This window comes from Nonomuraea cavernae (assembly GCF_014646355.1).
GTDB lineage: Bacteria > Actinomycetota > Actinomycetes > Streptosporangiales > Streptosporangiaceae > Nonomuraea > Nonomuraea cavernae.
This window is the reverse complement of the sequence record NZ_BMNH01000006.1, coordinates 162461-217612: the sequence shown is the minus strand read 5'-3', so window position 1 is coordinate 217612 and position 55152 is coordinate 162461. Positions and strand designations below refer to the sequence as shown.

The 55152-nt window shown below is 71.5% G+C and carries 54 protein-coding genes and 1 pseudogene (2 of these 55 only partly in view); 31 read left to right on the top strand and 24 right to left on the bottom strand.

All coding sequences use genetic code 11. The annotated features are described in order from the left end of the window. On the bottom strand, positions 1 to 959 hold the 5' portion of the coding sequence (locus tag IEY82_RS13820; RefSeq protein WP_189124482.1) for an amino acid permease. Its footprint begins 571 nt before the window's first position; the window shows 959 of its 1530 coding nt (coding positions 1-959); it begins with the start codon at positions 957 to 959; its stop codon lies off the left edge, out of view. Between the two features lie 153 nt (positions 960 to 1112). Then, positions 1113 to 1658 (bottom strand): type 1 glutamine amidotransferase domain-containing protein, encoded by a 546-nt coding sequence (locus tag IEY82_RS13815; RefSeq protein ID WP_189124481.1) that lies wholly within the window; start codon positions 1656 to 1658, stop codon positions 1113 to 1115. A 141-nt stretch (positions 1659 to 1799) separates the two neighbouring features. Between IEY82_RS13815 and IEY82_RS13810 the strand changes: the two genes are divergently transcribed. The 6 genes from IEY82_RS13810 (at position 1800) to IEY82_RS13785 (ending at position 9351) form a co-directional block, all read left to right on the top strand. After that, positions 1800 to 3428: an ABC-F family ATP-binding cassette domain-containing protein gene (locus IEY82_RS13810; RefSeq protein WP_189124480.1), complete on the top strand. Its 1629-nt coding sequence runs from the start codon at positions 1800 to 1802 to the stop codon at positions 3426 to 3428. 119 nt (positions 3429 to 3547) lie between these two features. Beyond that, positions 3548 to 5356: an ABC transporter substrate-binding protein gene (locus IEY82_RS13805; RefSeq protein WP_189124479.1), complete on the top strand. Its 1809-nt coding sequence runs from the start codon at positions 3548 to 3550 to the stop codon at positions 5354 to 5356. Then, the gene (locus IEY82_RS13800) at positions 5353 to 6405 is read left to right on the top strand and encodes an ABC transporter permease (protein ID WP_189124478.1); all 1053 of its coding nucleotides are present in this window, start codon (positions 5353 to 5355) and stop codon (positions 6403 to 6405) included. The genes IEY82_RS13805 and IEY82_RS13800 overlap by 4 nt, the downstream gene beginning before the upstream one ends. Beyond that, positions 6402 to 7286 (top strand): ABC transporter permease, encoded by an 885-nt coding sequence (locus tag IEY82_RS13795; protein WP_189124477.1) that lies wholly within the window; start codon positions 6402 to 6404, stop codon positions 7284 to 7286. The genes IEY82_RS13800 and IEY82_RS13795 overlap by 4 nt, the downstream gene beginning before the upstream one ends. Next, positions 7283 to 8260 carry an ABC transporter ATP-binding protein gene (locus IEY82_RS13790; protein ID WP_189124476.1) on the top strand — a complete coding sequence of 326 codons (978 nt, stop codon included), beginning with the start codon at positions 7283 to 7285 and terminating at the stop codon, positions 8258 to 8260. Before IEY82_RS13795 ends, IEY82_RS13790 begins: the two co-directional genes overlap by 4 nt. A 74-nt stretch (positions 8261 to 8334) precedes the next feature. Then, on the top strand, positions 8335 to 9351 hold the full coding sequence (locus IEY82_RS13785) for an ABC transporter ATP-binding protein (protein WP_372459724.1): 1017 nt from the start codon (positions 8335 to 8337) through the stop codon (positions 9349 to 9351). Positions 9352 to 9532: 181 nt separating this feature from the next. On the opposite strand, the gene IEY82_RS13780 is transcribed toward IEY82_RS13785, so the two are convergent. Genes IEY82_RS13780 through IEY82_RS13770 form a run of 3 tightly spaced genes read right to left on the bottom strand, consistent with a single transcriptional unit; the run spans position 9533 to position 11118 of the window. Then, complete coding sequence (locus IEY82_RS13780) at positions 9533 to 10165, bottom strand: maleylpyruvate isomerase N-terminal domain-containing protein (protein ID WP_189124475.1); 633 nt, start codon at positions 10163 to 10165, stop codon at positions 9533 to 9535. 15 nt (positions 10166 to 10180) lie between these two features. After that, the gene (locus IEY82_RS13775; protein ID WP_189124474.1) at positions 10181 to 10495 is read right to left on the bottom strand and encodes a DMT family transporter; all 315 of its coding nucleotides are present in this window, start codon (positions 10493 to 10495) and stop codon (positions 10181 to 10183) included. Next, complete coding sequence (locus IEY82_RS13770; protein ID WP_189124473.1) at positions 10492 to 11118, bottom strand: FMN-dependent NADH-azoreductase; 627 nt, start codon at positions 11116 to 11118, stop codon at positions 10492 to 10494. The genes IEY82_RS13775 and IEY82_RS13770 overlap by 4 nt, the downstream gene beginning before the upstream one ends. A 73-nt stretch (positions 11119 to 11191) precedes the next feature. Here IEY82_RS13770 and IEY82_RS13765 point away from each other — a divergent pair, with 73 nt between their 5' ends. After that, on the top strand, positions 11192 to 11746 hold the full coding sequence (locus tag IEY82_RS13765) for a TetR/AcrR family transcriptional regulator (RefSeq protein WP_189124472.1): 555 nt from the start codon (positions 11192 to 11194) through the stop codon (positions 11744 to 11746). A gap of 145 nt (positions 11747 to 11891) precedes the next feature. Then, complete coding sequence (locus tag IEY82_RS13760) at positions 11892 to 12320, top strand: PaaI family thioesterase (protein WP_189124471.1); 429 nt, start codon at positions 11892 to 11894, stop codon at positions 12318 to 12320. 133 nt (positions 12321 to 12453) lie between these two features. On the opposite strand, the gene IEY82_RS13755 is transcribed toward IEY82_RS13760, so the two are convergent. Both IEY82_RS13755 and IEY82_RS13745 read right to left on the bottom strand, forming a co-directional pair. Beyond that, positions 12454 to 13215: a nucleotidyltransferase domain-containing protein gene (locus tag IEY82_RS13755; protein ID WP_189124470.1), complete on the bottom strand. Its 762-nt coding sequence runs from the start codon at positions 13213 to 13215 to the stop codon at positions 12454 to 12456. A 260-nt stretch (positions 13216 to 13475) separates the two neighbouring features. Next, on the bottom strand, positions 13476 to 14414 hold the full coding sequence (locus IEY82_RS13745) for a ribose-phosphate diphosphokinase (RefSeq protein ID WP_189124469.1): 939 nt from the start codon (positions 14412 to 14414) through the stop codon (positions 13476 to 13478). 153 nt (positions 14415 to 14567) lie between these two features. Here IEY82_RS13745 and IEY82_RS13740 point away from each other — a divergent pair, with 153 nt between their 5' ends. Both IEY82_RS13740 and IEY82_RS13735 read left to right on the top strand, forming a co-directional pair. Beyond that, positions 14568 to 15446: a DMT family transporter gene (locus IEY82_RS13740; protein ID WP_189124468.1), complete on the top strand. Its 879-nt coding sequence runs from the start codon at positions 14568 to 14570 to the stop codon at positions 15444 to 15446. Next, on the top strand, positions 15443 to 16321 hold the full coding sequence (locus IEY82_RS13735; protein WP_189124467.1) for a DMT family transporter: 879 nt from the start codon (positions 15443 to 15445) through the stop codon (positions 16319 to 16321). The genes IEY82_RS13740 and IEY82_RS13735 overlap by 4 nt, the downstream gene beginning before the upstream one ends. On the opposite strand, the gene IEY82_RS13730 is transcribed toward IEY82_RS13735, so the two are convergent. Further along, positions 16289 to 17503: an MGDG synthase family glycosyltransferase gene (locus IEY82_RS13730; protein WP_225263238.1), complete on the bottom strand. Its 1215-nt coding sequence runs from the start codon at positions 17501 to 17503 to the stop codon at positions 16289 to 16291. The two genes, IEY82_RS13735 and IEY82_RS13730, sit on opposite strands and share 33 nt — an antisense overlap. A gap of 23 nt (positions 17504 to 17526) precedes the next feature. Here IEY82_RS13730 and IEY82_RS13725 point away from each other — a divergent pair, with 23 nt between their 5' ends. From IEY82_RS13725 to hpnH, 8 genes are all read left to right on the top strand, one after another. Beyond that, complete coding sequence (locus IEY82_RS13725) at positions 17527 to 18267, top strand: polysaccharide deacetylase family protein (RefSeq protein ID WP_189124466.1); 741 nt, start codon at positions 17527 to 17529, stop codon at positions 18265 to 18267. Between the two features lie 260 nt (positions 18268 to 18527). Then, a complete protein-coding gene (hpnC, locus tag IEY82_RS13720) occupies positions 18528 to 19370 on the top strand; it encodes a squalene synthase HpnC (protein WP_189124465.1) in 843 nt (280 codons plus the stop codon). Between the two features lie 7 nt (positions 19371 to 19377). Next, positions 19378 to 20235: a presqualene diphosphate synthase HpnD gene (gene hpnD, locus IEY82_RS13715; RefSeq protein WP_225263235.1), complete on the top strand. Its 858-nt coding sequence runs from the start codon at positions 19378 to 19380 to the stop codon at positions 20233 to 20235. Next, complete coding sequence (hpnE, locus tag IEY82_RS13710) at positions 20232 to 21569, top strand: hydroxysqualene dehydroxylase HpnE (protein WP_189124463.1); 1338 nt, start codon at positions 20232 to 20234, stop codon at positions 21567 to 21569. The genes hpnD and hpnE overlap by 4 nt, the downstream gene beginning before the upstream one ends. After that, positions 21566 to 22642, top strand: coding sequence for a polyprenyl synthetase family protein (locus tag IEY82_RS13705; RefSeq protein WP_189124462.1), 1077 nt, complete (start codon positions 21566 to 21568; stop codon positions 22640 to 22642). The genes hpnE and IEY82_RS13705 overlap by 4 nt, the downstream gene beginning before the upstream one ends. Before the next feature lies 1 nt (position 22643). After that, positions 22644 to 24560: a squalene--hopene cyclase gene (gene shc / locus IEY82_RS13700; RefSeq protein WP_189124461.1), complete on the top strand. Its 1917-nt coding sequence runs from the start codon at positions 22644 to 22646 to the stop codon at positions 24558 to 24560. Beyond that, positions 24557 to 26047, top strand: coding sequence for a 4-hydroxy-3-methylbut-2-enyl diphosphate reductase (gene ispH / locus IEY82_RS13695; RefSeq protein WP_189124460.1), 1491 nt, complete (start codon positions 24557 to 24559; stop codon positions 26045 to 26047). The genes shc and ispH overlap by 4 nt, the downstream gene beginning before the upstream one ends. Next, complete coding sequence (gene hpnH, locus IEY82_RS13690) at positions 26044 to 27048, top strand: adenosyl-hopene transferase HpnH (protein ID WP_189124459.1); 1005 nt, start codon at positions 26044 to 26046, stop codon at positions 27046 to 27048. Before ispH ends, hpnH begins: the two co-directional genes overlap by 4 nt. A gap of 13 nt (positions 27049 to 27061) precedes the next feature. Here the strand turns inward: hpnH and IEY82_RS13685 are convergent, their stop codons facing one another. Beyond that, positions 27062 to 27799: an SDR family NAD(P)-dependent oxidoreductase gene (locus IEY82_RS13685; RefSeq protein WP_189124458.1), complete on the bottom strand. Its 738-nt coding sequence runs from the start codon at positions 27797 to 27799 to the stop codon at positions 27062 to 27064. Between the two features lie 153 nt (positions 27800 to 27952). Here IEY82_RS13685 and IEY82_RS13680 point away from each other — a divergent pair, with 153 nt between their 5' ends. The 3 genes from IEY82_RS13680 (at position 27953) to IEY82_RS13670 (ending at position 32010) form a co-directional block, all read left to right on the top strand. Beyond that, positions 27953 to 29743 (top strand): alkyl/aryl-sulfatase, encoded by a 1791-nt coding sequence (locus IEY82_RS13680; RefSeq protein WP_189124457.1) that lies wholly within the window; start codon positions 27953 to 27955, stop codon positions 29741 to 29743. Between the two features lie 5 nt (positions 29744 to 29748). Then, on the top strand, positions 29749 to 31149 hold the full coding sequence (locus IEY82_RS13675; protein WP_189124456.1) for an MFS transporter: 1401 nt from the start codon (positions 29749 to 29751) through the stop codon (positions 31147 to 31149). Positions 31150 to 31284: 135 nt separating this feature from the next. Further along, entirely contained in the window at positions 31285 to 32010 is a 726-nt protein-coding gene (locus IEY82_RS13670; RefSeq protein ID WP_189124455.1) for a dienelactone hydrolase family protein, read from the top strand. Positions 32011 to 32160: 150 nt separating this feature from the next. On the opposite strand, the gene IEY82_RS13665 is transcribed toward IEY82_RS13670, so the two are convergent. The 5 genes from IEY82_RS13665 to IEY82_RS13645 form a co-directional block, all read right to left on the bottom strand. Then, positions 32161 to 33153 (bottom strand): NAD-dependent epimerase/dehydratase family protein, encoded by a 993-nt coding sequence (locus IEY82_RS13665; protein ID WP_189124454.1) that lies wholly within the window; start codon positions 33151 to 33153, stop codon positions 32161 to 32163. Between the two features lie 146 nt (positions 33154 to 33299). Next, entirely contained in the window at positions 33300 to 33668 is a 369-nt protein-coding gene (locus IEY82_RS13660) for a hypothetical protein (protein WP_189124453.1), read from the bottom strand. A 218-nt stretch (positions 33669 to 33886) separates the two neighbouring features. Further along, positions 33887 to 34831 (bottom strand): DNA polymerase domain-containing protein, encoded by a 945-nt coding sequence (locus IEY82_RS13655; RefSeq protein ID WP_225263233.1) that lies wholly within the window; start codon positions 34829 to 34831, stop codon positions 33887 to 33889. A gap of 46 nt (positions 34832 to 34877) precedes the next feature. After that, positions 34878 to 35270 (bottom strand): hypothetical protein, encoded by a 393-nt coding sequence (locus tag IEY82_RS39100; RefSeq protein ID WP_225263232.1) that lies wholly within the window; start codon positions 35268 to 35270, stop codon positions 34878 to 34880. A 63-nt stretch (positions 35271 to 35333) separates the two neighbouring features. Beyond that, a complete protein-coding gene (locus IEY82_RS13645) occupies positions 35334 to 37802 on the bottom strand; it encodes an ATP-binding protein (RefSeq protein ID WP_189124452.1) in 2469 nt (822 codons plus the stop codon). Between the two features lie 97 nt (positions 37803 to 37899). Here IEY82_RS13645 and IEY82_RS13640 point away from each other — a divergent pair, with 97 nt between their 5' ends. Together IEY82_RS13640 and IEY82_RS13635 are read left to right on the top strand one after the other, a co-directional pair. Continuing rightward, a complete protein-coding gene (locus IEY82_RS13640; RefSeq protein WP_189124451.1) occupies positions 37900 to 38301 on the top strand; it encodes a rhodanese-like domain-containing protein in 402 nt (133 codons plus the stop codon). Then, complete coding sequence (locus IEY82_RS13635) at positions 38298 to 38948, top strand: carboxymuconolactone decarboxylase family protein (protein WP_189124450.1); 651 nt, start codon at positions 38298 to 38300, stop codon at positions 38946 to 38948. Before IEY82_RS13640 ends, IEY82_RS13635 begins: the two co-directional genes overlap by 4 nt. A gap of 106 nt (positions 38949 to 39054) precedes the next feature. On the opposite strand, the gene IEY82_RS13630 is transcribed toward IEY82_RS13635, so the two are convergent. After that, positions 39055 to 40275, bottom strand: coding sequence for an NAD(P)/FAD-dependent oxidoreductase (locus IEY82_RS13630; RefSeq protein ID WP_189124449.1), 1221 nt, complete (start codon positions 40273 to 40275; stop codon positions 39055 to 39057). 163 nt (positions 40276 to 40438) lie between these two features. On the opposite strand from IEY82_RS13630, the gene IEY82_RS13625 reads away from it, so the two are divergent. Together IEY82_RS13625 and IEY82_RS13620 are read left to right on the top strand one after the other, a co-directional pair. Further along, positions 40439 to 40792 (top strand): arsenate reductase family protein, encoded by a 354-nt coding sequence (locus IEY82_RS13625; RefSeq protein WP_189124448.1) that lies wholly within the window; start codon positions 40439 to 40441, stop codon positions 40790 to 40792. A 65-nt stretch (positions 40793 to 40857) separates the two neighbouring features. Then, entirely contained in the window at positions 40858 to 41871 is a 1014-nt protein-coding gene (locus tag IEY82_RS13620) for a zinc-dependent alcohol dehydrogenase (protein ID WP_189124447.1), read from the top strand. Positions 41872 to 41890: 19 nt separating this feature from the next. Here the strand turns inward: IEY82_RS13620 and IEY82_RS13615 are convergent, their stop codons facing one another. Then, positions 41891 to 42907, bottom strand: a complete 1017-nt coding sequence (locus tag IEY82_RS13615; protein ID WP_189124446.1) for a hypothetical protein — start codon at positions 42905 to 42907, stop codon at positions 41891 to 41893. A gap of 200 nt (positions 42908 to 43107) precedes the next feature. Here IEY82_RS13615 and IEY82_RS13610 point away from each other — a divergent pair, with 200 nt between their 5' ends. Next, positions 43108 to 43704 (top strand): DUF305 domain-containing protein, encoded by a 597-nt coding sequence (locus IEY82_RS13610; protein ID WP_189124445.1) that lies wholly within the window; start codon positions 43108 to 43110, stop codon positions 43702 to 43704. A 33-nt stretch (positions 43705 to 43737) separates the two neighbouring features. Here IEY82_RS13610 and IEY82_RS13605 read toward each other — a convergent pair whose 3' ends face one another. Next, on the bottom strand, positions 43738 to 44328 hold the full coding sequence (locus IEY82_RS13605) for a TetR/AcrR family transcriptional regulator (RefSeq protein WP_189124444.1): 591 nt from the start codon (positions 44326 to 44328) through the stop codon (positions 43738 to 43740). A 150-nt stretch (positions 44329 to 44478) separates the two neighbouring features. Here IEY82_RS13605 and IEY82_RS13600 point away from each other — a divergent pair, with 150 nt between their 5' ends. Beyond that, positions 44479 to 46035 (top strand): MDR family MFS transporter, encoded by a 1557-nt coding sequence (locus IEY82_RS13600; RefSeq protein ID WP_189124443.1) that lies wholly within the window; start codon positions 44479 to 44481, stop codon positions 46033 to 46035. Between the two features lie 96 nt (positions 46036 to 46131). Here IEY82_RS13600 and IEY82_RS13595 read toward each other — a convergent pair whose 3' ends face one another. The 3 genes from IEY82_RS13595 to IEY82_RS13585 form a co-directional block, all read right to left on the bottom strand. Next, complete coding sequence (locus IEY82_RS13595) at positions 46132 to 47577, bottom strand: aldehyde dehydrogenase (protein ID WP_189124442.1); 1446 nt, start codon at positions 47575 to 47577, stop codon at positions 46132 to 46134. Continuing rightward, complete coding sequence (gene thmT / locus IEY82_RS13590; RefSeq protein ID WP_189124441.1) at positions 47574 to 47771, bottom strand: 2-hydroxymuconate tautomerase; 198 nt, start codon at positions 47769 to 47771, stop codon at positions 47574 to 47576. The genes IEY82_RS13595 and thmT overlap by 4 nt, the downstream gene beginning before the upstream one ends. Positions 47772 to 47975: 204 nt before the next feature. Further along, positions 47976 to 48515 (bottom strand): MarR family winged helix-turn-helix transcriptional regulator, encoded by a 540-nt coding sequence (locus IEY82_RS13585; protein ID WP_189124440.1) that lies wholly within the window; start codon positions 48513 to 48515, stop codon positions 47976 to 47978. Between the two features lie 231 nt (positions 48516 to 48746). On the opposite strand from IEY82_RS13585, the gene IEY82_RS13580 reads away from it, so the two are divergent. Beyond that, positions 48747 to 49820, top strand: coding sequence for a class III extradiol ring-cleavage dioxygenase family protein (locus IEY82_RS13580; RefSeq protein WP_189124439.1), 1074 nt, complete (start codon positions 48747 to 48749; stop codon positions 49818 to 49820). Positions 49821 to 49881: 61 nt separating this feature from the next. Beyond that, entirely contained in the window at positions 49882 to 50754 is an 873-nt protein-coding gene (locus IEY82_RS13575) for an SPFH domain-containing protein (protein WP_189124438.1), read from the top strand. Positions 50755 to 50765: 11 nt separating this feature from the next. Here IEY82_RS13575 and IEY82_RS13570 read toward each other — a convergent pair whose 3' ends face one another. Then, positions 50766 to 51839 carry an ArsR/SmtB family transcription factor gene (locus tag IEY82_RS13570; protein ID WP_189124437.1) on the bottom strand — a complete coding sequence of 358 codons (1074 nt, stop codon included), beginning with the start codon at positions 51837 to 51839 and terminating at the stop codon, positions 50766 to 50768. 57 nt (positions 51840 to 51896) lie between these two features. On the opposite strand from IEY82_RS13570, the gene IEY82_RS13565 reads away from it, so the two are divergent. Together IEY82_RS13565 and IEY82_RS13560 are read left to right on the top strand one after the other, a co-directional pair. Next, positions 51897 to 53321: an MFS transporter gene (locus IEY82_RS13565; RefSeq protein ID WP_189124436.1), complete on the top strand. Its 1425-nt coding sequence runs from the start codon at positions 51897 to 51899 to the stop codon at positions 53319 to 53321. Continuing rightward, positions 53284 to 53604 (top strand): SAM-dependent methyltransferase, encoded by a 321-nt coding sequence (locus IEY82_RS13560; RefSeq protein WP_189124435.1) that lies wholly within the window; start codon positions 53284 to 53286, stop codon positions 53602 to 53604. Before IEY82_RS13565 ends, IEY82_RS13560 begins: the two co-directional genes overlap by 38 nt. Before the next feature lie 250 nt (positions 53605 to 53854). On the opposite strand, the pseudogene IEY82_RS40320 reads toward IEY82_RS13560, so the two are convergent. The 3 genes and pseudogenes from IEY82_RS40320 to IEY82_RS13545 form a co-directional block, all read right to left on the bottom strand. Further along, positions 53855 to 53965 (bottom strand): annotated as a pseudogene (locus IEY82_RS40320) (hypothetical protein); the annotation flags it as partial. A 59-nt stretch (positions 53966 to 54024) separates the two neighbouring features. Further along, positions 54025 to 54687 (bottom strand): DUF433 domain-containing protein, encoded by a 663-nt coding sequence (locus IEY82_RS13550; RefSeq protein ID WP_225263230.1) that lies wholly within the window; start codon positions 54685 to 54687, stop codon positions 54025 to 54027. A gap of 129 nt (positions 54688 to 54816) precedes the next feature. Then, positions 54817 to 55152, bottom strand: the 3' portion of a protein-coding gene (locus IEY82_RS13545; protein ID WP_189124434.1) for a hypothetical protein. The gene runs 108 nt beyond the window's last position; only the last 336 of its 444 coding nucleotides appear in the window; its start codon lies off the right edge, out of view; its stop codon occupies positions 54817 to 54819.

Genomic DNA, 55152 nt, shown 5'->3' with positions numbered 1-55152 from the left:
ATCGTGGAGATCGCGAAGACCGCGGTCGCCAGCGGGGAGGAGAGGGCCGTCTCGAAGATGGCGCCGACGAAGCCGCCCTGCTCGTTGATCGCGTCGACGTTCGTCGCGGCGAACAGGAACGCGAGCAGCAGGATCCAGCCGCCGATGGCCGAGTAGAAGATCGACTGCCAGAGCCCGCGGGCCGCCGAGGTGGCGGCTCCCTGGGTCTCCTCCGACACGTGCGCGCACGCGTCGAAGCCGGTGATCGTGTACTGCGTCAGCAGGAAGCCGAGCGGCAGCACGTACAGCCAGAACGGCAGGCCGCCGTCACCGTCGCCGAAACCGGAGTTGTTGATCGTCTCGGTGAAGACGAACCCGAGCGTCTGGTGGTCGCTGGGCGCGAAGATCAGGATGCCCACGATGACCGCGGCGCCGGCCACGTGCCACCAGACCGAGATGTTCTGCAGTAACGAGATGAGCCGGTGGCTGAAGATGTTGATCAGCGCGTGGAGTCCCAGCACGATCACGAACAGCAGGAACGCCTGGGACAGCGTGCCCTCCCATCCGCCGCCGGTCAGCCGGGAGAGCGTGATGTTGAGGAACGTGGCGCAGCCGTAGTCGACGGACGCGGTGACCGCGATGAGGCCGATCAGGTTGAGCCAGCCGGTGAACCAGCCGTGGATCGGCTTGCCCAGCTTGGCGGCCCACCAGTAGATGCCGCCGGCGGTCGGGTAGGCGGAGACCAGCTCCGACATGCAGAAACCGATGATCAGGATGAAGGCGGAGATCAGCGGCCAGCCCCATGAGATGGCGATGGGGCCGCCGTTGTTCCAGGCCTGGCCGAAGGTGGTGAAGCATCCGGCGAGGATCGAGATGATGGAGAAGGAGATCGCGAAGTTGGAGAACCCGCTCCAGGTGCGGGCCAGCTCTTGCTTGTAGCCGAGCTCGGCGAGTCGCCTGGAATCCTCTTCGGTGGTCATGAGGCTCCCTGGGGGGCGTGGAGAACTCACTCTTTGGTCTACATCTAGACCTTTCCGATCCTAAGAGCAAGGCGTTACAGGCGGGTTTCGTGCGACCTGCGATACATCACCGGAAACAAGGGATATGCGGGGCCCGTGAGGGCCCCGGAGCGGTCACTGGCTGAACGCGTCGATCGCCCCCTGGCAGAACGCCTTGAGGTCGTCCGGCTTGCGGCTGGTGACCAGCACGTTGAGGCCCGCCGTGCACACGACGATCTCCCGGTCCACCCAGTTGGCGCCCGCGTTGCGCAGGTCGGTCTGGAGGCTCGGCCAGGAGGTGACCATGCGGTCGCGCACCACGTCGGCCTCGATCAGGGTCCACGGCGCGTGGCAGATCGCGGCCACCGGCTTGCCCGCCTCGAAGAAGTCACCCACGAACCGCACCGCCTCGGGCACCGTCCGCAGGAAGTCGGGGTTGGCCACCCCGCCCGGCAGGACCAGGCCGTCGAACTCGGCCACCGCCACCTGGTCGACCGTGGCGTCCACGGCGAAGGTGTCGCCGCGGTCGAGGTGGTTGAAGGCCCGGATCCGTCCGGAGCTCGTGGAGATCAGCTTGGGCGTGCCACCGGCCTGCTTGATCGCCTTCCACGGCTCGGTGAGCTCGACCTGCTCGACGCCTTCAGGGGCGACGAGGAACGCGATCGTCTTTCCCTGGATCATCTGGTTTCCCCCTTGTGAGATGGGTGTCCTTCTCTCCCTTTCCGGGGGTTGGCGTTGTATGCGGGCGGCGTCCGGCCGCCGCGGCGGCGGCCGTCGGCAGGCGGGACGCCCTACCGGCCGGGTGACCTAGCATCGGAGAACATGAGCGCGACCATGGTGGTGAAGGATCTCTCGGCAGGTCACGGTGAGCGGGTCCTGTTCTCCGGCCTCGATCTGGTGGTGAGCCCCGGCGACGTGATCGGGCTCGTGGGGGCCAACGGCGCGGGCAAGTCCACCCTGCTGCGCCTGCTGGCTGGCCTCGACCGGCCCGAGCACGGCACCGTACGCCTGAGCCCGCCGACCGCCACGGTGGGCCACCTCCCGCAGGAGCCCGACCGCCGGCCGGGCGAGACCGTCAGAGAGTTCCTGGCCAGGCGCACCGGCGTCGCGCGGGCGCAGCGCGACCTCGACGAGGCGACCCAGGCGCTGGTGGAGGAGCGGCCGGGCGCCGACGACGCCTACAGCCTGGCGCTCGAACGCTGGCTCTCGCTCGGCGGCGCCGACCTGGAGGAGCGGTCGGCGGAGATCGGCCTGACCGTGGGCCTCGACCAGTCGATGACCTCGCTCTCCGGCGGCCAGGCGGCCCGCGCCGGGCTCGCCTCGCTGCTGCTCAGCCGCTACGACCTCTTCCTGCTCGACGAGCCGACCAACGACCTCGACCTCGACGGGCTCGACCGGCTGGAGGGCTTCGTCAACGGCCTGCGGGCCGGCACCGTGCTGGTCAGCCACGACCGCGAGTTCCTGGCCAGGACCGTCACCAAGGTGCTGGAGCTCGACCTGGCCCAGCAGCGCGTCAGCCTGTTCGGCGGCGGCTACCAGGCCTACCTGGAGGAGCGGGAGGTGGCCAGGAGGCACGCCCGCGAGCAGTACGAGGAGTACGCCGGCACCCGCGCCCAGTTGGAGACCCGCGCCCGCACCCAGCGCGCCTGGATGGAGAAGGGCGTGAAGAACGCCCGCCGCAAGGCCACCGACAACGACAAGATCGGCCGCAACCTGCGGGTCGAGACCACCGAGAAGCAGGCCGCCAAGGCCCGCCAGACCGAGCGGCTGATCGAGCGGATGGAGGTCGTCGAGGAGCCGCGCAAGGAGTGGGAGCTGCGGATGGAGATCGCCCCCGCGCCCCGCTCGGGGGCGGTGGTGGCGACGTTGCGCGGCGCGGTGGTCAGGCGGGGCACGTTCACGCTGGGCCCGGTCGACCTGGAGATCGGCTGGGCCGACCGGGTGGCGATCACGGGCGCCAACGGCTCGGGCAAGACCACGCTGCTGGGCGCGCTGCTGGGCCGCACCCCGCTGGACGAGGGGCACGCGGCGCTCGGGCCCGGTGTGGTGGTGGGCGAGGTCGACCAGGCGAGGCGGCTGTTCGAGGGCGACGAGCCGTTGCTGGAGGCGTTCGCGCGGCACACGCCCGAGCTGGCGCCCGCCGACGTGCGTACGCTGCTGGCGAAGTACGGGCTGAAGGCCGCGCACGTGCTGCGGCCCGCCTCGACCCTGTCACCCGGCGAGCGGACCCGCGCGGCCCTGGCGTTGCTGCAGGCCAGAGGGGTCAACCTGCTGGTGCTCGACGAGCCGACCAACCATCTCGACCTGCCGGCGATCGAGCAGCTGGAGTCGGCCCTGGCGAGCTATCCGGGCACGCTGCTGCTGGTCACGCACGACCGCAGAATGCTGGACGCCGTCCACGTCGATCGCCGGCTCAGGGTCGAGGCGGGCACGGTCGTGCGGATCGCCTGAAAATTTACACCGGGCCAGGAAACGAAGATGAAACAATTTTCCGTAGCTCGTTGACATGGACTCTTCGTATGGTGTGCCTTTCTCTACAGCAGGATTCCCCCGCCTGAAGGTGAGGCACCATGAAGAAGTTGTTCGCGCGTCTGGCTGTGCTGGGCGTCGCGCTGTTAGTAGCAGGACAGGGCCAGATCGCCCATGCCCAGGAGCCCGCCGCGGGGAAGAAGATCGTCCGTATCGGGGCGACCCAGGCGGTCGACTCGATGAACCCGTTCCTCGCGGTCCGGCTGGTGTCGTCGTCCATCCACCGCCTGATGTACGGCTTCCTCACCGTCCCCGACCCCAAGACGCTCCAGCCGAGCCCTGACCTGGCCGAGTCGTGGACCACCTCCGACGACGGGCTCACCTGGACGTTCAAGATCCGCCAGGCCAAGTGGTCCGACGGCAAGCCGATCACGGCCGAGGACGCCGCCTGGACGTTCAACAAGGTCATGACCGATGACGCGGCCAAGACCGCCAACGGTCCGGCCGCCGAGAACTTCGAGAGCGTCACGGCCAACGGCCAGGACCTGGTCATCAAGACCAAGGCCCCGCAGGCGTCGATGCTGGAGAACCCGATCCCGATCATGCCGAAGCATGTCTGGGAGAAGGTCACCGACATGGCCAACTACGACGCCGAGGTCTACCCGGCGGTGGGCAGCGGGGCGTACATCGCGATCGAGCACAAGAAGGACCAGTACGTCAAGCTGAAGGCCAACCCCGACTACTGGCGGGGCGCGCCCAAGATCGACGAGCTGCAGGTCATCTTCTACGACAACCCCGCGGCCTCGATCGTCGGCCTGAAGAAGGGCGAGATCGACCTGATCGGCCGCCTCTCGCCGCCGGAGTTCGAGGCGCTCAAGGGCGACTCCAACATCGTGCAGTGGAACCAGCAGGGCCGCCGGGCCAACTACCTGCAGATCAACCACGGCGCGACCACCTCCGACGACAAGCCCATCGGCGACGGCCACCCCGCGCTGAAGGACCCGAAGGTGCGCCAGGCGCTGCACTACGCGATCGACAAGCAGAAGCTCGCCGACGAGGTGCAGAACGGCCTGGCCAAGCCCGCCGACGGCTCGATCGTGCCGCCCATGTACACCGACTTCTTCTGGGAGGCGAGCGGCGACACCAAGGTCAGCCACGATGTCGCCAAGGCCAACCAGATCCTCGACGACGCCGGCTACAAGAAGGGCTCCGACGGCGTCCGCACGATGCCCGACGGTGACAAGAAGCTGGAGTTCCGCTTCAGCATCCACACCGACACCCCCATCGAGGACAAGCTCGCCGAGTACCTGACCGGCTTCTTCAAGGAGATCGGCGTCACGCTGACCACCAAGAAGCTCGACTCCAGCAAGTTCACCGAGGAGACCGGCACCACCGCGCTGTTCGACATCGCGATCAGCGGCTGGTCGGTCAACCCCGACCCCGAGGAGGTGCTGGCGACGCACCTGTGCAGCCGCAGGCCCACCGCCTCGGGCGAGGGCGGCGGCACCGAGTCGTTCTACTGCGACGAGACCTACGAGAAGCTCTACCAGGAGCAGCTCAAGGAGCTCGACCGGCCCAAGCGCGCCGAGATCATCAAGCAGATGCAGGAGCGCCTCTACACCGACGCCCCGGTGATCGCCATCTACTACCCGAACGACCTCGAGGGCTACCGCAAGGACCGCATCACCAGCATCACCCCGATCCCCGAGAACAACGGCATCCTCTACGGCGGCAGCGGCTTCTGGCCGTTCTACACGCTGGACGCCGTCGCGGCCCCGGCCGCCGGATCCGCAGAGAGCGGCTCCAACACCGGCCTCATCGCCGGCGTGGTCGGCGCCGTGGTCGTCATCGGACTCGGGGCGTTCTTCCTGACCAGGCGGCGCAAGAGCGTCGCGGACGAGCGCGAATGACAACACCGCTCGACGCAGCGGAGCCCGCCGTCCAGGCGGCGGGCTCCGGTGACGGGCGCCCCGCCTACCGAGGCACGCTGAGATACGCGCTGTCGAAGGCAGGCGGGGCGTTGCTCAGTGTCGCCATGGTGATCATCGGGACGTTCTTCGCGTTCCGCCTGCTGCCCGGCGACCCGGTGCGCGCCCTCGCGCAGGGCCGCAACATGACCCCGGCACAGCTCGACCTGGAGCGGCACCGGCTCGGTCTGGACAAGCCGCTGATCGAGCAGTTCTTCGACTTCGTCGGCAAGACGCTCCGCCTGGACCTCGGCACCTCCTACGAGTACAAGCGGCCGGTCATCGACCTCATCGGAGATCGCATCGGCGCCACACTGCTGCTCGCCGGAACGGGCCTGGCCATCGCGGTGATCTTCGGCCTCTGGCAGGGCATCCGGGCCGGCTGGCGGCCCGGCAGCCGCTTCGACCGCTTCTCCACCGGCGTCTCGCTGGTGCTCTGGTCCGTGCCGACGTTCTGGCTCGGACTGCTGCTGCTGATGACCTTCGCGGCCGGCATCGGCCCCATCCCGGGCCTCTTCCCCACCCGGGGGATCGAGAGCGTGGACGCCCCCGACGGCTTCGCCTACCTCCTCGACGTGGGCATGCACATGGTGCTGCCCTGCCTCACGCTGGCCGCCGTGGTCTACGCCCAGTATCTGATGGTCATGCGCTCGTCGCTGCTCGAGGAAGTGAGCCAGGACTACGTGACCACCGCACGGGCCAAGGGCCTGCGCGACGACGACGTACGCCGCCGCCACGCGGTGCCCAACGCGCTGCTGCCCACGGTGACGCTGGTCTTCATGCGCATCGGCTTCGTCGTCGGCGGCGCGGTCACCGTCGAGGCCGTCTTCAGCTGGCCCGGGCTCGGGCAGCTCTTCTACGAGGCGATCAGAGTGCCTGACTTCACGCTCATGCAGGGCACGTTCATGCTGATCGCCGTGGCGGTGATCCTCATGAACACACTGGCCGACGTGGTCTACCACGTCCTCGACCCGAGGGTGAGGTCGGCGTGACCAGTGTCGCCTGGACCCGGAGACGGCTGGCGTTCGGCCGCTTCTGGGACGGCTTCCGCCACGAGCGGGCCGGTGTGATCGGGCTGGCGGTGCTGGTCGCGGCCGTCGTGCTCGCGCTGGCGGCGCCGCTGTTCATCGGCGAGAGCGTGACCAACGTGGTCAAGGGCACCGGCGACCGGATGGCCGCGCCCAGCCTCGACTACCCGTTCGGCACCGACGAGTCCGGCCGGTCGATCCTGCTGATGGTCTGGTGGGGGTCACGCACCTCGCTGCTCATCGGCTTCCTGGCCGCGTTGCTCACCATCGGGATCGGCGCCGTGGTCGGCATCGCGGCCGGTCACTTCCGCGGCTGGATCGGCGCCGTGCTGATGCGCGTCACCGACTGGTTCCTGGTGCTGCCGTCGCTGGTGACGGCGCTGGTGCTGGCGGCCATCCTCGGCGGCAGCACGCTCACGATCATCATCGCGATCGGGGTCACCTCGTGGCCCTCGACCGCCCGGCTGATCAGGGCGCAGACCCTCGCCGTGGAGGCCAGGCCGTACATCGAACGGTCCAAGGCGCTCGGCGGCGGTCACTGGCACATCACCACCAGGCACGTCCTGCCCAACGTGGCGCCGCTGCTGCTGGCCAGCACCACGCTGGAGGTGGCCAGCGCGATCGTCACCGAGTCGACCCTGGCCTTCCTCGGTGTCAGCGCCAACAAGACCTCGTGGGGCACCATGCTGCGGGCCTCCTACGACTGGGGCGCGGTCAACCAGGGCGCCTGGTGGTACATCCTCATCCCCGGCCTCTGCATCGTCGCCGTCGTCATGGCGTTCACCCTGTGCGGCAGGGCGCTGGAGTCGGTGCTCAACCCGCGACTGCGGAAGGCGGGCGTATGACGGCCCTTCTCGAACTGGACGATCTCTCGGTGACCTACCGCATCGCGGCGGGCGAGGTGCCCGCCGTACGCGGGGTGTCGCTGAGCCTCGACTCGGGGGCGGCGCTCGGGGTCGCCGGAGAGTCGGGATCCGGCAAGTCGACGCTGGCCATGGCGCTGCTGCGGCTGCTGCCGCGCGACGCCCGCGTCGGCGGCCGGATCCTGCTCGACGGCGAGGACGTGCTCACCATGAAGTGGGGCAGGCTGCGGGCCGTCCGGTGGGCCGAGGCGTCCATCGTGTTCCAGGGCGCGCAGCACGGGCTCAACCCGGTGCAGCGGATCGGCGACCAGATCGCCGAGCCGCTGCTGGTGCACGACCTGGTCAAGCCCGACGGCGCCCGCAAGCGCGTCGCCGAGCTGCTCGAACAGGTCGGGCTGCCCACCTGGCGAGCCGGCAGCTACCCGCACGAGCTGTCCGGCGGGCAGCGGCAGCGCGTGATGATCGCGATGGCACTGGCCTGCTCGCCCCGGCTGATCGTGGCCGACGAGCCGACCACGGCCCTCGACGTGATGGTCCAGGCGCAGGTGCTCACGCTGATCAAACAGCTGATCGCCGAGCACGGCATCTCACTGATCATGATCTCTCACGACCTCTCGGTGCTCGCCGACGTGTGCGACCGGCTGGCCATCATGTACGCGGGCCGCGTCGTCGAGAACGGCCCGTCCCGCGAGGTGTTCCACGACGCCAGACACCCCTACGGCCGGGCGCTGGCGGCGGCGTTCCCGACCGTCGGCGACCCCGCCTCCCGGCTGGCGCCCAGGGGCCTCGGCGGCGACCCGCCCGACCCCATGCGGCTCCCGACCGGTTGTTCGTTCCACCCGCGCTGCCCGGTGGCGCTGGCCGAGTGCTCGACCCTCGACGTCGAGCTCTGGCCCGCCGGCGAGGCACGTTCGGCCGCGTGCGTGCACGTACGGGCGAAGGAGGAGATCTCTTGACCGAGACGCGAGCCGCGGGGGGCGAGCCCCGGGCGCCCGAGGACGCTCCTCCCGCCGCGGAGGGTGACGTCCGCGTGCCCGAGGACGCTCCTCCTGACGCGGAGACCGCGACCACTGAGCCCACCAGGCGCGGCACGCTGCTGGAGGCACGTGACGTGCACGTGGAGTTCCCCTCGCGGGGGCGCCGCGCCCGCGCGGTCGACGGGGTCAATCTCGCGATCGGCGAGGGCGAGATCGTGGCGCTGGTCGGCGAGTCCGGCTGCGGCAAGACGACGCTCGCGCGCACGCTGCTCGGCCTCGAACGCCCCACCTCCGGCTCGGTCGTGTACGGCGGGGCCCCGCTCGACTACGGCTCCAGGTCGCTCAAGGCGCACCGGAGGGAGGTGCAGCTCGTCCTGCAGGACCCGACGGGCTCGCTCAACCCGAGGCACACCGTCTACGAGGCGGTGGCCGAGGGGCCACGCATCCACGGACTGCCCGACGAGCAGGAGGTCGTGGCCACCGCGCTGGCGAAGGCCGGGCTGCGGCCGCCGGAGCGGTTCTTCCTGCGCTACCCGCACGAGCTGTCCGGCGGGCAGCGGCAACGGGTGGTGATCGCCGGAGCGCTGGCGCTCAACCCGAAGGTGCTGGTCGCCGACGAGCCGGTGGCCTCGCTCGACGCCTCCGTCCGGGGCGAGATCCTCGCGCTGATGCTCGGGCTCCGCGACGACCTCGGGCTGTCGGCGCTGGTCGTCACGCACGACCTCGGGCTGGCCTGGAACATCGCCGACCGGGTCGCGGTCATGTACCTCGGCCGGATCGTCGAGTCGGGCCCGGTGGAGCAGGTGCTGACCGCTCCCCGGCACCCCTACACGCAGGCGCTGCTCTCGGTGCTGCCGGAGTCGCCCGAGCGGGTGGTGCTGACCGGCGAGCCGCCGGACCCGACGCGGATCCCGGGCGGCTGCCGCTTCCACGCCCGCTGCCAGGTGCTGGCCTCCGGGCGGGCGGCCGAGGCGGGGGTCGACGGCAGGTGCCGGTCGGAGCCGCTCGCCGTGCTGCCGGCCGTCTCCGGCGCCCAGGTGGCGTGCCACTACGCGGAGGTCACGAGCTGACGGTCCCGCTCGGGACCCGTACCCCCGCTTAAAGCCCGGACCCGTGCTTGGAGCGGTGCTCGGACCCGCGCCGGGATTCGCCTCGTCGGTGAGACGGATCCCGGCAGGCCGGTCGGCGCACTCAATGGGCGGCAAGGTGACGATCAAGGCGTCGAAGCCCGGCACGGTGACCGCTCGTCTTCTAGAAGGCGCTGATCGTGGCCGGCGCGCGTTCGGCCCTGCTCAGCGTGCGGATGACCGCCGTCGCCCCGTGGCGGTGCACGGCCAGCCGCGCCAGCAGGTCGACGACCGGGGCGACGACCTCGGACGGCAGCTCCGGCGTCTCCACGCCGACGCTGGCGGCCAGGTCGTCGGAGTGCACCACCAGCTCGATCAGCCGGGTCAGCAGGAAGTCGTCCAGCAGCAGCGACCAGCCTGCCCAGGGCAGGGACACCACGCTGTCGGCCGGCTCGGTGGGCAGCGCGGCCCGCAGGCGCTCCAGCAGCTCGCCCGTCCTGGCGGCGAGCGCGACGGGCCCTTCGGCGGCGGCGGCCTCGCCGCCCCGCCTGATGCCGATGTTGCTCTCGTGGTCGAGGCCCGCCTGCACCCACGGCGACATGGAGTAGTGCTCCAGCAGGGAGACCGGTTCCTGCGCCTCCTCGGGCCGCCGGCCGAGCACGGACTCAACCCGGACGAGCTGGTGGGCCAGGTGCCCGGCAAGGCCGGCGACGCTGAACTCGGTGAGCGCGCTCGGCTTGTCCCACGCCGCGGCCACGGCGGGATCTCCGAGCAGGTCCACCGCCGACCGCGCTGCGACCAGATAGGACTCCCTCATGGCGGACCTTTCCCCTTATGTGGTGACTCGGGCCAACACTATCCCTCCGACGATCAGAGCGAGCGCCGCCATTCTGCCCGCCGACAGAGGGTCGTCGTTGAGCACGACGCCCAGTGTGATCGCCCCCACCGCGCCGATGCCCGTGAACACCGCGTAGGCCGTGCCGACCGGCAACGTGTTCATCGCCTGGGACAGCAGCCAGACGGCGGCGGCCATCAGCACGAGGCAGATCAGCGTGGGGATCGGCTTGGTGAAGTTCTGCGTCGGTTTGATGCTCTGCGACCAGGCCACCTCGACCAGCCCGGCCAGCAGCAGGACGGCCCAGTTCATCCGGTCACCGCCTCGATCGCCGCCGCCAGCGATCTGTCGTGCTCGACTCGGCGGTGCCTGAGAGCCGGGTCCAGGAGCGCGTTGACCAGCTCGGCGTGCACGAACGTCACGTCCTCGATCCCGAAATGGCCACGGAAGAAGTCGCGCAGGTAGCGCTCCTGGTGGTCGAGCGGCTCGCGCGGGGTGCCCGGGCCGTAGGCGCCGCCCCTGGCACTCGTCACGACGAAGGATCGCCCCCGCAGCGACATCCTCGGGAAGGTGATCTGATCGAGCCAGGCCTTCAGGGACGACGGGATCGAATAGTTGTACATCGGGGTGCCGATCAGCACCACGTCCGCCGCCACCACCTCGTCGAGGAGCGGCTCGACGATGGCCCAGGCGTCCTGCTGGGCGGGGGTGCGGACGGCCTCCTTGTAGCGGGAGATTTCCGATATTTCGTGTTCTAGGACGTAGTCGCAGAGTTCGGTCCAGGCTTCGCCGATGTGCGGTACGGGGTCGGCGGCCAGGTCGCGGTGAACGTACCCGTCGCCGGGGTGGGCGGTGCGCCACCTTTCGGCGTACATGCCGGAAAGCCTCCGCGAGTACGAGGCGCGGCGCGCGCTGGCGTCCAGGTGCAGCAGCATGGTTTCTCCTCCTAAGCGGACATGGTGTCCAGTTAACCATAACCGGACACTATGTCCAGATAGGGTGGAACACATGGAGAGAGCCGACGCCGCCCGCAACCGCGCGAGGATTCTCGCCGCCGCCGCCCGGCTGTTCGCGCAGAGATCTCCGCAGGACGTGACCATGGACGACATCGCCAAGGCGGCCGGTGTGGGGCGTGGCACTCTCTACCGCCGCTATCCCGACCGGGCCGCGATCGCCGTGGCCCTGCTCGACGAGCACGAGCGGGCCCTGCAGGAGCAACTCCTGCGCGGTGACCCGCCGCTCGGCCCCGGCGCGCCTCCTGCGGAGCGGCTGGCCGCCTTCTACGCGGCCATGGTGGGTCTGCTCGAGGATCACGTCCACCTGGTGCTCGGCAGCGAAGTGGGCCGCTCACGCTTCGAGACCGGCGCGTACGGCTTCTGGCGCGCGCACGTTCGCTCGCTGCTCGCCGCCGCCCGTGTCCCCGCGCCTGACGCTCTGGTGGACGTGCTGCTCGCACCCCTCGCTCCCGAGGTGTACGCCTACCAGCGCTCCGGCCTCGGCCTCACCCCGGCGCAGATCGCCGAAGCGCTGACCACACTCGCCGGCATCCTGCGAACGAGCTGAGACCCTTGAAGCGTCCGTACGTCGGCGAGGTTCGTCTGATGCGTGGCCGCCGGCCACCCGGAGATCCTGACCGCTGATCCAGCGGGCCTCGTGTGAGGCCGTCGAGAAGCCGAAGGTGTCGGTGGCATGCTGTCCAATGGCGCTCATGGATGTGGACGCGGGACGGCGTGGGGTGTTCTGGGAGGTGCGGGCGGGGCGGGTTCCACCGCCGCCTGCCGCGGTGCTTCTCGGGTGGGAGCTGGTCGAGGTGGATCCCGAGCTCGGCACCATCGAGGTGGCGTTCAAGGCGAGCGAGCAGTTCACCAACCCGGTGGGGGTGATCCAAGGGGGGTTCCTGGCCGCGATGCTCGACGACACCTTGGGCCCCGCCCTGGTCGCGACGTTGCCGGAGAACCAGTTCGCGCCGACTCTCGATCTGCACGTCCAGTTTCTCCGCCCCGCTCGGCCCGGGCGGCTGCTGGGCCGGGGGCGGATCGTGCAGCGCCAGTTTCTCCGCCCCGCTCGGCCCGGGCGGCTGCTCGGCCGGGGGCGGATCGTGCAGCGCGGCAAGGAGGGTGTGCTTTCTCGCCGGTGAGCTGATCGGCCCCGACGGCCGCCCCGTGGCCGTGGCCACCGCGACCGCACGCATCCAGACCGTTCGATAGAGGCGCGACACACCGCCGGTCATCGACCCGTCGCGACACCGGTCTGCTCCGTCGGCAGGCTCCTCATCCGAGCCTTGCCGGGGGCGCGTCTCCATGGGTGCGCAGGGTCTGTCCGATCGTCGTTCTGAGGAAGGCGCGGGCCAGCCTGGCCCGGCGGAAGCGGCTCAGCCGGGGACGCGGCAGACCATACCTGCGGGCCCGGATGTCGGCCACCACCTTGGCGGGGGCGCCCAGATCGAGCAGGACACCGAGCGCCTCCCGCTTGCTGATCAACCGGCCGTCTCGCAGCGTGACCGTCGCCCGGGCCACGGTCACCAGGCCCAGATCGACCCAGACGTCCTGCAGCCAGCGCCGCCGGCCACGCGTCTTGACCAGCCAGAATCCTCGCAGGTCAGCCCGGACGAAGTCGGCCAGCTCCTGGTCGGAGACCGGCGGGAGCAGGCCGGCGGGCGGCGGGCCGTACAGTTCCAGGGCTCCTTCGTGCAGCTCGCGGCGGGTGACGGCGGTGACCGGGCGTTCGAAGAGCTCCCCCATCGCCCACGTCACGTGCTCGGTCGCGTGGTCGGCGAGCTCGTCCCGGGGCAGGTAGGAGCAGTGCAGGTGCTCGGCGAGCGGCAGGTCCAGGGCTTGGTGCAGCCGCTCCAGGCGGGCGCGCTGCTCGTCCGTGAGGGGTGTCTCGACGACCGCTATCAGGTCCAGGTCACTGCGCCCCGGCTGGTAGTCGCCCCTGGCCAGCGAGCCGTGCGCCCAGAGCGCCACGAGAGGGACCACGGGCCGCAGGTCCTCCAGAAATCGCGTCAGCAGAAGATCGGTAGGAGCGCTCATGATGCCACCTTGGCTGATTCGGCGCCGGGACGAAAGGTGCATCGGCGGCGGCATCAGAGCGCGTGACCGCCGGCCACCTGGCCGGTGATCCAGCGGGCCTGGTGTGAGGCGGGGAAGGCGCGGGCGGCGTCGGTGGAGATGTTCACCACGCACAGGGGGACGCCGGGTCGCCGCCGTCTCGCCAGCTCGGCGACGAGCAGGGCGGGGGCGATCGCGCGCCCGGCTCGCGCAGGTCGCCGTGGACGGCCACCGCGTCCGGGTCAGGGGGTGTCGAACAGGGCGCTGACGGACTCGCCGTCGTGGATCCGTCGCATGGCCTCGGCCAGCGCGGGGGCGATGGACAGGACGGTCAGCTTGTCGCTCGGCTTGGGCGGCGGCACCGTGTTGGTGCAGACGATCTCGGCGACCTCGGGCAGCGCGCTGAGCCGGTCGATCGCGTCGGCCGCGAAGAGACCGTGGGTGCAGGCGATCCGCACCGACTCGACGCCGCGCTCGCGCAGCCGGTCGAGCAACTCGATGACCGTGCTGCCCTTGGCGATCTCGTCGTCCAGGATGATCACGTCCTTGCCGGCGACCTCTCCGATCACCGAGCTGATCACCACCCGGTCGTCGGCGAAGCGCTGTTTGGCGCCCATCGCCACCTCGGTGCCGAGCAGCCGGGCGAAGGCCGCGGCCTCCTTGGCGTTGCCCAGGTCGGGCGAGACGACGACCGTGTTGGACAGGTCGTACCGCCTGAAGTGGGCGGCCAGCTCGCGCAGCGCGTGCAGGTGGTCGACGGGCACGCTGAAGAAGCCGTGGACCTGGGGTGAGTGCAGCGTCATCGCGAGCACCCGGCTGGCTCCGGCGGCCACCATCAGGTCGGCGACCAGTCGCGCGCCGATCGAGATGCGCGGCGCGTCCTTCTTGTCGGAGCGCGCGTAGGCGTAGTGCGGCAGCACCACGGTCGTCCGGGCGGCCGACGCGCCCCGCGCGGCGTCGAGCATGAGCAGGAGCTCGACCAGGTGCTCCTGCGTGGGCGGGACCAGTGGCTGGATCAGGAAGACGTCGCGTTCTCGGCAGTTGGCCTGCAACTGGACCTGAAGGACGTCGTTGGCGAACCGGTTGATCTTGACGGGATGGAGCGGCGTGCCGAGGTGGGCGCAGATCTCCTCGGCGAGCTCCGGGTGGGCGGAACCGCTGAAAACCGTGATGTCTCGCACGATTCACAGAGGATATCCGTACCGGCCCGCGAGATCTCCTCCAGCGGGTTCGTGGCGCTCCGGAATGGGTCTGACCTGCCGATACGCCGACGTGCGGGCAGGTATGGGGTTCGCGGTCAGCGGGAAAGGGTGCCGTGGGGGGAGGCGTCGCTCGTGGTGATCGCTGTCTGCCTGGGGGCGGCGTGTCTCCTGGGCCTGGGCTACGTGGCCCAGCAGCATGCCGCCTACAACCTGCCTCTGGGCGAGATGCTGCATCCGCGCCTGCTGCTGGATCTCGCGCGCGCGCCGCTGTGGCTGATGGGGATCGGCCTGATGGTCTGCGGGCAGCTTCTCGGCGCGTTCGCGCTCTGGCAGGCCAGCGTGGCGAAGGTCCAGCCGATTCTCGCGACGAGCCTGCTGTTCGCGCTGACCGCCGCCCACGTCGTCTACAAGGAGCACTTCGCTCTCATGGAGTGGCTGGGGGCCGTGCTGGTGAGCGGCGGCGTGACGCTGTTCCTGTTCTTCGGGGAACCACACGGGGGTCATCCGCCCCCGCACAACTCCCTGCGGTGGCTCGTGGTGCTGCTCGTGCTCGTCGTCGCGGCCGTGCTCGTCTTCGCCGGGCGTCGCTGCGCTCTGGCGACCAAGGCCATGTTGCTGGCGGCCGCGGCCGGAGTGTTGTACGGACTCCAGGACGTGCTGACGCGCAGCACGGTGATCTCGCTCGGCAACGGGCCGGGCGCCGCCCTCATGACCTGGCAGCCGTATCTGTTGCCCTGCGTCGCCGTGGTCGGGCTGCTGCTCAACCAGAGCGCGTTCGACGCCGCGCCGCTGCGGATCTCGTTGCCGGCCACCACCGCCGCCGAACCGATCGTCGCCATCGTGCTGGGCGTCGCGATCTTCGCCGAGAAGTTGCAGGTCACGCCGACGGCGCTCGCGGCGGAAGTGATCGGCCTGATCGCGATGGTGACGGGGATCATCATCCTCGGGCGGTCCCCGTTTCTTGCCAAATCGGAACAGGAGGCCGCCCAGCGGCCGGAGGAGCCGGAATGATGATCTCGATTGTGCTGGCGTTGTGCGCCGCCGTCTCCAACGCGGTGGCCTCGAACCTTCAGCGGATCGCGGCGCGAACGGTGCCCGAGAGCAAGGCGTTCCGGCTGGCTCTCATTCTGGATCTGATCCGGCGTCCGGTCTGGCTGGGCGGGATCGTCGCCCTCATCGCGGGGTTCGCCTTTCAGGCGGCGGCGCTGTCGACGGGGCCGCTGGCCCTGGTGCAGCCGGTGCTCGCCACGGAGCTGCCGTTCACGATGGTGCTCCTCTCGCTGATGTTCAAGATGAGGTTGGAGGGGCGCATCTGGCTGGCTGTGGCGACGATGAGCGTGGGACTGGCGCTCTTCCTGTTCAGTGCCTCGCCCAGCACAGGACGGGAGCCGCCCAGCACGAAGGTGTGGATCCTGGCGGCGATCGTGACGGTCGCGGTGGTGATCGGGCTCTGCCTGCTGGCGCGACTGATCGAGGGTGACGGCCGAGCCGCTCTGCTGGGGGTGGCGACGGGCATCGGGTTCGCCTTCACCGCCGCGTTCATGAAGCAGAGCACCTCCATCCTGGCGGAGGGCGTGGCCACTCTGGCGACCTCCTGGCAGCCGTACGCGATGGTGGCGGCGGGACTGTGCAGCCTGTTCCTGTTGCAGAACACGTTGCAGAGCGGGACGCTGGTGGCCGCGCAGCCGGCGTTGACGATCAGTGATCCGGTCGCGAGCATCCTCTACGGCACCATGATGTTCGGTGAGAGCGTCCGGACGGGCCCGTGGATCATCCTGGAGGCGATCGGCATCGGTTCGATCTTCTTCGGCAGCTTCCTGCTCGCCAAGTCTCCGCAGGTCAGGGCTCAGTTGCTAGCCCAGACGAAGCCCAAGCAGCGGAGCTGAGATGAGACGCGCCTCGGCGGGCGGCGACAGGAAGAGAGCCGACGCCCGGGCGACCTGGTCGTGGCGCCGGCCCGGGTCCGTCAGCCGGTCGAGCGCGTCGAGGAGCTCCGCGCCGGTCCGCGCGTGCGCGCTCACGCCCGCCCGTGCCATGGCCAGCGCGCCGTCGCGACCGTGGCCCGGTATGGGCCGGTAGGAGACGACGGGCAGGCCCGCCGCGAACGCCTCCTCGCAGGTCAGCCCGGCGGCGTTGTCCACCAGCGCGTAGGCCGCCGACATGAGCTCCGGCATGTCCTCCTGCCAGCCGAGGACCGGGCCCGTCCGCGCGGCGGTCAGCCGGCGGCGCAGCCCGTCGTTGTGCCCGCACAGGATGACCGGTGTGTACCTGCCGGAACGCGCGAGGATGCGGGCGGTCCGCGCCACCTCGCCCACCCCCCAGGATCCGGCCGAGACCAGCACCAGCCGGGCGCCGGGGGCCACGCCGATCCGGTCGCCGACCCGGGCCCGGCTCCTGTCCCGATCGGCAGTGGACGTCGGCGCTTCGGGTGTCCGCGCTCCGGGTGTCCGCGCTCCGAGTGTCCGCGTCTCAGCTGTACGCGTCTCAGGTGTACGCGGTGGGGCGGGGGAGAGGCGGAGGAAGCCGGGGCGTACGACGGGGGCATGGTGGAACGAGGGTCGCCCGGTCGCGGCGGCGAGACGCGGGATCACGGCGGGGTTCGGGCACAGGTACCGGTCGTTGCCCGGATGCAGCCAGAGCCGGTGCACGGCGAAGTCGGTCACCAGCACGGTGCTGGGAGCCGGCAGCTCGCCCCGCCCTCGCAGTCTCCCGGTCACCTGGGCGGCCAGGTGGAAGGCGGAGATCACCTCGTCCGGCGGCCGGTGGGAGATCAGGCGGCGCAGACGGGCCCCGGCCAGGACGGTCAGCGGCGAGGTCGACGGGGCGCGTTTGCCGACGAAGAAGACCCGGTAGATGACTTCGTACAGCCATGGCGCGCGCGTGATCATCCAGTGGTACCAGTGGCGCAGCAGCGGGCCCAGCCCCATGGGAAGCAACCGGAGGACATCGATGATCTCCACCTCGGCGCCCTGCGCGGCGAGCCGCCGGGCGAGTTCCGCGGCCACCTGGTCGTGGCCGGTGCCCATGGCGGCGCTGATGATCAGGAGGCGCCGGCCGGCCGCCTTCACGCTCCGCTCCACGGGGGCGTGAGGTGGCGCGGTGGGCGGCCCTCCCGGTGGCGCTGGCGGGTCTGGCGCTGGTCCACGCCGGCCCGGCCGTCACCTGGCTGCCCGCGGTGCGGCGGGCGCTGCCGGGCCTGGCCGGAGTGGGCAGCGCCGGGCACGTGGCGCTGACCTTCGACGACGGCCCCGATCCGCGGTCCACGCCGCGTTTTCTGGAGGAGCTCGGGCGGCTCGGTTGCCGGGCGACGTTCTTCGTCCTCGGTGAGATGCTGGAGCGCCATCCCGAGGTGGCCCGCCGCATCGTCGCCGAGGGCCACGAGCTGGGCCTGCACGGCTGGCGGCACGTCAACACCCTCCTCGCCCGGCCGGGAGAGGTCGCCGCGGAGATGGGCCGGGCGGTGGACCTGGTGCGGGAGGTCACTGGATTCCGCCCTGTCTGGTATCGCCCGCCGTACGGTGTGCTGAGCGCCGAAGCGCTGGTCGCGGCCCGGCTGTGCGCGTTGCGGCCGGTGCTGTGGACCGTGTGGGGCAAGGACTGGACGGCCGAGGCGAGCCCGGCGTCGGTCATGGCGACGCTGCTGCCCGGTCTGCGGGGTGGCGCGACCGTCCTGCTGCACGACTCCGACCACACGGCCGCGTCGGAGTGCTGGCGGTCGGCGCTCGGCGCGCTGCCCGAGGTGGTGGAGCGGTGCCGTCGGATGGGGTTGCGGGTGGGGGCGCTGCGCGAGCACGGGGTCGCCGGGGCGGGCGCGGTGTCCGGCGCCGCCTAGCACCGCGTCCTCCTGGTGCGGCGGTGCTGTGGTGGGCTGGGCATGCGGTCCTCCTCCGTGCTGGGCGGAGATCACGTGTCCGCGGACCCGTACCGATAAAACAGTGATTTCGGAAATATTTGGCTTATGGGCGATTCCGGATGGATGGCGCGAAGAGAAGTCGCATGAATGCGTAAATTCGACACCGAGGCCGCGTAATAGATGCCAATGAATGGCGACTGTGTAGTTTTGTGGCGCCAATCGGTGGAGATTCCGTAGCAATGGCATCGCAGCAGGACTGCATGCACAATTTCATATCGAAGGCCAAGCGGGAGAATTTCCCCGTGGCCTTGCGAGTGCTGCCGCGTGCCTACCGGCGGCACCTGCTCGCCGTGTACGGGTTCGCGCGATTCGTCGACGACCTGGGCGACGAGGCCGCGCCGGATGACCGGCTGCGGTTGCTCGGCGACGTCGAGTCGGACCTGGCACGCCTGTACGCCGGATCGAGCCCGCGCCTGCCACCCGTCCGGGCGCTCGCGCGAACCGTCGAGACCTGTTCGATTCCGGCCGAACCCTTTCGCCGGCTGGTGGAGGCGAACCGGCGCGACCAGACGGTCAGCCGTTACGACACCTTCGATGACCTGCTCGGCTACTGCGAACTGTCCGCGAACCCCGTCGGGCACCTGGTGCTGCACGTGTTCGGCGCGGCGGCTCCCCGGCGGCTGACCCTGTCCGACCGGGTGTGCTCCGCGTTGCAGATCATCGAGCACTGCCAGGACGTGGGTGAGGACTACGCGAGGGGCCGGGTCTACCTGCCCGGCCGGGAGCTGCGCCGGTTCGGTTGCGCCGAGACCGACCTGGCCGGCGCGACCACGCCGGAGGCGCTGCGCCAGGTGGTGGCCCTGCAGACCGGACGGGCCGCGCGGATGCTGAAGGACGGGCGCCCGCTCGTCGCCTCGTTGTCCGGATACGCCCGCCTGGCGGTCGCCGGATACGTCGCGGGGGGCCTCACCACCGTCGCGGCGCTCGAACGGTCGGCTCATGACGTCCTGGGACAGGCCATCCGCCCACGCCGCAGCCGTTCGCTGGCCTCGTGGCTCCGCATTCTCGCGACATGGAGGTGACGAACCGGTGACCGTGTCCCACGCGTACCGGCGCTGCGAACAGATCGTCCGCACGCGGGCGAGGAACTTCTCCTACGGGATCCGGCTGCTGCCGGCGCCGAAGCGCCGCGCGCTCAGCGCCGTGTACGCCTTCGCCCGCCGGATCGACGACATCGGGGACGGCGACGGGCCCGCCGAGCAGCGGCTCGTCCGCCTGTCGGAGGCCCGTGCCGCGCTGCGCGAGGCTCGGCCCGACGACGACAACCTCGTGATGTACGCCCTGGCCGACGCGGCCCGCCGCTACCCCATCCCGCTGGAGGCGTTCGAGGAGCTGATCGACGGCTGCGCGGCGGACGTGCGCGGCACCACCTACCAGGACTTCGAGGACCTGCTCTTCTACTCCCGATGCGTCGCCGGCTCGATCGGCCGGCTGTCGCTCGGCGTCTTCGGCGCCGACGACCCCAAGGCCGCCGCGCCGCTGGCCGACGCGCTGGGCGTGGCGCTGCAGATCACCAACATCCTGCGCGACGTACGCGAGGACCGGCTGGCCGGCCGCGTCTACCTGCCGGCGGAGGATCTGGAGCGGTTCGGCTGCACGCTGGACGTCGACTCCTCCGGCCGGTTCACCGACGCGCCGCAGCGGCTGGCCGCGCTCGTCCGGTACGAGGCCGAACGGGCCCGCGAGTGGTATCAGGAGGGAATCCGCCTGGTGCCCCTGCTCGACCGGCGCAGCGCGGCGTGCACCGCCGCGATGGCCGGCATCTACCGGTCCCTGCTCGACCGCATCGCCGCCCACCCCGTCGAGGCGCTGACCGCCAGATCGTCGCTGCCCACGTGGCGGAAGACGACGATCGCCGCCCGCGCCCTGATGGGCGGACGCTCGTGAGCGGCGCACCGCCGGCTCCGGTCGCGGTCGTGGGGGGCGGGCTCGCGGGCATCGCCGCGGCCGTCGCCCTGGGAGAGGCCGGGCACGCGGTCACCCTGTACGAGGCCCGCCCGCGGCTGGGCGGCGCCACCCATTCGTTCGAGCGTGACGGGCTGGTCGTGGACAACGGCCAGCATGTGTTCCTGCGCTGCTGCACGGCCTACCGGGGGCTGCTCGACCGGATCGGCGGCGCCGGCCGGGTGCGGCTGCAGGACCGGTTCGACGTCCGGGTCCTCACCTCGCAGGGCCGGACGGGACGCCTGCGCCGGACGGCGCTGCCGGGGCCGTTCCATCTGATGCCCGCTCTCGCGACCTACTCCCTCCTGCGGCCGGCCGACCGGTTGCGCGCGGTCCGCGCCTCGCTCGCGCTGACCCGGCTCGACCCGGCCGACGCGGCGCTCGACCAGGTCGACCTGGCGAGCTGGCTGGCGGCCAACGGTCAGCGCGATCCCGCGCGGGAGGCGCTCTGGGAGCTCTTCTCGATGGCGGCGCTGAACGTCGGCGCAGAGGAGGCGGCCCTCGGGCCGGCGGTGAAGGTGTTCAGGACCGCCCTGCTCGGCCGGGCCGACGCCGCCGACCTCGGCATTCCGGCCGCGCCGCTCGGCGAACTGCACGGCACCGCCGCCCAGGACGCCGTCAAACGGCGTGGCGGCGAGGTGCGGCTGTCGGCGAAGGTCACGGCCATCGAGCCGGGCCCGATGATCGTCGTGGACGGCGACCGGATCCCGGTGTCCGCGGTGATCGTGGCGACGCCGCACGAACAGGCCGCCAGGATCGTCCCCGCCGCGGCCTCGCCCGACAAGGACCGCTGGCAGGGGCTGGCCGCGAGCCCGATCGTCAACGTGCACGTCGTCTACGACCGTCCGGTCACCGACCTGCCGTTCGCCGCCGTCGTGGGCTCGCCCGTGCAGTGGGTCTTCGACAAGACCCGCGTGGCCGGGCTGGACAGGGGCCAGTACCTCACCATCTCCGTGTCGGCCGCCGACCGGTGGATCGACCTGCCGACCGCGAAGATCCAGGCGGAGTTCGTGCCCGCGATCGAGCGGCTGTTTCCCGAGGGACGGCGGGCGCGGCTCGCCGACTTCTTCGTCACCAGAGAACGGCGCGCCACCTTCCGCCAGGGGCCGGGCAGCGGCGCGCTCCGGCCTGGGGCCGCCACCAGGTGGTCCGGGCTCTTCCTCGCCGGCGCGTGGACCGACACGGGCTGGCCCGACACGATGGAGGGTGCGGTGCGCAGCGGACTCAACGCGGCCGGACTGGTCAGACGGCACCTGCTACTACGGGCCGCCTCATGACTCCGGTCGTGCCCGCCGTGGTGGCGGCGGCCAGGCGGCTGGTCGACCCGGTCCTGCGTGAGGCGGTCGGCCGGCTGGACCCGATCACGGCCCGGGTGGCCGGCTATCACTTCGGCTGGACCGAGGAGCCGGGCGGAGCTTCGGCGGGCGGCGGTTCCTCAGGAGGTTCCTCAGGCGGTTCCACAGGAGGTTCCTCAGGAGGTTCTTCAGGAGGGGGCAAGGCGCTGCGGCCCGCGCTGGTGCTGCTCTCGGCCAGGGCGGCCGGAGGCGACGTCGAGCGGTGCGCGCCGGCCGCCGCGGCGGTGGAGCTCGTGCACGCGTTCTCGCTGCTCCACGACGACCTCATGGACGGTGACCGGATGCGCAGGCACCGGCCGGCCGCCTGGACGGTGTTCGGCGGCTCCGAGGCCATCCTGGCGGGTGACGCCCTGCTGGCGCTGGCCGGGGAGCTGCTGGTCGAGCGCGACGGCCCCGGCCACCTGGACGCGGCGCGCTCGCTGAGCCTGGCCGTACGAGGGCTCATCGCGGGCCAGGGAATGGACCTGGAGTTCGAACGACGCGACGACGTGAGCCTCGACGAGTGCCTGCGGATGTCGGCGCGCAAGACCGGTGACCTGCTCTCGTGCGCCTGCTCGATCGGCGCGATGACGGCCGGCGGGTCCGCGGAGCTGGTCGAGGCGCTGGCGGCCTTCGGGGCCGAGGCCGGTCTCGCCTTCCAACTGGCCGACGACCTGCTCGGCATCTGGGGCAGCCCGGAGACCACCGGGAAGCCGGTGCGGTCGGACCTGCGCGCCCGCAAGAAGAGCCTGCCGATCGTCGCGGCCATCACCGGCGGTGGCGCGGCGGGCGAGCGCCTGGCCCACCTCCTGGCGCGGCCGGAACCGCTGCCGGAGCAGGACCTGGTGGAGGCGGCCCGGCTGGTGGCCGAGGCGGGCGGGCGTACCTGGGCCGAGACCGAGGCCAAACACCGGCTCGACACCGCCGGTCGCCACCTCGCCGGCGTGGAGATGCCCGCAGCCGTCCGGGAGGAATTCCTGGACATCGCCAGATTCATCACAGCCCGGGATCACTGACATGACCACAGTCGAGACCCTTCCGTCCGCGTCCAGCGCCCAGCTGGCCCTCGACGCCGCCTGCGACCACCTGATCGGCCTCCGGTCCCCGCAGGGGTGGTGGAAGGGCGAGCTGCAGACCAACGTGACGATGGACGCCGAGGACCTGCTGCTGCGGGAGTTCCTCGGCATCCGGTCCGAGGACGACACGGCCGAGGCGGCCCGCTGGATCCGCTCCGAGCAGCGGGCCAACGGGACGTGGGCCAACTTCCACGGCGGGCCGCCCGACCTGTCCACCACCGTCGAGGCCTACGTCGCGCTGCGGCTGGCCGGCGACCCGGTCGACGCCCCGCACCTGCGGACCGCCGCCGAGTACGTCCGGCAGGCCGGCGGCATCGAGGCGACCCGGGTCTTCACCCGGATCTGGCTGGCGCTGTTCGGCCAGTGGTCGTGGGAGGATCTGCCCGTCCTGCCGCCCGAGCTGATGTACCTGCCGCCGTGGGCGCCGCTCAACGTCTACGACTGGGCGTGCTGGGCCCGGCAGACGATCGTCCCGCTCACCGTGGTCAGCGCGCACCGGCCCGTGCGCCCGCTCCCGTTCGACCTGGCCGAGTTGCGCACCGGCCGCCGGGTGAGGCGGGGCGCGCTTACGGGATGGGAGGGGGTGTTCCGCGGCCTCGACCGGCTGCTGCACCACTACGAACGGCGACCCGTGAAGGGCGTGCGCGCGGCGGCGCTCCGTCGTGCCGCCGAGTGGATCGTGGCCCGGCAGGAACTCGACGGCTCCTGGGGCGGCATCCAGCCCCCCTGGGTGTATTCGCTGATCGCGCTCAACCTGTCCGGCTACGACGTCGGCCATCCCGTCATGCGCAGGGGGATCCAGGGGCTCGACCGCTTCACCATCCGGGACGCCGGGGGCCGCAGGCTGGAGGCCTGCCAGTCGCCGGTCTGGGACACCGCGCTCGCGGTCAACGCGCTCCTGGACGCCGGCGTCCCGCCGGACCATCCCGCCGTCGCCGAGGCCGCCGGCTGGCTGCTCGGCGAGGAGATCAGAGGGCCGGGCGACTGGACGGTGCGCCGGCCCTCGCTGGCGCCTGGCGGCTGGGCGTTCGAGTTCGACAACGACGGCTATCCCGACGTCGACGACACCGCGGAGGTCGTCCTCGCGCTGCGCCGGACGCTCCACCCGGAGGCGCGGCCGGCGATCGACCGCGGTGTGCGCTGGATGGTCGGCATGGCGTCCCGTGACGGCGGCTTCGCGGCGTTCGACGCCGACAACACCCGCACGTTGTGCACCAAGCTGCCGTTCTGCGACTTCGGCGCGGTGATCGACCCGCCGTCGGCCGACGTGACCGCCCATGTCGTCGAGGCGCTGGCGTACGAGTGGCCGGCCGGCGCGCCGGAGCTGCGGCGCGCCGTCGTCTGGCTGCTGAAGGCACAGGAGGCGGACGGGTCGTGGTTCGGCCGCTGGGGGGCCAACCACGTCTACGGGACCGGCGCCGCGGTGCCTGCCCTGGTCGCGGCCGGGGTGCGTACCGAGGCGCGGTGCGTGCGGCGGGCGGTCGCCTGGCTAGCGCGCCACCAGAACGAGGACGGCGGCTGGGGCGAGGACCTGCGTTCGTACCACGATCCGGGATGGATCGGGCGCGGGGCGTCGACGCCGTCGCAGACGGCCTGGGCGCTGCTGGCCCTGCTCGCCGCCGGGGAGAGCTCGCCCGTGGTGGAGCGGGGCGTGCGGTGGCTGGTGGAGCACCAGCGCCCGGACGGCACCTGGGACGAGCCGCACTTCACCGGGACCGGCTTTCCCGGCGACTTCTACATCAACTACCACCTGTACCGGCTCGTCTTCCCGATCAGCGCCCTCGGCCGTTACCTGAGCGCCCGCGCGGCAGGGGAGAGCCAGGTGCCGGAAGTGTCGGCACCGGGGGAGACGTCGTGACGGAGCTGCTGATCTGCACCGCCCTGGGCCTGGAGGCGTGGGCCGTGCGGCGCGGCCTCGACGCCTCCGCGACGGGTGTCCGGGTGATCCGGACAGGGATGGGGCCGCGCCGGGCGGCGCGCGCGGCGGCGGTCCTGCCGGAGTCCGGCGCGCTGGCCGTGGCCGGTTTCGCGGGCGCGCTCGACCCGGCTCTGCGGCCGGGTGACGTCGTGGTGGCGAACGAGGTCCGCTTCGGCGGGCAGGTGTTCCCGTGTCTGTCGGCGCCGCTGCTCGCCGGGGAGCTGACCCGCGCCGGCCTGTCCGTACGCACCGGCCCGCTGCTGACCTGCGACCACGTGGTGTCGGGAGTCGAGCGCCGGCGGCTCGCCGGGTCGGGAGCGCTCGCCGTCGACATGGAGACCGGCCCGCTGGCCGCGGCGGCGGACGGCCGGCCGCTGGCCGCGGTGCGGGTCGTGGTCGACACCCCGCGCGCGCCGCTGCTGAGCGCGGCCACCCTGCGCGGCTTCAACCTGGCCCGCCGCGCGCTGACCCAGGTCGGCCCGGTTCTGACGCGCTGGGCGGCGGCCGCCGCGCCCCGGACGGTGCTGCTGGCCGCCCCCCGGTCGTTCTGCGCCGGAGTGGAACGCGCCATCGAGATCGTGGAACGGGCGCTGGAGCGCGACGGCCCGCCGGTCTACGTGCGCAAGCAGATCGTGCACAACGAGCACGTCGTCCGGGAGCTGGAGCAGCGCGGGGCGGTCTTCGTCGACGAGCTCGACGAGGTCCCCGCCGGCGCCGTCACGGTCTTCTCCGCCCACGGCGTGGCGCCGAGCGTGCGGGACGAGGCCGGCGGCAGGAACCTGCGCGTGATCGACGCCACCTGCCCGCTGGTCGCCAAGGTGCACGCCGAGGCCCGCAGGTTCGCCGGGCGCGGCCGTCAGGTCGTCCTCATCGGGCACGCCGGGCACGAGGAGGTCGAGGGGACGCTGGGGGAGGTCCCGGACTCGCTGCTGGTCGAGGACGTGAGCCAGGTCGCGGAGCTGAGCGTCGACCGGCCGGTGGCCTACCTGACGCAGACGACGCTCGCCGCCGACGAGGCGGAGGAGGTCGCCGCGGCGATCCGGGCGCGGTTCCCCGACGCGGAGGGACCGGCGCAGGACGACATCTGTTACGCGACGACCAACCGGCAGGCGGCCGTGCGCGCGGTCGCCGACGAGGCCGGCCTCGTCCTCGTCGTCGGGTCCGCCAACTCCTCCAACTCCCAGCGGCTGGTGGAGGTCGCCGGCCGCCTGACACCCGCGTATCTCGTCGACGACCCCGGCGACATCGCACTCGAATGGCTCGCGGGCGTCGCGACCATCGGGCTGACCGCCGGCGCCTCCGCCCCGCCTCCGCTCGTCGACGCCGTCGTGACGGCCCTGCGCGGCCTGGGCGCGGTGCTGGTCGAGGAGCGGAAGGTCGCCCAGGAGACCACCAGGTTCACGCTTCCCAAGGAGGTGCTGTCATGACGATTCCGGTCCGCCAGAGCCTGCGTGTCGGCGGTTACATCCTGCGCAACAAGCTGCGGCGCCGGTCGAAGTTCCCGCTGCTGGTCGAGTTGGAGCCGTTGTTCGCCTGCAATCTCGGCTGCGCCGGTTGCGGCAAGATCCAGCATCCCGCCGACGTGCTGCGGCAGCGCATGCCCGTGGACCAGGCCGTGGCCGCGATCGAGGAGAGCGGCGCCCCGATGGTGTCGATCGCGGGCGGCGAGCCGCTCATGCATCCGCAGATCGGGGACATCGTCCGGGAGCTCGTCGCGCGTAAGAAATACGTCTACCTCTGCACCAACGCGCTGCTGATCCCGAAGAAGATCGACCAGTTCGAGCCGTCCCGGTACTTCGCGTGGACAGTGCACATCGACGGCCTGCGCGAGCGGCACGACGCGTCGGTGTGCAAGGAGGGCGTGTTCGACGAGGCGGTCGCCGCAGTCCGCGAGTGCCGCCGGCGGGGCTTCCGCGTCACCACGAACACCACCTTCTTCAGCACCGACAGTCCGCAGACGGTCGTCGACGTGCTCAACTACCTCAACGACGACCTGGCCGTGGACCAGATGATGATCTCTCCCGCGTACGCCTACGAGAAGGCGCCGGACCAGGAGCACTTCCTCGGTGTCCGGGAGATCCGCGAGCTGTTCCGCAAGGCCTTCGCCGGGGGCAACCGCGGCAGGTGGCGGTTCAACCACTCGCCCCTCTTCCTCGACTTCCTGGAGGGGAAGATCGACTTCCCGTGCACGGCGTGGGCGATCCCGTCCTACTCGTTGTACGGCTGGCAGCGGCCGTGCTATCTGATGGCCGACGGCTACGCCCGTACGTATCGGGAGCTGGTGGAGGAGACCGACTGGGACTCCTACGGGCGGGGCCGCGACGCCCGGTGCGCCAACTGCATGGCGCACTGCGGATACGAGCCCACGGCGATGTTCGCCACGCTGGGCTCACTCAAGGAGACGCTCAGGGCGGTGCGGAGCCGCTGACCGCTGCCGGGGGTCACCCGAAGCGCCGCATGAGGTGGCGGAACGGGCCGGGAGCGGCCCCGCGCAGCCGCGCCGGCAGGCGGAGCCAGCCCGGCACGTACGACTCGGACCGCTCGTTCCGGATGGCCGCCACGATGCCGCGCGCCACCCGCTCCGGCGGCATGGGCCGCGGCCAGGGGCGGTCGTAGGGGGCGCCCCGCCGCTCGAAGAAGGGGGTGTCCACCACGCCGGGCAGCACCACCGACACGCCGACCCCCGGGCTCGCGCGCAGCTCGTCGCGGAGCGCGTCGGCGAAGGCGACGAGCCCCGCCTTGGTCGCGGAGTAGACCGCCTCGCGTCCCACGCCGATCGCGCCGGCGATCGAGGCGACGAGGACGACGTGGCCGCGCCCCGCCTCGACCATGCCGGGCAGGAGCAGCCGGGTCAGCTCGATCGGGGCGGTCAGGTTGACCGTGACGAGCCCCGCGACCCTGTCCGGCGGCATCCGCGCGAAGTCGCCGGCCCATCCCGCCCCGGCGTTGTTGACCAGGATGTCGACGGAGCCCGCGAGCCGGGCGAGGGTGCGGGCGCCGGTCGTGATGTCGGCGACCACGGCCCGCCCGCCGGTCTCGGCCGCGACCGCCTCCAGCCGCTCGCGGTCACGGCCCGTCAGCACCAGCCGCGCGCCGGCGTCGGCCATGGCCCGCGCGGTCGCCGCGCCGATGCCCGAAGAAGCGCCCGTGATCAGGACGCATGCGCCGTCAAGTCTCATGACGACCACGTGTCAATCTCATGTGGCCGACGCTAGTGCGCGCCGGGCCGGTCGGTCGACCGCGACGCACCGCCGGGAGTTTTGTCCGTATTGCCGGATAAGAAGGGTCTCGCATGACCATGTCGGTACTGGCCTGCGGGCATGCAGTTGAGTATGGCTGACCTTCCATTTCATGACCGCCGCGACTTCGACGACGCCGCCCGCGGCTTCATCGCGAAGCTCACCCCGGCGGTCATCAGAACCGAGGACGGCAGGGTCATCTGGGACAACGACTCCTACGGATTCCTCCAGGAGGAATGTCCGGAGACGGCGCATCCGAGCCTCTGGCGGCAGGGGCAGCTGTGCGCCAGGCAGGGCCTGTACGAGGTGACCGACGGCGTCTACCAGGTCCGCGGGCTGGACCTGTCGAACATGACGATCGTCGAGGGCGACACCGGGGTCGTCGTCGTGGACCCGCTGCTGTCCACCGAGTGCGCCGCGGCGGCGCTCCGCCTCTACCGGAGCCACCGGGGCGACCGGCCGGTCACCGGCGTCGTCTACACCACCCCGCACGCCGACCACTTCGGCGGCGTGCGGGGAGTCACCGACGGCGGAGTGCCGATCCTCGCGCCCGCCGGATTCCTGGAGCGGGTGGTGGCCGAGCAGGTCTACGCCGGGCCGGCGACGAGGCGCCGGGCCGCCTACCTGTACGGGCCCGCACTGGACCGCTCGCCGACGGGCCAGCTCGGCTCGGGCGTCGGCATGACCATCTCCACCGGCACGGTCTCGCTGATCGCGCCCTCGGTCCTCGTCACGCGCACCGGGCAGGAGGAGGTCGTCGACGGCGTGCGGATGGTCTTCCAGCTCACCGAGGCGTCGGCCGAGATGAACTTCCTCTTCCCCGACCGCCGCGCCCTCTGCCTGGCCGAGAGCGCCACCCACAACCAGCACAGCATCCTGCCCCTCAGCGGCGGGCCGGTCCGCGACGCCCGCGGCTGGGCCCGCTACCTGACCGGCACCCTGGGGATGTTCGCCGGCCACGCCGACGTGGCCTTCGCCTCGCACCACTGGCCCACCTGGGGCGGCGAGGACATCGCCCGCTTCCTGTCGCAGCAGCGCGACCTGTACGCCTACCTGCACGACCAGACCCTGCGCCTGATGAACAAGGGACTGACCGGGCCCGAGATCGCCGAAGCCGTGCGCATGCCCCCGGGCCTCGAACGGGTCTGGCACGCCCACGGATACTCCGGCTCGGTCAGCCACAACGTCAAGGCCATCTACCAGCGCTACCTGGGCTGGTTCGACGGCAATCCCGCGCACCTGTGGGAGCACCCGCCGCGCGAGAGCGCCCTGCGCTACGTGGAGTGCCTGGGCGGCGGGGCGGCCGTGGTGGCCTACGCCAAGGGCTACGTCGAGGAGGGCGACCTGCGCTTCGCCGCGCAACTGCTCAACCACGCCGTCTTCGCCGACGAGGGCAACAAGGAGGCGCGCGACCTGCTGGCCGAGGTCTACACGCGGCTCGCGTACGGCGCGGAGAACGGCACGTGGCGTAACTTCTACCTGATGGGCGCGCTGGAGCTGGCCGAGGGCATCGTGCCGGCCGGCCCGCGCGCCGCCTGGCCGCACCTGGCCGTGGCGCTGGGCGTCGAGCAGATCTTCGACTCGATCGCCATCCGGATCCACGGGCCGAAGGCGTGGAACGAGTGCCTGGCCATCGACTGGCATCTCACCGATCTCGGCGAGTGTTACCGGACGACGCTGTCCAACGGCGCCTTCACGCAGCAGCTCGACCCGCCTGACGGAACCGTCGACCTGACCCTGCGGCTGACCCGGGCGCAGCTCATCGGCCTGCTGGCCGGCCGGGGCGTCGAGGGGGTCGAGCGCGAGGGCGACATCGGAGTGCTGCGGCGGCTGGTGGCCGTGCTCGACGGGCCGCTGCCCGACTTCGCCGTCGTCACGCCCTGACCCTCATGATCGGCGACGATCAGCGCAGGCGGGCTCTCGGCATCTGCCTGGTGGCGGCGTTCATGTCCGGGCTGGACGTGAGCATCGTCAACGTGGCGCTCCCCTCGATCCGCGACGGGCTGCACGCCTCCGCGGGCGGGCTGCAGTGGATCGTGTCGGGCTACGCGCTCACGTTCGGACTGCTGCTCATCCCGGCCGGGCGGCTCGGCGACGCGCGCGGCCGCAAGACCGTCTTCCTGGCCGGCGTGGCGCTCTTCACCCTCGCCAGCGCCACCTGCGGTCTGGCCACGAACATGCCCCTCCTGATCGTGTCGCGGCTGGTCCAGGGCATCGGAGCGGGGCTGATCAACCCGCAGGTGTCAGGGCTGATCCAGCAGATGTTCCAGGGGGGCGGGCGAGGGCGGGCGTTCGGCGCGCTCGGCGCCGCCATCGGGCTGTCCACGGCGGTCGGGCCGCTGGTCGGCGGCGGGCTGGTCACGGCGTTCGGCCACGAGGAGGGCTGGCGGTGGGTGTTCCTGGTGAACCTGCCGATCGGGATCGTGCTGCTGCCGCTGGCCTGGAAGGTGCTGCCGGCTCCCGAGACGGCCGGCCGGCGGGAGAGCCTCGACCCGGTCGGCGTGTCGCTGCTGGGCCTGGGCGTGACGGGGCTGCTGCTGCCCTTCATCCAGGCGCAGCAGTGGCCGGGCGGCGCCAAGTGGCTGCTGATCCCGGCCTCGCTGGCCGTGCTGGCCGGGTTCGTGGCGTGGGAGCGGGCCTACCGCAGGGAGCCGCTGATCGACCTGTCGCTGTTCCGGCTGCGTACGTACAGTCTGGGGACGATCATCGCGATGCTCTACTTCGCCGGCTTCACCGGGATCTTCTTCATCTTCACCCTGTACCTGCAGAACGGCCGCGACTACAGCGCGCTGCTGGCCGGGCTGGCGATCACGCCGTTCGCGCTGGGATCGGCCTCGGCGTCGGTGGTCGGCGGCCGGCTGGTGACGAGGATGGGCCGGCTGCTGGTCGCGATCGGGCTGGCCACGGTGGTCGTCGGCCTGGCCCTGACCATGTTCGCCACCGAGCTCGTACCAGGGCGGGACGTGGGGGTGGCGACCGCGCTGCCGCTGCTCCTCGCGGGCATCGGCAGCGGGCTGGTGATCTCGCCCAACCAGGCGATCGCGCTGTCGCAGGTGCCTCCCGCCGGTGGGGGGAGCGCGGCGGGCGTGCTGCAGACCGGCCAGCGGCTGGGATCGTCGATCGGCATCGCCGTCGTCGGCTCGACCTTCTTCGGGTCGCTCGGCCAGGGGTGGGCGACGGGGTTCAGGCACGGCCTGATGGTGGTGCTGATGTTCGTGGCGATCGCGCTGGCCGCCGCCCTCTACGACCTGATCCTCGAACGCGTCCAGAGAACCCGCTGCCGGACCTGATACCGTCGGTGCCGCCGTGCGCCACTGCCGACCGAGGAGGTGAGACCGATCATCGCTGTGACAGGTCGGGCCTTCCTCTCCCGCATGGCCTAGGGAGTGCCCGCAGAAGGCATCCCCCGAAAGGCTTGAAACGCTATGCGCTTCAACTCCGAGACGTCGTCCGACGGTGTCTCCGAACAGCTCTTCACCCTCGATGACGTGCCCGGTGTGCTGTGGACGCCGGAGGGCGCCACCGGCACTCGTCCCCTGATCCTGATGGGACACGGCGGCGGTCAGCACAAGAAGGCCCCCGGCGTCTTGGTCCGTGCGCGCCGCTTCGTGGCCGAATGCGGGTTCGCGGTGGTGGCCGTCGACGCGCCCGGCCATGGCGACCGGCCGAAGGACGAGGAGTACAACCGGATCGCGACCGAAAACCAGGCCCGGGTGGAGGCCGGAGAAGAGTTGGCTCCGCTGATCGCCCACTTCCAGGCACTCGTGGCCCGCCAGACCGTCCCGGAATGGCAGGCGGTCCTGGACGCGGTCCAGCGGCACGTCGGCGAGGGGCCGGTGGGCTACTGGGGGGTCTCGCTGGGGTGCGGACTCGGTGTCCCGTTCGTCGCCGCCGAACCCCGGGTCCGCGCGGCGGTGCTGGGCCTGGGCGGAGCCCTGGCCTCGGCCGAAGCCGCCGCGCGGATCACCATCCCGGTGGAGTTCCTGGTGCAGTGGGACGACGAGCGAGTGCCACGAGCACAGAGCCTGGCTCTGTTCGACGCCTTGGCCTCAACCGAGAAGACCCTGCACGCCAACCCCGGCAAACACGGAGAAATCCCACGGTTCGAACTGGACAGCACCCTCCACTTCTTCTCCCGCCACCTCACCTGACACCACAGGTCCGCACCGCGCACGTGATCCGCCGCCACGTGATTGAGTGAACGCCGCCCGCACGGGCTCGGCCCGCACGGGCTCGGCCCGCACGGCGGTCGGCCCGCACGGCGGTCGGGCGGCACGGCGGTCGGCGGCCCGAACGACGGCCTACGGCCGCACTTGCTCCAGAAGCTTGGCCTCCACCTCGGGGTCAAGCCCGACGGGAGGGCGATCGGCCCGCGTGGACGGCAGGCCGGGCAGGCCGCGCAGCCAGGCCCAGGTGTCGGCCACGGTCTCCTCGACCGGACGGCAGCGCAGCCCCGCCGCGACGGCCTTGGACACGTCGCCCTGGTGCATGGCGCCGTGGGTCTCGCCGTGCAGCCAGATCGGCAGGTCGGTCCACGCGGACACCCCGGCCGCGAGGATCGTCTCGGGCTCCGCCCACTGGAGCCGGGCGTCGGAGCCGGTCACCCGGACACAGGTCTCCAGCAGCTCGCCCATGGTGGTGAAGGCGGGCGGGCTGACCGTGTTGTAGGGCCCGCTCAGGCCGCGCTCGGCGGCGGCCAGGCACCACAGGGCCAGGTCGCGGGCGTCGATGTACTGCAGGCCGAGGTCGGCGGGGCCGGGGGCGAGCACCGGACCGCCCCGGGCGACGCGGTGCAGCCACCACGGCAGCCGGCCGATGTTCTCGTGCGGCCCGAGGATCAGCCCTGCCCGTGCCAGCAGCGCCCGGTCGCCGAACGCCGCCACGGCGGCCAGCTCGCCGCCCATCTTGGCGCGGGCGTACTCGAGCGCGACGTCGTCGTCGGGGGAGCCCTCGACCAGGGGCGCGGTCTCGTCGGCGCCCGGCGGCGTGGGGTAGTGGTAGACCGAACGGGTGGAGACGTAGACGAAGTGGCCGGCCCGGTCTGCCAGCAGGCGCGCGGCGTCGCGCACGGCGGACGGCGCCCAGGCCCAGGTGTCGACGACGACATCCCACTCGCCCCGCTCGATCTCAGCCAGCCCGCCGGGCGCCGTCCGGTCGCCGCGCAACGCCGTCACCCCGTCGGGCGGCTCGTGGGTGCCCCGGTTGAACACGCTCACGTCGTGGCCGAGGGACAGCGCCTCGTCGACGAACGCCCGGCCCACGAACTCGGTCCCGCCCAGCACCAGCAGCCTCATGCCCTCACCCTGGCTTACCGGCCGAGCGCCGCGCCATGGGCGCACGCCCTGAGCGGAATCGCCCAAAGCGTAAACAACGTCACCGCCCACGGCCTACGGCTCTCGGGCTCGGACCTGCCGTCCTGCACCGTCGAGCGTCGCGCCGGTCAGGCCCAGGCGCTGTACCCGATGGCGTCCCGGTAGACGGTGGCTGGGCATTCGAGCACCTCGCCGCCGGGCATGTGCAGGTTGAGCCACCCGCCGTTGGTGGGCTTGCAGTGGGTGACGAAGACCGGCCCGGGGTATCGGACGCTCTCGGGCCGGATGCAGTCCACGTCGTACAGCCCCAGAGGGTTGCGGAAGCGGATGGCGCCGACGTATCCCGGATCGGTGCACTCACCGACCATGCGGGCTGCAGCGGAGTCACCCGCCCGGTCGGTCGGCACACCGTCAGCGGCGGCCGGAGCCACCGAGACCCCCGTGGCCAGCGAGGCGAACGCCGCCACGACCATGATCGTGCGTAGGTGGGAACGCACACGAACTCCTCTCTCCATCCGCTGGCATCCAGCGGCTGAGCTTCTGGAACCATCTGTTGTAACACACTGAATCAATGTAGTCACGGATAGTGAAAGGCGGAGTGCGACGGACAGACGTCCGCCTCCGAGGTGGATCACCAGAGCTCCGCGTTCCGCTCGTTCCCGATCGTGCTGCGCTGGTTCGAACGACTCCGCTGACGTGGTCCGGGCGGGTGGGCTCACTCCGCGCGGCGGGCGCGGGCGCGGCGCTTGCCCTCGTGCATGGCCTGGACCCGGGCGATCGGGATGGTGTGCCCCTGCTCGACCAGGTCGGCGGGCAGGCGCTGCGGCTCGGGCATCTGCTCGGCCCAGGGGTCGCCGTCACCGAGCAGCTCCAACGCCGTGTGGACGGTGAAGTCGGCCGGCGTCACCCGGTCGAGGTCGTCCCAGGCGACGGGGAAGGACACCGGGGTGCCCGGCCGGATGCGCGGGCTGTAGGCGGCTACCACCGTCGCGCCGCCGGCCCGGGTGGAGTCGAGGAACACCTTGCCCGCGCGGTCCTCCCGGATGAACGCCGTGGTGGCCAGTGCGGGGTCGATCAGCTCGGCGCGGGCGGCCAGGGCCCGGGTGGCCGCGGCCAGGTCGTCCATCGCGGTGCCCTCGACCACCGGGACGAACACGTGCAGCCCCTTCGCGCCGCTGGTCTTCACCGCGCCCGCCAGCCCGGCGTCGTCCAGCGCCTGCCGCACCAGCCGGGCGGCTCGCACGGCCAGCGGGAACGCGTCGTCCACCGGCGGGTCGAGGTCGAGCACGAGGTGGGTGGCGTGCTCGCCGCGGAACAGCGCCGGGTGGTATTCGACCGCCCGCTGGTTGGCGAACCACAGCAGGGTCCGGCGGTCGTCGCACAACGCGTAGGACACCTGCCGCTGCGAGGACCCCGCCCAGACGGACACTGTACGCACCCAGGAAGGAGCGTATTTGGGGACGTTCTTCTGCATGAACGGCGCCTGGCCCGGCCGCACGCGGATCACCGACAACGCGCGGTCCCGCAGGACCGGCAGGATGCGATCACGGACCGCGTCCAGGTAGTCGACCAGATCCCGTTTCGTCGCGTTCGCCTCGTCGAACAGCGGCTGGTCGAGATTGGTCAGCGACACTCCGTCTCGCGTCTCATCGCTGGTCACCCGCCCCACGATGCCGATCTCCGCCGCGCGGGTCAACAACAGCGGATCACGCCGTCCACCCCAAGAACGCCTCACCGGCCGAGACGCCGCCCAGCCAGAGGCCCACCGCCGCGACCGGGACCAGCAGCCCCCACGGCGAGCGCGCTCGTACGGCCCAGACGGAGACGCCCAGCAGCGCCAGCCAGAGCGCGAGCAGCACGACGATCGCCCACAGTGGCGCCACCAGCCCGCTCGCGAGGTAGAACGGCAGCGTGCAGAGGTGACCGGCCAGCCCCACCCAGCTCGCGACCCGCTTCACGACCACCTCCATGGTCTCCTCCTCGCCGGTCTCCTCCTCGCCGGTCTCCTCCTCGCCGGTCTCCTCCTCGCCGGTCTCCTCCTCGCCGGTCTCCTCCTCGCCCGCGACGATTGTCGCCCACCTCCCTCGCGCCGCGCGCACGGGTTCCCGGCCCGCGAGATCCGGCAGGCTCCCATCCGCTCGGCGGGCGAGCGGGACGGCGGCTCAAGGAGAGAGGAGGTCGGGGAGCGGCGTCCTGCCGCCCGCGGCGAGAGCGGCCTCAAGGTCGGCGGCGCCGAGCCGGTCCCGGAGAGCCGCGTGCGGGGCGTCGCCGGGGAACAGGCGGGCGCGCAGCTCCGGGTCGAGGCGTTCGGCGGCGCCGAGCAGGACTGCGGCGCGCTCGAAGCGCCCGGTCGCGCGCTCGCACTCGGCGAGCAGGCACAGGCCCGTCATCGTGGCGCGCAGGTCGCCGACGCCGAGCGCGAGTTCAAGGCCCTCGGTCAGCCGGCGCCGGGCCAGGTCATGCTCGCCGCCCTCGGTCGCGGCGCGGCCGAGGCCGAGCAGGCAGCGGGCCGTGCAGCGGCGGTCGCCGATCCGCCGGAACTGCCCGAGGAGCGCCGCGTAGCTCGTCGCGGCGCTCGCGTGGTCGCCCCGCTGCTGGTCGAGATGGGCCCGGAAGACCTCGGCGTGCAACCGTTCGTGGTCGTTGCCGCTGAGCCGGGCCAGCCGTCCGGCCTCGGCCAGCCAGGTCGCGGCGTCGTCGAGGCGGGTGTGCTCCTCGATCGCGCGGACGGCCAGCTGGCTGAGGCAGTTGGCCCGCTTCACGTGGTCGCGCAGCCGTCCGAACAGGTCGGCGGCCTCAGCCGTACGCGCCAGGGCGGTCGCGGTGCCGCTGCCGGCGTGCCCGAGGGCGGACATCGTCAGGGCGCGGTGCCAGTCGTCGCCCAGCGCCTCGAAGCGGGCCGCCGCGTGTTCCAGGTGGCCGGCGGCGGCCGCGCGGTCCTCGCCGTACATCTTCACCCAGCCGAGGGCGAGCAGCGCGAGCGCCTGGTCCGGCCCGGCGCCGTCGCCCGCGCGCTCGTACGCCTGCTCGGCGAACGTCAGGGCGCGCCCGGTGTCCTGGTACGCCAGCAGCACGGAGCAGGTGACGGCCGCCCGGACCCCGAGCGAGCCGGCCGGCAGGGGGCGTTCGAGCAACCGGTCGATCCAGCCGAACAGCTCGCCACGGGCGCCGAGGATCTCCCACCCCGTCCCGACACCGGCCAGGAACTCCCACGCGGGCACGGTGTCCGGCCGGTCGAGGGCCCAGCGCATCGCGGTCCGCAGATCGCCCCAGTGGCGGTCGAACCAGCGCATCGCGCTCGCCTGGTCCCGCCCACGCAGGTCGGGCAGCAGGCTCACGCCGTGCCGGAGGTGGTGGCGGGCATGCTGCTCGCGTGCCGTCTCGGCGCCGCCACGTGACACCAGCCGCCGGTGCGCGAACTGGCGGACGCTGTCGAGCAGGCGGTACTCGGTGGTCTCGTCGCGGCGGCGGCGGGAGATCAGTGAGCGGTCCAGCAGGCGAGGGAAGAGCCCGACGAGGTCGGCGGAGCCCAGCGGCGGGTAGGCCAGGACCTGCGCCGCCGTGTCGTAGTCGAACTCCCCGGGGAACACCGAGCACCGCTCGAACAGCGTCCGCTCGCCGTCGCCCAGCAGGTCGTGGCTCCACTGGAGGGCCTCCTCCAGCGTCCGGTGCCGCCCCTGCGCCCCGTCCGTCAGCAGCGCGAACCGGTCGTCCAGCCGGCCCAGCAACTCGGCCGGCGAGAAGAACCGGATCCGGGCCGCGGCCAGCTCGATGGCCAGCGGCAGGCCGTCCAGCCGGCGGCAGACCATCGCGACGTGCCGGGCGTTGCCCGGGGTGACCTCGAAGCCGGGTGAGACGGCGCTCGCGCGGTCCGCGAACAGCCGTCCGGCGGCGGCGCCGAGCACCACCGCGGGATCGTCGGTCTCCTCGGGCACCGGCAGCGGCGCGACCTCGTAGACGACCTCCCCGGCGACGCCGAGCGGACCGTGGCCGGTGGCCAGCACGTGCAGCCGTTCCGTGGTGGCCAGCAGGTCGGCGAGCAACGCCGCCGCGGTGCCGGTGACGTGTTCGCAGTTGTCGACCAGCAGCCAGTGGCGGCCCTCGGCGAGCGCCTCGCGGATCAGGGACCGCAGCCTCCGCTCGTCCCCGGACACGCCCAGGGCGTCGGCGAACGCGCGCTCCACGTCGTCCCCGGGAGGCACGGAGGCGAGATCGACCAGCACGGCGGGCGGCAGCGTGGACACCGACTGCGCCAGCCGCAACGCCAGCCGCAACGCCAGCCGGGTCTTGCCGGTGCCCGCCGGGCCGGTCAGCGTCAGCAGCCGGTGCGTTCCGAGCAGCCTGACCAGGTCGCCCGTCTCCTGGTCACGACCCACGAACGACGACAGCGGCCTGGGCAGCACGGTGCCGGGCTCCCGGCGGGCCCGCAGCCGCACCGCCGTGTCGACCAGCGCCAGCCGGCTTGACCCGCCGAGCTTGCGCAGCAGGGACGACACGTGGCTCTCCACGGTCCGCTCCGACACCTGGAGGCTGTCGGCGATCTCCCGGTTGTGCAGGCGGTCGCCCACGAGCCAGAAGATCTGGAGCTCGCGCGGCGTCACCCCGGCCGCCCGCAGCGGATCGGCATCCATGGAACGGAGTATCCGCTATTTCCGTACTGAGCACGGATGTGGATGATCGCGCCCCCGGTGTCCAATGACCGGGCGACCCCTTTACCGGAAGGCAGGCATGATGAGCGAGTCCGTCAATCAACTGGTGGCACGCGCCCGCGAGCAGGTCCGCAACCTGTCCGTCGCGGAGGTGGCGGAAGCCCTCGAAACCGGCACCGTGACGCTGGTCGACCTCCGCGAGCCCGACGAGGTCCAGCGCGAGGGCACGATCCCCGAGGCGGTGCGGGCGCCGCGCGGGATGCTGGAGTTCTGGGCCGACCCCGCCAGCCCCTACCACCGCACGGAGTTCGACCCGTCGGCGCCGACCATTCTCTACTGCGCCTCCGGTGGCCGGTCCGCCCTCGCCGCCCGCACCCTGCAGGCGCTCGGGTACGCCGACGTCTCGCACCTCGATGGCGGGCTGGCCGCCTGGAAGGCCGACGGCCGCCCGGTGACCTTCCGGGCCGGTGACGCGTCGTGAGCGGTTTCCTCGCCGTCCCGCCTCTGACGGCCGAGGGACGGAAGGTGTTCGACGAGGACATCGCCGAGGTCGGCTACGTAATGAACCTGTCCCGGCTCTGGGCCTACCAGCCGGACGTCCTCAACGGGCTGTTCGACCTGATGACGGCGACCGGCGCGGTGCACGGGCTGGGCCTGCGGGGACGCGGCGTTCTCGTCACCGCCTGCGCCTCGGCGCTCGGCGACTCATACTGCTCGCTGGTGTGGGGCGGTCGGCTGGCCACGCAGTCCGACGCCCTCACCGCGGCGGCCGTCCTCCGCGACACCCTCCCTCCCGGCGACGCCCCGCCGGTCGGCGATGCTCTGCCGGATGGTGATGCTTCGATGGGCGGTGGTGGCCTGACGGCGGGTGAGCGGGTGATGGCCGACTGGGCGCGCAAGGTGGCGCGCGATCCCAGCGGTACGAGCGCGGCTGACGTGCGGAGGTTGCGCGAGGCCGGGTTCGATGACGCCCAGATCTTCGCGATGACGGTGTTCGTCGCGCTGCGCGTCGCGTTCTCGACGGTCAACGCCGCGCTCGGGGCGCGCCCTGACGCCGAGCTGCGCGCCACCACCCCTGCGGCCGTCCTCGACGCCGTCACCTACGGCCGCCCCATCTCCGACGCCTGAGGGCCACCCACGGACGTCCCGGCCTGCTCGTGGCCGGTACGGGCCCGTTTGAGGTGGCTCGTCGTCGGCGGACGGATCACGGCAGGGGCGGGCACGGCCGCTCGTGTCAGAGAGTGGTTTCGGGGAGTGGGGTGGCCGGGTCGGCGAGCCGGGAGCGGTCGACCGGGCGGCCGGAGCGGATCAGCTCCTGGATGGGGCTCGTGACGTCCCAGACGTTGACGTTCATGCCGGCCACCACCCGGTCGCCGTCGAGCCAGAAGGCGATGAACTCGCGGGAGTCCAGGTCGCCCCGGACGACGACGTCGTCGTTGTGACCGGGCCGGGTGAGGCCGGTGTATTCCATGCCCAGGTCGTACTGGTCGGTGTAGAAGTACGGCAGCCGGTCGTACACGGCGTCCTGGCCGAGCATGGAGCGGGCGGCGACGGCGGGCTGGTTGAGGGCGTTGGCCCAGTGCTCGACGCGGACATGGGCGTCGTACAGCGGGTGGTAGGCGTTGGCCACGTCGCCCGCGGCGAAGATGTCGGGGTCGGAGGTGCGCAGCCCGGCGTCCACCACGATCCCGTCGTCCACCCTGAGCCCGGCGGCGGCCGCGAGGCCCGTGTCGGGGGCGGCGCCGATGCCGACGATGACGGCGTCGGCCGCGACGTGGGCGCCGTCGGCCAGCCGCACCCCCGTCGCCCGGCCGTGCTCGCCGGTGATCTCGCTGACCTGCACTCCGAGCCGCAGGTCGACGTCGTGCTCGCGGTGCAGCGCGGAGAAGACGGCGGCGATCCGGGAGCCGAGCACGCGCAGCAGCGGCTGCCGCTCGGCCTCCAGCACGCTGACCCGTACGCCGGCGGCGCGGGCGGCGGCGGCCACCTCCAGGCCGATCCAGCCTGCGCCGACGATCGCGACGCTGGAGACGGCGGCCAGGGTGTCGCGCAGCCGCTCGCTGTCGTCGACGGTGCGCAGGTAGAGGACACCGTCGAGGTCGGCGCCGGGCACGGGCAGGCGACGGGGTGTGGCGCCGGTGGCCAGCAGCAGCTTGGCGTAGCCGAGGCGTTCGCCGCCGGACAGGCCGAGCGCGTGGCCGGCGCGGTCGATGGCGGTCACCTCGGTGCCCAGGCGCAGGTCGACCTCCTGGCTCTGATACCACGCCGCGTCGTGGACGAAGACCTTGTCTCGCTCGGACTTCCCCTGCAGGTAGTCCTTGGACAGCGGTGGACGCTCGTAGGGCAGGTGGGGCTCCGCGCAGGCCAGCACGAGCCGGCCGTCGTACCCCTGCTCGCGCAGGACTTCGGCGGTCTTGGCGGCGGCCAGACCGCCACCCGCGATCACGAATGTCATGATTCAGGCTCCTGTCGGGTAGATGCCGGGCTCGACGCGCGAGCATCACCTGCTGCCTCTTCACGGGCGTCGCCCACGTCGGCTACCTTCCCGGCGGGCGCATCGTAACCCTGTCGACGTTCGCGCGCCCTCACCGGACGCCCACACCCTCAGAAGGACCCTCATGGAGATCTGGATCAATCCCGAGTGTTCGAAGTGCCGTTCCGCGCTGTCGATCCTGGACGCCGAGCAGGCCGACTACACCGTGCGCCGCTACCTCGACGACCCGCCCGACGAGCACGAACTGCGTGAGGTGCTGGCCAGGCTCGGGCTCGAACCCTGGGACATCACCCGGCTCGGCGAGCCCGCCGCGACCGAGCTCGGCCTGGCCGGCTGGTCGCGCACCCCGGCCGACCGTGACCGCTGGATCCGGGCGCTGGCCGCCCATCCGATCCTGATCCAGCGTCCGATCATCACCGCGGCCGACGGGCCGTCCGTCGTGGCGCGCACCGAGGAGGCCGTCCGCTCGACACTGTGACCGGCGGCGCCAAGCCGTGGGCAGGCTCGTCTTGAACCGGGGCCCGCGGTGGATAGATTGGCCGGATGCGCGCCCTAGTGATCACCGGGCCCGGCGAGGCGGGGGTTCGGGAGGTCGAGCCGCCCGAGGCGGGCCCCGGCGAGGTGGTCGTCGACGTCGAGCGGGTCGGGGTGTGCGGCACCGACGTGGAGCTCTTCACCGGCACCTTGCCCTACCTGCACACCGGCCAGGCCGCCTACCCGCTGCGGATCGGCCACGAGTGGTCCGGCGCGGTGCGCGCGGTCGGCGACGGCGTGGACCCGTCCTGGCTCGGCCGCCGCGTCACCGGCGACACCATGCTCGGCTGCGGTCGTTGCGCGCGGTGCGCCGCCGGGCGCGGGCACGTGTGCGCCGACCGGTACGAGATCGGCATCCGGGGCGGCTGGCCCGGCGCGCTGGCCGAGCGGCTGCCCGTGCCCGTGACCGCGCTGCACCCGTTGCCCGCCGCCGTGGACCCGGCGCTCGGCGCGCTCGTCGAGCCCGGCGGCAACGCGATGCGCGCCGTGCGGGGCGCCGGTCTGGCACCCGGCGAACGGCTGCTGGTGCTCGGCCCCGGGACCATCGGGCTGCTCGCCGCCCAGATCGCCGCCGCCCGCGGCGCCGAGGTGCACCTGCTCGGGCAGACCGCGAGCTCCCTGGCCTTCGCCCGCTCGCTCGGTTTCGAGCAGGTGTGGACCCGGGAGACGCTGCCCGCCCTGCGCTACGACGCCGTCGTGGACGCCTCCAACGCGCCCGGCCTGCCGGCGCTCGCCGTCGAGCTGGTCGAACCGGGCCGCCGGGTGGTCTTCGTGGGGCTGGCCGGGACACCGAGCCCGGTCGACACCCGCGCGGTCGCCCTCAAGGACGTCACCGCGGTCGGCGTGCTCGGCGCCTCCGCCGGGCTGGCCGAGACCGTCGAGCTCTACGCCTCGGGCACGGTCGATCCGCGCCCGCTCGTCGCCGCGACGGTGGCGCTGGACGAGGTCGCCGCCGTCCTGGCCGGCCGCCGTCCGCCCGAGTGGGGCGACGCTCCCAAGGTCCACGTGGACCCGCGCCGCTGACGCCGGCCCCGAGGCCGCCTCAGCGGCTGTGCCGGTCGTCGCTCCAGATCGAGGACGTGTCCACGTACGGCCGCAGCAGCGCGGTGAGCTCGGCGTCGCCCCGGCCGTTGAGCTCGTCCGAGGCGATCTTCCGTGCCGCGCCCGCCAGCAGGTCGGCCACCTGGATCCGGGGGTCGCAGCGCGAGTCGACGAGCGTCAGGCCGGTCAACCGGCCGCCGGGCTCGCGGGCGTGGAGCAGCTCCTTGAGCCGGCCGATCCGCTCGTCCGTCAGCAGCGTCTGCCTGTCGTGCACCACCGCGACGGATCTGCCGCCCGCGCCCCAGTAGGCGACCGCACCGACGATGGCCGGGATCAGGGTGTCGAGGGCGGGGATCACTCCCGGGTCGGCGAGCAGGCGTTCGCGGAAGGCGGCCACGCGCGGTCTGGCCAGCCACAGCAGCTCCATCGCCTCGCCGGCCGGGCTCCGCGCGCCGGACCGGCGCAGGTCGTCGACCAGGTCGAAGAACGCCGCGACGGACGCGGGCGCGCTGCGGTGGTTGGGGGACCGCATCAGGCCGTTGAACGCGGCGAGAAAGGACTCCCACCGCTCGGCTCCGTACGCGCGCGGACCCTCGCGGCGCAGGGTGGCGGTCATGGACCGGGCCCGCCGGTCCTGGCGCAGGCCGATGGCGGGCGGGTAGGGCGCCTCCGTCACCAGCAGGTCGACGACCCTGCCGACGACGAAGAACGTCTTGTCGGTCAGGTGCACGTGAGCGTGCCCGAGCAGCGGCCCGCGCGGGCCGAGCAGCCAGATGAGCGCCTCGCGGTGCTTGGTGCGCCGGAGGATGCTGAACTTGTACTCCGTGGTCGGCGACGGCGCCCGGTCGCGCGTCTCCTCGATGCACCGGGCCGCGAGGTCGGCGCTCAGGCGCACGCTGGCATGGGCGAAGACGTCGGTGTTGCCTCCGATGAGCTTGTCACCCTCGGAGCCCGACTCGTCGCAGGCGATCTCGAGGACCCCGCCCGCGTGCGTGCTGTCTTCGCGATGACCCGTCAATGCCCTGTCTCCCAGCGGGGAGCACGCGTCAGGAGGAGATGCCCTCCCCGTGGTCCGCCTGTGCAGCATCATCGTCCGTTCCGTACGGAACCTCCATGGATTTTCCGGTTGCCGCGTGGTGCCGGACTCTGAACCTTCCCGGATCGGGCCGCGTATCCCCGGGTAACCATCAACCTTTTGCCGGACGGAAAGGGGCGATCATGCGGGTGCGCGCGCGGCGGGTGTCGGGGGTCCGGTCGGCCGTGGTGTCCGTGGTGTCCGTGGTGGCCATGGCGCTGTGCGTCCCCTTGCTGGGCGCGTGCGCGCCGGCCGGCGGAGAGCCCGTCGCCGCCGCCGGTGTGGCGGCCGATGTGAACCCCGACGTCCAGTTCTCCCAGGAGATGATCCCGCATCACCGGCAGACCATCCGGATCGCCGAGCTGGTCGCGGACCGGAGCACCGACGCGTACGTACGGAAGCTCAGCGAGAAGCTGATCGCCGACGAGCGCGCCGACATCGAGCTGATGGAGTCGTGGCTGCGGTCGTGGAAGGCGCAGGTGCCACCGGAGGGCGCGGACGACGGCCACTCCATGCCCGGCATGATCTCCGCCGCGCAGATCTCGGTGCTGGAGGGGCAGTCGGGCGCGGAGTTCGACCGTACGTGGCTGACGCTGCTGGCCAAGCACCTGGACGCCGGCGTCGAGATGGCCCAGACCGTGCAGGCCATGGGCGGTCACAAGCCGACCGTCGACCTCGCCGGCGAGCTGATCAGCGGGCAGAAGGCGACGATCGCCGAGATCGTCAAGCGGGTGGGCTGACCTCGTCCCGTGTATGAGCGTCGAGACCGGCCGTCAGACGAACGGCTGGGCCATCTGGGTGAGGTATTCGTCGATGACCTCGTGCAGCGGACACGTCCGCTGCTCCTCGACCCAGAGGTGGGTGCCGATGCGCAACGTGACGAGGAAGGCGGCGGCCATGAGGCGCGGCTGGATCATGGCGTCGCCTGGCGCCGCGCGTTCGGTGATGGCCTCGGCCAGCTCGCGTTCGAGCGCGGCGTGGTTGGCCAGTTGCCTGGCCAGGAGCGCGGGATGTTTGCGGGCCAGCCGGGTGCGCGCGGCCCACTCGTGATCAGGGGCCCCCACCTCGCGGTAGACGTCGTGGATCGCGGCGCGCATGGCCTGCCAGGGCCGCTCGGCGGAAGGCCGGGCGCGGATCCGCGCGACCAGTAGCCGGACGCGCTCCTCCTCGCCGTAGAGGACCGCGTCCTCCTTGCCGGCGAAGTAGTTGGAGAAGGTGCGCCGGGAGATGTTGGCCGCGTCGGCGATGGCCTCGACGGTGACGGCGTCGAAGCCGTGCTCGACCGTCAGCCGCAGCGCCGCCTCGTGCACGGCCTGCCGGGTCTCGGCCTTCTTGCGCTCGCGCAGCCCCACCTGGATGTCCATGTTCCGGTAAGCCTACCGCGAGTCAGACATATATGCCCAATGCGCAAATTTTCCCATTGGGCATATATGCTGGCTCCTTGTCACAGGTAGATCATCAGGGGGAGGACGCGCGTGAGCGCACCTACAGCCACGGCCGCACCATCTGAGCCGATGACCCATCGGCAAGTGCTCGAAGCGCTCAGCGGGCTGCTGCTCGTGTTGTTCGTGGCCATGATCAGCGCCACGATCGTCTCGGTCGCGCTGCCGCAGATCATCGGCGCGCTCGACGGCACCCAGTCGCAGTACACCTGGGTGGTCACCGCCTCGCTGCTCGCCTCGACGGCCTCCACGCCGATCTGGGGCAAGCTGGCCGACCTGTTCAGCAAGAAGCTGCTGCTCCAGGTGGCCATCGTCATCTTCATCGTCAGCTCGGTCGCCTGCGGGTTCGCGCAGGACACCGGCCAGCTGATCGCCTTCCGGGCGCTGCAGGGGCTGGGGATGGGGGCCCTGCAGGTGCTCGTACAGGTCATCATCGCGGCGATGATCAGCCCCAGGGAGCGCGGCAGGTACAACGGCTACCTCGGCGGCGTCATGGCCGTGGCCACCGTCGGCGGGCCGCTGATCGGTGGCGTGATCGCCGACACCTCCTGGCTCGGCTGGCGCTGGTGCTTCTTCATCTCGGTGCCGTTCACCCTGATCGCCTTCGCGCTGCTGCAGAAGACGCTGCGCGTGGCCACCGTTCGCCGTCCCGACGTCAAGATCGACTACGTCGGCGCCACCCTGATCGCCCTCGGCGTCAGCGTCCTGCTCATCTGGGTGACCTTCGTCGGCAACTCCTTCGACTGGATGTCCTGGCAGACCGCGGCCATGGTCGGCGGCGGCGTGCTGGTCCTCGCGCTGGCCACCTGGGTGGAGACGAGGGTCGCCGAGCCGGTCGTGCCGCTGCACGTCATCCGCCGTCGCACCCCGGCCCTGGCCATCCTGGCCAGCCTCGCGGTCGGCATGGCCATGTTCGGCGGCTCGGTCTTCCTCGGCCAGTACTTCCAGATCGGGCGCGGCTACAGCCCGACCGAGGCGGGCCTGCTCACCATTCCCATGATGCTCGGCGTGCTGCTCTCCTCGACGATCTCCGGCCGCATGATCTCCAAGAGCGGCAACGTCAAGCCGTACATCGTCACCGGCGGCATCGTCCTCACCATCGGGTTCCTCGGGCTGTCCACGCTGGACCACGAGACGTCGCTGGTCTTCGTCAGCGCCGCGATGATGCTGGTCGGCGTCGGGGTCGGCATGTCCATGCAGAACCTCGTCCTGGCCATCCAGAACACCGTCCCGCTCAACGAGCTCGGCGCGGCCAGCGGCGCGATCACGTTCTTCCGCTCGCTCGGCGGCACCATCGGCGTCTCGGTGCTGGGCGCGATCCTGGCCAACCAGGTCGCGACCAGCATCGTCGAAGGACTGGCCAAGGCCGGCATCAAGGCCGAGGCCGCGGGCGGAAGCGGCTCGCTCAACATCGCGCAGATGCCGGAGCCGCTCAGGACCATCGTGCGCGCCGCCTACGGCGACGCCACCGGGCACATCTTCCTCGTCTCCACCGGCATCGCCGCCCTCGGCGTCATCGCCACCCTGTTCCTCAAGCCGACGCGGCTGCGCGACAGCGTCGACCTGAAGCCCGCTCCCACGACCGGCGAGACGGCCGTCTCCGCGAGCCAGGAGACGACCCGCGCCTGACCGGGAGGCCGCTGGCGGCGCCGGCGGCGTGGCTGCCGCGCTGTCTCAGCGTGAAGCCGGCCTCAGCGTGAAGCCGGCCTCAGCGTGAAGCCGGCCTCAGCGTGAAGCCGGCTGATCCCGCGAGATCTGCATGACGACCGCCTTCGGCTCGGTGAAGAACTCCCGGCCGAAGTCGCCGCCCTCCCGGCCGATGCCGGAGTCGCCGACACCGCCGAAGGGGGCGCGCAGGTCGCGGATGAAGAAGCAGTTGAGCCAGACCGTGCCGGCCCTGAGCGCGGCCGAGACGCGGTGCGCCCGGTTGACGTTCTCGGTGAAGAGCATGGCGTTGAGGCCGTAGGGGGTGCCGTTGGCCAGGGCGACGGCCTCCTCCTCGGTGTCGAAGGGCCGCACGACGACGACCGGTCCGAAGATCTCCTCCCTGCAGTGCCGGGCGGACGGCTCCAGGCCGACGATCACGGTGGGCCTGACCGCCCAGCCCTCGCCGAGCCCTCCGGTGAGGATCGTGCCCTCGCCGACGTCCGTGACGTACGAGCTGACCTTGGCGAAGTGCGTCTCACTGGCCAGCGGGCCGAGCTCGGTGGCCGGATCGGACGGGTCGCCGGCGACCAGTGCCTCGGCCTTCTTGACGAAGCGGCTCAGGAACTCGTCGTAGACGGCACGTTGCACGAACAGCCGGCTGCCGGCCAGGCACACCTGCCCGGCGTTGCGGAAGATGGCCTCGACCGACCAGTGCACGGCGTTGTCCAACTCGGCGTCGGCGAAGACGATGTTCGCTCCCTTGCCGCCGAGCTCCAGGCTGACCGGGGTGAGATTGGCCGCCGCGGCTCCGGCGATGACCCGGCCGGTCGCCGACTCCCCGGTGAAGGTGATGCGATCGACCCGGGGGTCCTCGGTGAGCGCCTGGCCCACGGAGTCGGGACCGAACCCGTGCACCACGTTCAGCACGCCGGGCGGCATACCGGCCTCAAGGGCCAGCCGGGCGAGCAGCGTCGCCGACACCGGGGTGTCCTCGGCCGGCTTGAGGACGACCGTGTTGCCCCAGGCCAGCGCCGGAGCGATCTTCCAGCTCTCCAGCATCAGCGGGAAGTTCCAGGGCGCGATCGCCGCCGTCACCCCTGACGGCTCGAAGCGCGTGTAGGCGTGGTGCCCGGAGTCCATCGGGAGGAGCTGGCCGGTCGACAGGCGGGCGTGGTCGGCGAAGAACCGGAAGTTGGCGGCGGCCCGCTGCACGTCGTGGCCGCTCTGGGTGACCGGTTTGCCCATGTCGCGGGTGTCGGCCAGCCTGATCTCGGCCTGACGTTCCTCCAGCAGGTCGGCGAGCCGGTGCAGGATCCGGCCGCGTTCGGCGTACCCCATCCGGGGCCACGGCCCCTCGTCGAAGGCCCGCCGGGCCGCGGCCACGGCCACGGCGGCGTCGGCCGGGTCGCCCAGGGCGGCCTCAGCCCAGGGCTCGCGGGTCCACGGGTCGACGCTGGCGAACCGCCGGCCGTCGAGCGAGTCCACTTCGCGGCCGTCGATGATGTGGCCGTGGTAATCGGTCATCGTGTTGCCGACCTTTCCGCGATCGTGACGTCGCCGGCGGCCCAGTGGGTGGCCGGGATCTCCCGGACGATGACGCGAACGCTCTCCTTGGGGGCGCCGATGGAGGTGACCACCGCGTCGGTGAGGCCGGAGATCAGCGCCCGGAGGTCCTCGGCGGTCCGGCCCTGGATGAGGGTGACTTCAACGAGCGGCATGCGCACCACCTGAGACGAACACGGCACCGAGACGTCGTCCAGGATCCACGCTCTCTCCATGCCTGTGCGTACGTGAGCGGACTCGAAAGCCATGAAACATGACTATCCCGGACCGAAATATTTATGATCGGATACTAGTTGTGGCGCGTCGCGGACATCAAGGTGTCGCCACGCCGGACAGCCCGAAGAGGCCGGCGGTGCCGCTCACGGCGAGATGACCTGACCCCTGTCGACCTGGGCGGTCTCGATGGACTCGCGCAGCTTGTCCAGCAACGCGGTCAGAGCGCGGCGGTCCTCGCCGTCGAGCCGCCAGACGAGCGCCTCCAGATAGCGCCAGTGCGACGGCAGGAAGCCCTCCAGGAATCGCTCGCCGGTGGCGGTGTTGGCGATGAGGTAGGAACGGCGGTCGTCGGGGTTGATCCGCCGCTCCACGAAGGACCGCTGCACGAGCCCGTCGATGACGCTCGTCAGGTTGGCCGGCCGGATGGAGATGGCCAGTGCCAGCTCGCCCATGTTCAGCGGCCGGTCCGCCCGGTGCAGCACGTTGAGGATGTTGAACTGGCTGACCGACAGCCCGTGCCCGGAGAGCTCGGCTGCCCCGGCGCGGTCGAACGCCGACATGGCGCGGTAGAGGGTGAGGGTCAGCGTCAGCAGGTCGGGGTCGAAGCCGGGCCCGTGCTCGGCCTGCGCTCGGGCGACCTGCCACTCGACCGTCGACTCCTCCGGATCGGTGTCGTGGGACACGCCCGCCTCCAGCTCGTCGTCGGCGTGGCCGGCACCCTGCGGCGCCGGGGCCGATTACTTGGATCGAAGATATTTATGGTTGACGATAATACAAGATCGGAACTATTTTAAGGCTCCGCGCCGGGCGTCGATGCCGACGGCGGAGCGGCCCCAACGGCCCCAACGGCTCCAACGGGCCCAACGGCCCCAACGGCTCCAGCGGCCCCAACGGCTCCAGCGAAGGAAGCGGTCATGGCGGAAGTACTGGGCGTCGGCCTGTCCCACTATCCCCTCTTCGGCGGGCTGGACGAGAACATGGCAAGCCTCCTCCAGCGCACCCTCACCGACCCGGGCATCCCCGCCGAGGCGAAGGACGTGGCCAACTGGCCGGAGCTCGCCCGCCGCGAATGGGCCGACGACGAGGGCCGGGCCGCGGCCAAGGAGCACCGCGCCGCCATGGTCGACGGATTCGAGCGGGTCCGCGCCGCGATCGACGACTTCAACCCCGACGCGCTGGTCATCTGGGGCGACGACCAGTACGAGAACTTCAAAGAGGACATCATCCCGCCCTACGCCGTGCTGGCGTACCCGACCATGGACCTCAAGCCCTGGGCGCACGCCGACCGTTCGTCGGACATGCGCGACCGGCCCAACGTCTGGGGCGAGGACCACAGCACCACGTTCCAGGTCCGCGGCCGTCCGGACATCGCGAAGTACCTGGCCTCCGGGCTGCTGGAGCGGGAGATCGACGTCTCCTACGCCTACCGGCCGGCGCACCACCCCGGCCTGCCGCACGCCTTCCTGAACGCCGTCCTCTACCTCGACTACCACCGCACCGGCTTCGACTATCCCGTGGTGCCCTTCCCCATCAACTGCTACGGCAGGCGGGTCGTCAGCTACCGGGGGTTCATGAGCGAGTTCGGCGACGTGCGCGAGCTCGACCCGCCGTCGCCGTCGCCCCGCCGGCTCATGCGCATGGGGGCGGAGGTGGCCCGGCTGTGCGCCGAGTCGCCGTGGCGCATCGCCCTGGTCGCCTCGTCGAGCTGGTCGCACGCGTTCCTCTGCGACCGCACCTGGCGGCTGCACCCCGACACCCCGAGCGACGTACGGCTCTACCAGGCCCTGGCCGGCGGCGACCTGGAGGAATGGCGCGCCACCCCGCTCCAGGAGATCGAGGCGGCCGGCCAGCAGGAGCTGCTCAACTGGTTCCCGCTGGTGGCCGCGATGGAGGAGCTCGGCCACCCCACGCCGGTCTGGTCGAAGTTCGTGGAGACCGCGGTGTTCAACTCCAACAAGGTGTTCGCGATCTACGGCCCCTCCGCGTAACCTGCCGCCGCTACGCTCCCGGCATGCGCCAGACCATTCGGCTCGTGGAGAGGGAGATTCGATGAGGCAGAAGGCCGTCTTAGCATTACTGGTCGCCTCCGTCCTGGTGACCGGCTGCTCGATGACCACCCCCGAGCCCGACGAGAAGGGCATCGTCTACGACGCGGGGATGTTCTCCGACACCACCTTCCAGAACTGCGTCGAGCCCGGTGTGCGCGACGTGTCCGGCTGGGGCGACAAGGGCTACGTCTATCCGGCCGGGCAGCGTACCTTCGAGTTCGCGGCCGACCCCAACGACCCGGCGGGGGTCCAGACCAAGCCGGGGGCCGAGGCCGGGCCGCTCACGATGTGGACCAAGGACCCGCTGGAGATGCGCGTGACGGGCGTCGTCACGTTCTCCCTCACCAGCGACTGCAAGACGCTACGGCTCTTCCACGAACAGATCGGGCTGAAGTACGAGGCCTACACCGACAGCGGCTGGAACAAGCTGCTCAGCGTCTACATCGGCCAGCCGCTCGACCGGGCCCTCGACGCGGCCAGCAAGGAGTTCGCCTGGCGTGACCTGGCCTACCTCAAGCCGCAGTCCAAGCAGGACTGGGAGGCGAAGGTCGCCCAGTACATGGGCCAGTTCCTGCGCGAGCAGGGCGGCGCCGAGTTCTTCGACAAGTTCTCGGTCACGCTGCAGCAGCCGCAGCCGCCGCTGAACGTGCGCGAGGCGATGGCCGCAGTCCAGCAGGCCCAGGAGGAGAACGTCGCGCAGAAGGCGAAGAACGAGAAGGCCCGTACCGAGCTGGAGGCCATCAGGGCGCTGAAGGACGTGCTCGGCGCGCAGGGCGCGGTCATGTGGCAGGCCGTCAAGGACGGCCGCATCCAGATCATCGTCTCCGACAGCGGCCAGATCAACGTCACGCCGAACAAGAACGGCGGCAACTGACCGGGAGCCGGTCAGCGGATGGGATCCGCTCCCGTTCGGCCCTGGTCGGCTGAGGTGTCGGCCGATGGGTCGGCTGATGGGTCGGCTGAGGTGTTGGCCGCGACCAGGGCGTCTCCGAGGGCCGTACGACGGTAGAGGACGAACTTCCCCGACCGGGTGCTGATGATCAGGCCGCTCCGGCGAAGGATGGACAGGTGGTGGCCCGTCGTACCGAGACTCAGCCCGTGCTGCCGGGTGAGCTGGGTGGTGGTCACCGGCTGGCGCATCGCCCTGAGCAGCAGGGCCCGGGTCCTGGTGACGAGCTCGCTGAGGGCGTCGCCGTGGTCCTCCTGGACGTGCCGGTGGGTGAGCGTCGCCCGGCCGCGGGCGGGGTAGAGAATGGCGCGGCGCCACGGCGGGTCCGTGCAGAAGGCCAGCGGCCCGAAGATCGTGGGCACGAACAGCAGGCCGTCGCTGTCGGGCGGGCACCGCTCGTCCCACGGCACGTCCGCCGTGATCGAGCCGCCGTTCTCATGGGAGCGCCAGCTGACGTGCGCCGACAGATCCGTCAGCGCCTCGGCCCAGCCGTACGCCAGCAGGAGCCCCGCCCGGTGCAGGAGGTCCTGTTCGAGGATGGCGTGGATGGCGGGCCAGTCGGGCTCGATCAGCTCGTGCCACACCGCTTCGAGGCCGGCGGCCAGCCACGCGACCACGTCGGGCGCCTGGAGCGTGGCCCGCACCTCCTCGGCGACCGGCCCGCTCCGCTCGGTGATCGTGCGATGGAGCTCCTGCCGCGCCTGGTCGAAGGGGGTCGCCCGGACGATCTCCAGCTGGTCGGCCATGGTCTCGCGGGGCCCGGTCGGCGGCGGGGAGATGAAGTCGGGCTGGTAGCCGTCGGTGTGCCCGAGCGTCACCAGGGCGCGCACCGGCGGGACCTGACGGCAGAGGTCGTTGAAACGTCCCCGCGCGCGGTCCGCCCATGGGCGCAACGCGACGTCGCCGCGGTATCCGCTGAGGACGTCCAGCGCTCTGCCGGTCTCGTTGATCGGCGAGATGGCGAACCTGCTGGCCGCCAGATCCTGCGGGTCAACATCGAATTCGAGCACGTTTCCATCGTCGTCGAAGGCATGGCTCGGAGACAGTGACTTTCGAACAATAGTTGCATGACAACGAACGAGGGTTCGCCGGTGCCGTACCGCGAGGTCTTCGCCGTGGGGGTGTTCCGCACTCTGTTCGTCGGCCAGACTCTGATGGTCATCAGCGAGGCGATGAAGATGCTCGCCCTGTCGCTGCTGGTCTTCGCCCGCACCGGGTCGCCGCTGATGGCGGCGGTGGCGTACATGGCGGGCATGCTCGCCTACCTCGTCGGCGGGACGCTGTTGCTGTCGCTCGCGGACCGGATCTCCACCCGGCCGCTGCTGGTCACCTTCCACCTGGTCCGTTTCTGCGTCATCGGGGTGCTGGCCTTCGTGGTCCTGCCGGTGCCGGTCGTGCTGATCCTGGCCGCGGTCATCGGCCTGTTCGGCCCGGTCGCGGAGGGCAACGCGACGGCACTGCTGGCCGACGTGCTCCGCGACCGGAGCTACATCACGGGGAGATCGCTGATGACCGCGGCCGCGGCCGCCTCCCAGGTCATCGGTCATGGCATCAGCGGGCTGCTGCTCATCACGATGAGCGCCTACGGCGTGCTCGCCACCGCGTCGGCCTTCTGCCTCGTCGCCGCCGTGGTGACCTGGTTCGGGCTGCGTGACAGCCCAAGGCGCGGGGCCGACCGGCCCGACCGAGCTGACCGCGCCGACCGCGTCGACGGCGTCGACCACGCCGACCGCGCTGACCGGCCCGCGTCCACGCCGGGCGCCTCCCCGCTGAGACGGCTGCTGCGGACCGGGGCGGCCGCCTCGACCTGGCAGGTCAACAGGCAACTGCTGGCCGACCGGCACATTCGCGGGCTGCTGCTGGCGATTCTGGTGCCGACCTCGCTGGCCGTCGGGGCCGAGGGCGCGGTGGTCCCCTACACCGCCGACATGGGACAGGCCCCGGCCGGTTTACTGCTCTCCGCCATGGCCGGCGGCATGCTGCTCAGCAACGTGTTGATCGGCCGGTTCGCCGGCGTCGAGACGGCCGAACGACTGGTGCTCCCGCTGATCTACCTCACCGGCGGCGGCCTGGTCGCGTTCGCCCTGCGGCCCGGCCTGCCGGTGGCCGTCGCGCTGGCCGCGGCCAGCTCGGCCGGGCTGGGTTACGAGATCGGGCTCCAGCGGCGTTTCCTGCAGGCGCTCCCTGAGCACGCTCGTGGTCAGGCGTTCGGCCTGGTCAGCACCGGCCTGATGTCCGGTCAGGCACTCGGCGCCGTCGCCGTCGGCGCGCTGACCGGGATCGCCGGCGCGGGCCTGTCGATAGCGGTGTTCGGAGCTCTCGTGATCGCCGCGGGTGTGCTGCTCAGGCGCCACCTGCTGCCCGGCCGGAAGGCCGGCCCAGCCTCGCCACAGATCGACCGCGTGGTCGCGGAAACGAGATGCGCAAGATCTCTACCGCTGCCAAGCTGCCCGGATGAATCACGAACAGATGTCCAGGATCGCTCATACTGATCACCCGATCAAAGCGCCGCTCGGCGATGAGTCGGTGCGCCGCCTGCTGGAACAGGGACTGCCGCGCGGCGACGAACGCGTGCTCGACCTCGGATGCGGGGGAGGGGAATGGCTGTTGCGCGCGCTGGCCACGCGTCCGCGCGTGCGGGCCGATGGCGTCGACGTCTCCGAAGAGGCACTGGGCCGGGCTCGTGACGCCGCGCGAGATCTCGGCGTCCACGACCGCCTCGTCCTGCACAGCCAGGAGGCCGCGACGTTAGCACCCGCGAGGAGCAGAACTTAGGCGGATCCACCAGGGGATCGATCACCCGTAACCGAGCCGTCGATGTGGGGTCGATGCTCCGCAGCGTGATCAGCCTCTGGCCATCAGCCTCCTCCAACACGGTCAAGGCGCCGGGCAGCCCCGCGGAGACTGTCGCGATGACCAGCCCCATCCCCGCCAGGCCCTGTTGTTTGTGTGGATATTCGATCCGGTGCAGGCCCGAGGCCGCGATGGCTGCGACCTCCCGCGGGCGCTGCATCTGCCGTCCGTCGTTGGTCACGACCGCGTGGAATCCCTCGGCAGCCGCAAGCGGGTAGAGGCTCTCGTCACGCGTCCCAGACCAGCCAGGGAGATCGAGCAAATGAACAATCTCGTGGTGCACGATGAAGGCGGTGAGAGCTCGACGGAGCGGCTTGGGGACATTCTCGTCCAGTAGCAGCCTCACGCGGTCCTCTGCGGGGCGTAGCTGTCGACATAGTCGGCGAAATCCGCGGCTTCCCGTGCGGCCGTCGCCGTGACACTCGGGTAGTAATCGGGGATCCGATCAGCGGGAACACCGTCTCGAAGAAGCGCGGCGACCTCGTCATAGGGCACCCGTGTGCCCTCTATCACCGGAATCCCACCTCGGACCGCCGGATCGACCGTCACATGATCACGTGGTCGCAGGAGGTCAGGGATATGGCGTCCGTCACGATAGAAAGGCCGCAGGACGTCCACCATCTCGTGGATCACGACGTTGGCCTTACTGCGAACCAGATCGATCGCCTGATCGGGCCCCGCCAGATAGATGCTGCTGCCATCGGCCACCAGGCGATACGCCGAGAGATGATCACGCTCTCCCAGATCATCACGGAGCGTGTCCAACGCCTTTCTGATCTTCTGTAGGGAGGCGTCGTTGCGCAGCTTGACGCATGTTCGCAGTGCCATCACGTCTCGGAATGAGTACAGAACGGGACGGAAGGCGGAAATCTCGGGAACCAGCACCGCTCCACGGCCCGAACCAGCCTTACGCCAGTGGGCGAGCTGGCGAAGCGTGGCACCCGACAGCGCCGCAGCGAGCTGCGGACTGTAGGACATCCGCTTCACCCCTTCCATGCCGTGCATGCGGAACGGTTACCAGGTCATCATCGCAAAGATCTCCTCGGCGTTCATGTTCTTCCGGACGCCGAGCGGAGCTGGTGGTCGCAAGCGACGGACCTGCCGGAGGGCGACGAGTTCCGGGTGCGGCCGTCCTCAGTTTCGCGGCAAGGGGACGTGCAGCCTGCGAGCCGTGGTCACGGCGATCGTGGCGGCGAGCGCGCCGAGCATTCCGCCCAGAATGAAGAAGACCACGAACCAGGTGAGCGGCGGAGCCTGGACCGTGTCCTGGGCCGCCGCCTCCAGCGCGTAGAGCCCGAGGGGGAACCCGCCGCCGAGAAATCCGCCCAGCATGGCCGACTTGGCGATCAGAGCGCAGATGGCGGACGGCGAACTGAGGAGGAAGAACAGCGGCGTGAAAACCATGGCCGGTGCGAACCCCATCGAGGCGGCGAGAACAGCCCAGATGCCCGCGAACAACGCATAGGTCAT

Coding starts and splice junctions, on each gene's coding strand:
- IEY82_RS13815 (WP_189124481.1), bottom strand. CDS start 1,658: ATGATCCAGGGAAAGACGATCGCGTTCCTCGTCGCCCCTGAAGGCGTC.
- IEY82_RS13810 (WP_189124480.1), top strand. CDS start 1,800: ATGAGCGCGACCATGGTGGTGAAGGATCTCTCGGCAGGTCACGGTGAG.
- IEY82_RS13805 (WP_189124479.1), top strand. CDS start 3,548: ATGAAGAAGTTGTTCGCGCGTCTGGCTGTGCTGGGCGTCGCGCTGTTA.
- IEY82_RS13800 (WP_189124478.1), top strand. CDS start 5,353: ATGACAACACCGCTCGACGCAGCGGAGCCCGCCGTCCAGGCGGCGGGC.
- IEY82_RS13790 (WP_189124476.1), top strand. CDS start 7,283: ATGACGGCCCTTCTCGAACTGGACGATCTCTCGGTGACCTACCGCATC.
- IEY82_RS13780 (WP_189124475.1), bottom strand. CDS start 10,165: ATGAGGGAGTCCTATCTGGTCGCAGCGCGGTCGGCGGTGGACCTGCTC.
- IEY82_RS13775 (WP_189124474.1), bottom strand. CDS start 10,495: ATGAACTGGGCCGTCCTGCTGCTGGCCGGGCTGGTCGAGGTGGCCTGG.
- IEY82_RS13770 (WP_189124473.1), bottom strand. CDS start 11,118: ATGCTGCTGCACCTGGACGCCAGCGCGCGCCGCGCCTCGTACTCGCGG.
- IEY82_RS13765 (WP_189124472.1), top strand. CDS start 11,192: ATGGAGAGAGCCGACGCCGCCCGCAACCGCGCGAGGATTCTCGCCGCC.
- IEY82_RS13760 (WP_189124471.1), top strand. CDS start 11,892: ATGGATGTGGACGCGGGACGGCGTGGGGTGTTCTGGGAGGTGCGGGCG.
- IEY82_RS13755 (WP_189124470.1), bottom strand. CDS start 13,215: ATGAGCGCTCCTACCGATCTTCTGCTGACGCGATTTCTGGAGGACCTG.
- IEY82_RS13735 (WP_189124467.1), top strand. CDS start 15,443: ATGATGATCTCGATTGTGCTGGCGTTGTGCGCCGCCGTCTCCAACGCG.
- hpnC (WP_189124465.1), top strand. CDS start 18,528: ATGGCATCGCAGCAGGACTGCATGCACAATTTCATATCGAAGGCCAAG.
- IEY82_RS13705 (WP_189124462.1), top strand. CDS start 21,566: ATGACTCCGGTCGTGCCCGCCGTGGTGGCGGCGGCCAGGCGGCTGGTC.
- shc (WP_189124461.1), top strand. CDS start 22,644: ATGACCACAGTCGAGACCCTTCCGTCCGCGTCCAGCGCCCAGCTGGCC.
- hpnH (WP_189124459.1), top strand. CDS start 26,044: ATGACGATTCCGGTCCGCCAGAGCCTGCGTGTCGGCGGTTACATCCTG.
- IEY82_RS13685 (WP_189124458.1), bottom strand. CDS start 27,799: ATGAGACTTGACGGCGCATGCGTCCTGATCACGGGCGCTTCTTCGGGC.
- IEY82_RS13680 (WP_189124457.1), top strand. CDS start 27,953: ATGGCTGACCTTCCATTTCATGACCGCCGCGACTTCGACGACGCCGCC.
- IEY82_RS13675 (WP_189124456.1), top strand. CDS start 29,749: ATGATCGGCGACGATCAGCGCAGGCGGGCTCTCGGCATCTGCCTGGTG.
- IEY82_RS13670 (WP_189124455.1), top strand. CDS start 31,285: ATGCGCTTCAACTCCGAGACGTCGTCCGACGGTGTCTCCGAACAGCTC.
- IEY82_RS13665 (WP_189124454.1), bottom strand. CDS start 33,153: ATGAGGCTGCTGGTGCTGGGCGGGACCGAGTTCGTGGGCCGGGCGTTC.
- IEY82_RS13645 (WP_189124452.1), bottom strand. CDS start 37,802: ATGGATGCCGATCCGCTGCGGGCGGCCGGGGTGACGCCGCGCGAGCTC.
- IEY82_RS13640 (WP_189124451.1), top strand. CDS start 37,900: ATGATGAGCGAGTCCGTCAATCAACTGGTGGCACGCGCCCGCGAGCAG.
- IEY82_RS13630 (WP_189124449.1), bottom strand. CDS start 40,275: ATGACATTCGTGATCGCGGGTGGCGGTCTGGCCGCCGCCAAGACCGCC.
- IEY82_RS13625 (WP_189124448.1), top strand. CDS start 40,439: ATGGAGATCTGGATCAATCCCGAGTGTTCGAAGTGCCGTTCCGCGCTG.
- IEY82_RS13620 (WP_189124447.1), top strand. CDS start 40,858: ATGCGCGCCCTAGTGATCACCGGGCCCGGCGAGGCGGGGGTTCGGGAG.
- IEY82_RS13610 (WP_189124445.1), top strand. CDS start 43,108: ATGCGGGTGCGCGCGCGGCGGGTGTCGGGGGTCCGGTCGGCCGTGGTG.
- IEY82_RS13605 (WP_189124444.1), bottom strand. CDS start 44,328: ATGGACATCCAGGTGGGGCTGCGCGAGCGCAAGAAGGCCGAGACCCGG.
- IEY82_RS13600 (WP_189124443.1), top strand. CDS start 44,479: ATGACCCATCGGCAAGTGCTCGAAGCGCTCAGCGGGCTGCTGCTCGTG.
- IEY82_RS13595 (WP_189124442.1), bottom strand. CDS start 47,577: ATGACCGATTACCACGGCCACATCATCGACGGCCGCGAAGTGGACTCG.
- thmT (WP_189124441.1), bottom strand. CDS start 47,771: ATGCCGCTCGTTGAAGTCACCCTCATCCAGGGCCGGACCGCCGAGGAC.
- IEY82_RS13580 (WP_189124439.1), top strand. CDS start 48,747: ATGGCGGAAGTACTGGGCGTCGGCCTGTCCCACTATCCCCTCTTCGGC.
- IEY82_RS13575 (WP_189124438.1), top strand. CDS start 49,882: ATGAGGCAGAAGGCCGTCTTAGCATTACTGGTCGCCTCCGTCCTGGTG.
- IEY82_RS13565 (WP_189124436.1), top strand. CDS start 51,897: ATGACAACGAACGAGGGTTCGCCGGTGCCGTACCGCGAGGTCTTCGCC.
- IEY82_RS13560 (WP_189124435.1), top strand. CDS start 53,284: ATGAATCACGAACAGATGTCCAGGATCGCTCATACTGATCACCCGATC.
- IEY82_RS13550 (WP_225263230.1), bottom strand. CDS start 54,687: ATGCACGGCATGGAAGGGGTGAAGCGGATGTCCTACAGTCCGCAGCTC.